The sequence below is a fragment of the Armatimonadota bacterium genome (assembly GCA_028871815.1).
Classification (GTDB): domain Bacteria; phylum Armatimonadota; class Chthonomonadetes; order Chthonomonadales; family Chthonomonadaceae; genus REEB205.
On record JAGWMJ010000014.1, the window covers coordinates 1 to 56,099 of the forward strand.

The 56,099-nt window shown below is 61.8% G+C and carries 45 protein-coding genes and 1 pseudogene; 23 read left to right on the forward strand and 23 right to left on the reverse strand.

The features are described 5' to 3' along the window. A partial coding sequence (locus tag KGJ62_14310; protein ID MDE2127751.1) for a hypothetical protein occupies positions 1 to 311 on the forward strand: 311 nt, incomplete at its 5' end. A gap of 151 nt (positions 312 to 462) precedes the next feature. On the opposite strand, the gene KGJ62_14315 is transcribed toward KGJ62_14310, so the two are convergent. Beyond that, the gene (locus KGJ62_14315; GenBank protein ID MDE2127752.1) at positions 463 to 648 is read right to left on the reverse strand and encodes a helix-turn-helix domain-containing protein; all 186 of its coding nucleotides are present in this window, start codon (positions 646 to 648) and stop codon (positions 463 to 465) included. 367 nt (positions 649 to 1,015) lie between these two features. Here KGJ62_14315 and KGJ62_14320 point away from each other — a divergent pair, with 367 nt between their 5' ends. Next, positions 1,016 to 1,762 (forward strand): YebC/PmpR family DNA-binding transcriptional regulator, encoded by a 747-nt coding sequence (locus KGJ62_14320; GenBank protein ID MDE2127753.1) that lies wholly within the window; start codon positions 1,016 to 1,018, stop codon positions 1,760 to 1,762. Positions 1,763 to 1,809: 47 nt separating this feature from the next. After that, positions 1,810 to 2,808 carry an RluA family pseudouridine synthase gene (locus tag KGJ62_14325; GenBank protein ID MDE2127754.1) on the forward strand — a complete coding sequence of 333 codons (999 nt, stop codon included), beginning with the start codon at positions 1,810 to 1,812 and terminating at the stop codon, positions 2,806 to 2,808. 6 nt (positions 2,809 to 2,814) lie between these two features. Here the strand turns inward: KGJ62_14325 and KGJ62_14330 are convergent, their stop codons facing one another. The 6 genes from KGJ62_14330 to KGJ62_14355 form a co-directional block, all read right to left on the reverse strand. After that, positions 2,815 to 3,681, reverse strand: coding sequence for a hypothetical protein (locus KGJ62_14330; protein MDE2127755.1), 867 nt, complete (start codon positions 3,679 to 3,681; stop codon positions 2,815 to 2,817). Positions 3,682 to 3,767: 86 nt separating this feature from the next. After that, positions 3,768 to 7,052, reverse strand: coding sequence for a hypothetical protein (locus KGJ62_14335; GenBank protein MDE2127756.1), 3,285 nt, complete (start codon positions 7,050 to 7,052; stop codon positions 3,768 to 3,770). Positions 7,053 to 7,521: 469 nt separating this feature from the next. Further along, complete coding sequence (locus KGJ62_14340) at positions 7,522 to 8,871, reverse strand: carboxypeptidase regulatory-like domain-containing protein (protein ID MDE2127757.1); 1,350 nt, start codon at positions 8,869 to 8,871, stop codon at positions 7,522 to 7,524. A 579-nt stretch (positions 8,872 to 9,450) separates the two neighbouring features. Further along, positions 9,451 to 10,884 carry a proteasome accessory factor PafA2 family protein gene (locus KGJ62_14345; GenBank protein ID MDE2127758.1) on the reverse strand — a complete coding sequence of 478 codons (1,434 nt, stop codon included), beginning with the start codon at positions 10,882 to 10,884 and terminating at the stop codon, positions 9,451 to 9,453. Positions 10,885 to 11,055: 171 nt separating this feature from the next. Beyond that, entirely contained in the window at positions 11,056 to 12,468 is a 1,413-nt protein-coding gene (locus KGJ62_14350; GenBank protein ID MDE2127759.1) for a proteasome accessory factor PafA2 family protein, read from the reverse strand. Beyond that, complete coding sequence (locus KGJ62_14355) at positions 12,465 to 14,072, reverse strand: proteasome accessory factor PafA2 family protein (GenBank protein MDE2127760.1); 1,608 nt, start codon at positions 14,070 to 14,072, stop codon at positions 12,465 to 12,467. Before KGJ62_14355 ends, KGJ62_14350 begins: the two co-directional genes overlap by 4 nt. A 288-nt stretch (positions 14,073 to 14,360) precedes the next feature. Between KGJ62_14355 and KGJ62_14360 the strand changes: the two genes are divergently transcribed. The 5 genes from KGJ62_14360 to KGJ62_14380 all read left to right on the forward strand — a co-directional run bounded on the left by KGJ62_14360 (position 14,361) and on the right by KGJ62_14380 (position 18,044). Beyond that, positions 14,361 to 15,509 (forward strand): ABC transporter ATP-binding protein, encoded by a 1,149-nt coding sequence (locus KGJ62_14360; protein ID MDE2127761.1) that lies wholly within the window; start codon positions 14,361 to 14,363, stop codon positions 15,507 to 15,509. A 202-nt stretch (positions 15,510 to 15,711) separates the two neighbouring features. Beyond that, entirely contained in the window at positions 15,712 to 16,014 is a 303-nt protein-coding gene (gene rpsF, locus KGJ62_14365) for a 30S ribosomal protein S6 (protein MDE2127762.1), read from the forward strand. 153 nt (positions 16,015 to 16,167) lie between these two features. Beyond that, entirely contained in the window at positions 16,168 to 16,635 is a 468-nt protein-coding gene (locus tag KGJ62_14370; protein MDE2127763.1) for a single-stranded DNA-binding protein, read from the forward strand. Between the two features lie 96 nt (positions 16,636 to 16,731). After that, positions 16,732 to 16,929 (forward strand): 30S ribosomal protein S18, encoded by a 198-nt coding sequence (rpsR, locus tag KGJ62_14375; GenBank protein ID MDE2127764.1) that lies wholly within the window; start codon positions 16,732 to 16,734, stop codon positions 16,927 to 16,929. Between the two features lie 8 nt (positions 16,930 to 16,937). After that, the gene (locus tag KGJ62_14380) at positions 16,938 to 18,044 is read left to right on the forward strand and encodes a bifunctional phosphoglucose/phosphomannose isomerase (GenBank protein ID MDE2127765.1); all 1,107 of its coding nucleotides are present in this window, start codon (positions 16,938 to 16,940) and stop codon (positions 18,042 to 18,044) included. A gap of 1 nt (position 18,045) precedes the next feature. On the opposite strand, the gene KGJ62_14385 is transcribed toward KGJ62_14380, so the two are convergent. The 6 genes from KGJ62_14385 to KGJ62_14410 all read right to left on the reverse strand — a co-directional run bounded on the left by KGJ62_14385 (position 18,046) and on the right by KGJ62_14410 (position 26,629). After that, on the reverse strand, positions 18,046 to 20,001 hold the full coding sequence (locus KGJ62_14385) for an ABC-F family ATP-binding cassette domain-containing protein (protein MDE2127766.1): 1,956 nt from the start codon (positions 19,999 to 20,001) through the stop codon (positions 18,046 to 18,048). Positions 20,002 to 20,028: 27 nt separating this feature from the next. Beyond that, positions 20,029 to 22,317, reverse strand: coding sequence for a right-handed parallel beta-helix repeat-containing protein (locus KGJ62_14390; protein MDE2127767.1), 2,289 nt, complete (start codon positions 22,315 to 22,317; stop codon positions 20,029 to 20,031). A gap of 5 nt (positions 22,318 to 22,322) precedes the next feature. Beyond that, positions 22,323 to 23,159, reverse strand: a complete 837-nt coding sequence (locus tag KGJ62_14395; protein ID MDE2127768.1) for a carbohydrate ABC transporter permease — start codon at positions 23,157 to 23,159, stop codon at positions 22,323 to 22,325. Between the two features lie 27 nt (positions 23,160 to 23,186). Further along, positions 23,187 to 24,125: a sugar ABC transporter permease gene (locus KGJ62_14400; GenBank protein ID MDE2127769.1), complete on the reverse strand. Its 939-nt coding sequence runs from the start codon at positions 24,123 to 24,125 to the stop codon at positions 23,187 to 23,189. Next, entirely contained in the window at positions 24,122 to 25,411 is a 1,290-nt protein-coding gene (locus KGJ62_14405; GenBank protein ID MDE2127770.1) for a sugar ABC transporter substrate-binding protein, read from the reverse strand. The genes KGJ62_14400 and KGJ62_14405 overlap by 4 nt, the downstream gene beginning before the upstream one ends. A 66-nt stretch (positions 25,412 to 25,477) precedes the next feature. After that, on the reverse strand, positions 25,478 to 26,629 hold the full coding sequence (locus tag KGJ62_14410; protein ID MDE2127771.1) for a cysteine desulfurase: 1,152 nt from the start codon (positions 26,627 to 26,629) through the stop codon (positions 25,478 to 25,480). A 143-nt stretch (positions 26,630 to 26,772) separates the two neighbouring features. On the opposite strand from KGJ62_14410, the gene KGJ62_14415 reads away from it, so the two are divergent. Next, positions 26,773 to 27,951 (forward strand): acyl-CoA/acyl-ACP dehydrogenase, encoded by a 1,179-nt coding sequence (locus KGJ62_14415; protein MDE2127772.1) that lies wholly within the window; start codon positions 26,773 to 26,775, stop codon positions 27,949 to 27,951. A gap of 9 nt (positions 27,952 to 27,960) precedes the next feature. Here KGJ62_14415 and KGJ62_14420 read toward each other — a convergent pair whose 3' ends face one another. After that, positions 27,961 to 30,120: a type IIA DNA topoisomerase subunit B gene (locus KGJ62_14420; protein MDE2127773.1), complete on the reverse strand. Its 2,160-nt coding sequence runs from the start codon at positions 30,118 to 30,120 to the stop codon at positions 27,961 to 27,963. A 233-nt stretch (positions 30,121 to 30,353) separates the two neighbouring features. Next, positions 30,354 to 31,259: a carbohydrate kinase gene (locus KGJ62_14425; GenBank protein MDE2127774.1), complete on the reverse strand. Its 906-nt coding sequence runs from the start codon at positions 31,257 to 31,259 to the stop codon at positions 30,354 to 30,356. Between the two features lie 70 nt (positions 31,260 to 31,329). Between KGJ62_14425 and KGJ62_14430 the strand changes: the two genes are divergently transcribed. The 3 genes from KGJ62_14430 (at position 31,330) to KGJ62_14440 (ending at position 35,777) form a co-directional block, all read left to right on the forward strand. After that, positions 31,330 to 32,760, forward strand: a complete 1,431-nt coding sequence (locus KGJ62_14430) for a MiaB/RimO family radical SAM methylthiotransferase (protein MDE2127775.1) — start codon at positions 31,330 to 31,332, stop codon at positions 32,758 to 32,760. Positions 32,761 to 33,050: 290 nt separating this feature from the next. Continuing rightward, positions 33,051 to 34,331, forward strand: a complete 1,281-nt coding sequence (locus tag KGJ62_14435) for a nucleotide sugar dehydrogenase (protein MDE2127776.1) — start codon at positions 33,051 to 33,053, stop codon at positions 34,329 to 34,331. 144 nt (positions 34,332 to 34,475) lie between these two features. Then, positions 34,476 to 35,777 (forward strand): UDP-glucose/GDP-mannose dehydrogenase family protein, encoded by a 1,302-nt coding sequence (locus KGJ62_14440; protein MDE2127777.1) that lies wholly within the window; start codon positions 34,476 to 34,478, stop codon positions 35,775 to 35,777. 5 nt (positions 35,778 to 35,782) lie between these two features. On the opposite strand, the gene KGJ62_14445 is transcribed toward KGJ62_14440, so the two are convergent. From KGJ62_14445 to glnA, 6 genes are all read right to left on the reverse strand, one after another. After that, positions 35,783 to 37,552, reverse strand: coding sequence for an alpha-L-fucosidase (locus KGJ62_14445; GenBank protein ID MDE2127778.1), 1,770 nt, complete (start codon positions 37,550 to 37,552; stop codon positions 35,783 to 35,785). Between the two features lie 122 nt (positions 37,553 to 37,674). After that, on the reverse strand, positions 37,675 to 39,435 hold the full coding sequence (recJ, locus tag KGJ62_14450) for a single-stranded-DNA-specific exonuclease RecJ (GenBank protein ID MDE2127779.1): 1,761 nt from the start codon (positions 39,433 to 39,435) through the stop codon (positions 37,675 to 37,677). Beyond that, complete coding sequence (wecB, locus tag KGJ62_14455) at positions 39,423 to 40,562, reverse strand: UDP-N-acetylglucosamine 2-epimerase (non-hydrolyzing) (GenBank protein MDE2127780.1); 1,140 nt, start codon at positions 40,560 to 40,562, stop codon at positions 39,423 to 39,425. Before wecB ends, recJ begins: the two co-directional genes overlap by 13 nt. Before the next feature lie 2 nt (positions 40,563 to 40,564). Next, positions 40,565 to 41,572, reverse strand: coding sequence for an undecaprenyl/decaprenyl-phosphate alpha-N-acetylglucosaminyl 1-phosphate transferase (locus KGJ62_14460; GenBank protein ID MDE2127781.1), 1,008 nt, complete (start codon positions 41,570 to 41,572; stop codon positions 40,565 to 40,567). Positions 41,573 to 41,591: 19 nt separating this feature from the next. Continuing rightward, positions 41,592 to 42,431 (reverse strand): hypothetical protein, encoded by an 840-nt coding sequence (locus tag KGJ62_14465; protein ID MDE2127782.1) that lies wholly within the window; start codon positions 42,429 to 42,431, stop codon positions 41,592 to 41,594. 158 nt (positions 42,432 to 42,589) lie between these two features. Further along, the gene (gene glnA / locus KGJ62_14470; protein ID MDE2127783.1) at positions 42,590 to 44,005 is read right to left on the reverse strand and encodes a type I glutamate--ammonia ligase; all 1,416 of its coding nucleotides are present in this window, start codon (positions 44,003 to 44,005) and stop codon (positions 42,590 to 42,592) included. Between the two features lie 478 nt (positions 44,006 to 44,483). Between glnA and KGJ62_14475 the strand changes: the two genes are divergently transcribed. Then, complete coding sequence (locus tag KGJ62_14475; GenBank protein ID MDE2127784.1) at positions 44,484 to 45,482, forward strand: isocitrate dehydrogenase (NAD(+)); 999 nt, start codon at positions 44,484 to 44,486, stop codon at positions 45,480 to 45,482. Between the two features lie 39 nt (positions 45,483 to 45,521). On the opposite strand, the gene KGJ62_14480 is transcribed toward KGJ62_14475, so the two are convergent. Further along, positions 45,522 to 46,034, reverse strand: coding sequence for a redoxin domain-containing protein (locus KGJ62_14480; protein ID MDE2127785.1), 513 nt, complete (start codon positions 46,032 to 46,034; stop codon positions 45,522 to 45,524). A 16-nt stretch (positions 46,035 to 46,050) separates the two neighbouring features. Between KGJ62_14480 and KGJ62_14485 the strand changes: the two genes are divergently transcribed. The 4 genes from KGJ62_14485 to tsaD all read left to right on the forward strand — a co-directional run bounded on the left by KGJ62_14485 (position 46,051) and on the right by tsaD (position 48,268). Then, positions 46,051 to 46,413, forward strand: coding sequence for a hypothetical protein (locus KGJ62_14485; GenBank protein ID MDE2127786.1), 363 nt, complete (start codon positions 46,051 to 46,053; stop codon positions 46,411 to 46,413). Positions 46,414 to 46,636: 223 nt separating this feature from the next. Then, positions 46,637 to 46,807 carry a hypothetical protein gene (locus KGJ62_14490; protein ID MDE2127787.1) on the forward strand — a complete coding sequence of 57 codons (171 nt, stop codon included), beginning with the start codon at positions 46,637 to 46,639 and terminating at the stop codon, positions 46,805 to 46,807. Then, positions 46,788 to 47,261, forward strand: coding sequence for a GNAT family N-acetyltransferase (locus tag KGJ62_14495; GenBank protein ID MDE2127788.1), 474 nt, complete (start codon positions 46,788 to 46,790; stop codon positions 47,259 to 47,261). The genes KGJ62_14490 and KGJ62_14495 overlap by 20 nt, the downstream gene beginning before the upstream one ends. Further along, a complete protein-coding gene (gene tsaD / locus KGJ62_14500; GenBank protein MDE2127789.1) occupies positions 47,243 to 48,268 on the forward strand; it encodes a tRNA (adenosine(37)-N6)-threonylcarbamoyltransferase complex transferase subunit TsaD in 1,026 nt (341 codons plus the stop codon). Before KGJ62_14495 ends, tsaD begins: the two co-directional genes overlap by 19 nt. Positions 48,269 to 48,281: 13 nt before the next feature. On the opposite strand, the gene KGJ62_14505 is transcribed toward tsaD, so the two are convergent. After that, positions 48,282 to 48,659, reverse strand: a complete 378-nt coding sequence (locus KGJ62_14505) for a response regulator (protein ID MDE2127790.1) — start codon at positions 48,657 to 48,659, stop codon at positions 48,282 to 48,284. A 160-nt stretch (positions 48,660 to 48,819) separates the two neighbouring features. Between KGJ62_14505 and KGJ62_14510 the strand changes: the two genes are divergently transcribed. The 6 genes and pseudogenes from KGJ62_14510 to KGJ62_14535 form a co-directional block, all read left to right on the forward strand. Then, a complete protein-coding gene (locus KGJ62_14510; protein MDE2127791.1) occupies positions 48,820 to 51,495 on the forward strand; it encodes a hypothetical protein in 2,676 nt (891 codons plus the stop codon). Between the two features lie 436 nt (positions 51,496 to 51,931). Further along, positions 51,932 to 52,126 (forward strand): annotated as a pseudogene (locus tag KGJ62_14515) (hypothetical protein). Between the two features lie 639 nt (positions 52,127 to 52,765). After that, positions 52,766 to 53,509 (forward strand): hypothetical protein, encoded by a 744-nt coding sequence (locus tag KGJ62_14520; protein MDE2127792.1) that lies wholly within the window; start codon positions 52,766 to 52,768, stop codon positions 53,507 to 53,509. A 96-nt stretch (positions 53,510 to 53,605) separates the two neighbouring features. Continuing rightward, positions 53,606 to 54,382, forward strand: a complete 777-nt coding sequence (locus tag KGJ62_14525; GenBank protein ID MDE2127793.1) for a hypothetical protein — start codon at positions 53,606 to 53,608, stop codon at positions 54,380 to 54,382. Positions 54,383 to 54,563: 181 nt separating this feature from the next. Continuing rightward, positions 54,564 to 55,472 (forward strand): hypothetical protein, encoded by a 909-nt coding sequence (locus tag KGJ62_14530; GenBank protein MDE2127794.1) that lies wholly within the window; start codon positions 54,564 to 54,566, stop codon positions 55,470 to 55,472. Between the two features lie 51 nt (positions 55,473 to 55,523). Continuing rightward, a partial coding sequence (locus tag KGJ62_14535; GenBank protein ID MDE2127795.1) for a HEAT repeat domain-containing protein occupies positions 55,524 to 56,099 on the forward strand: 576 nt, incomplete at its 3' end.

Here is a 56,099-nt window from a genome sequence, read left to right on the forward strand (position 1 = left end):
ATCCGGGCGGTATTGAGCCGACGGTATCCACGGGCGGTTGGTTCTTTGCCGACGCGACCGATGCATCTCAAACCGTGCATCTGATCGGTTCGCAGATCGGCGGTTTCGTAACCGGAAGCGGCGGCGAGATCGACACCTTCACGATTTATAATAACGAAACCGTGTCCTATCCTGTACCCGATCTCACCCTCCCTCCCGGCCGCTGGCAGATAGCCTGCTGGCTGGCTGGTTCGATTGGAGGCGTATTCGACGGCCAGCAGCCGCCTTATGCGTACGCCACCAACCCCGTCACGATAACCGTACTGCGGTAGGTCGCCCGGCATCGACGGGACGTGGTTCGTTCCGCCTGACCGCAAGCCGTGGGCGGCCGGCCTGGCTGGCGCTGCTGCCTTCCGGCTCCAGGCGTGACAGGACCGCCAGCAGTTGCTTGGGCCACCAACTGTGGCGCCGCTGGCCCTGAGCTCACAACAGCGCGCAGATGGCCTCCGGTGTGCGATGTGGACCCGACCGAGGAACGTTTGAACGCTGAGCCAAGCCTGCGAAGCCATCCGCAGCAAAATGTGACACCCATTTGTAGCCCGTGGACCGGCGTGTGCCGAATGGTTCGCACAACTCCGCGAACCCATGCAGGCCGCAATGTGCTTTCACAACGAACGGGCGCCGCTCATCTATCGAGCTAATCGCCTTCCACGGCATGGCGAAAGTGCGTCATTACGCCTGCGTGGTTGCAAGGGATTGTTGCCTACGTACGCAGCCGATCATGTAGTCAGGGTTCCCGGCTCATACGCCCTTTCATGCCCCGAACCCCGATTAAGAAGGAACCCTCCCTAAACGAAGGAACGCATCGGGGTCTTCGGTCAGGATTCTGCACATGCAGGGACTCTGGTTCGGTCAGGCCTCGGTCAAGGCCTCGGCAAAAATCCGCCTGCGGGCAGTTGTGTTATAATGGGCCGTTGCCGCCCGGCACTTTGTCGCCCGCGGCCGGTGGGCCCGTTGCGGTGTAAGGAGACCTGATATGTCTGGCCATTCCAAATGGCATAACATCCGCCTGCGCAAAGGCGCGCAGGACGCCAAGCGTGGCAACCTGTTTACCAAGCTGGCCAAAGAGATCATCATGGCCGCGCGCGCCGGCGGCGGCAATCCCGATACCAACTTGCGCTTGCGGCTGGCGATGCAGAAAGCCCGCGACAACTCGATGCCGCAGGATAATGTGAAGCGAAGCATCCAGCGTGGCACCGGAGAGCTTGATGGCGCTTCCTACGAAGAGGTCACCTACGAAGGCTACGGTCCCGGCGGCGTGGCCGTGCTGGTGGAGTGCGCCACCGACAACCGCAATCGCACCGTGGCCAACATCCGCAGCATCTTCACTAAGTGCGGCGGCAGAATGGGAGAGAGCGGCTCGGTAGCCTACCGCTTCAAGCCGATAGCGCTGATCGCCGTAAGCCAGACCAAGACCGACGAGGAGGCGCTGTTTGGTGTTGCGATCGACGCCGGCGCGGATGATATACGATCCGAGGATGGGCGGTTTGAGGTGCTTGCCTTGCCGGAACACTTCGGCCGGGTTCGCGACGCCATCGAGGCGGCAGGCATCCCCATTGAAACCGCCGATCTCACGCTGGAAGCCCAGGACACGGTCACACTGGATGACAAACAAACCGAGCAGATGGTGAGGCTGCTGGATGCCCTCGACGACAACGAAGACGTACAGAACGTCCACTCGAACGCCGACCTGAGCGAAGAGGCGCTGGCTGCGGCTGGGTAGGCCGACCTGCTTTGACAGACGACGACCGGGACCACGTACCCGAAGAAATCCTCACAGACCGCGTTTGCCTTACGATCACCGACGGGGACTCCGGTTCGCGACTCGATCAGTTTGCAGCGGCGCATCTCGCGGGTGTTTCGCGTGCCGCTGTCCAAAGACTGGCCGCGGTTGCCGAAAGTGAGCCGGGCGGCATCTGGGTAAACGGACGTCGTGAACGGTCTTCCTACCGGCTGCATACGGGCGACCGCGTTGAAATCGACGTGTGCGCGCCCTCCGTTTCCACGGCACAACCGGAGTCGATACCCATCGAAGTCGTCTTCGAAGACGACTTCCTGATGGTCGTCAACAAGCCACGCGGTATGGTGACACACCCGGCGCCTGGCGCGCCTTCGGGTACGCTGGTGAACGCCCTGTTGGGCCGCATGGCGCAACTTGCGCCGCGTGGCGGCGCCATTCGACCCGGCATCGTGCATCGACTGGATCGCTTTACCAGCGGACTGCTGGTGACGGCCAAAACGGATTCCACCCTCGCCGCGCTTCAACAACAGCTGGCGGAGCGAAGCGTGAAGCGTCAGTACTGGGCCGTGGTTTGGGGTTCGCCACGTTGGGAGCGCGCCACGGTGGACGCTCCAATCGGCCGCCACAAGTCGCACCCGGAGAAGATGGCGGTGCTGGCTGCGGCGGCAAACGGCGCCAGGGCTTCCCGGACACACTTGAACGTCGTCGAGCGATACCGTGGCTGCTGCTCACTGCTCGACGCGGAACTGGAAAGCGGACGAACCCACCAAATCCGCGTCCACTGCGAATATGCCAACCATCCGGTCGTCGGCGATCCGCTGTATGGAGGCATGCGTAAACTTCCGTCAACCATCAACTCCGCAGCGAAGCGGGCGCCGGTTGAGCGAGCCATTTCGGAGCTCGGCGGCCAGGCGCTCCACGCGTTCCGGCTGCGATTCCGACATCCGGTGGATGGTACGGAACTTCAATTTGAAGTGCCGATGCCGCCGGTGATGCAGGCGCTTGTCGACGCCTTGCGACAGCTGTAAAGCGACCTACAACGCGATGACTGGCGCGGTAACCGGCACATCCGTGCTCGTGAGCGTGACAGTCACCGTGTTCGATTTCGTGCCCGAAGCCGCCGAAATGCTATAGACGCCGGCGGCCACCCAAAAGCCATAGCTCCCGGTAGAATCGGTGGTGGTTGTACCTATCGTCGTTCCATTTTGCACCAGCGTAACCGTAAGCCCGGCAGGCGCAGCCTGGCCGCCCACGGTAACCTGGCCGGTGATATCGTTCGGCGGCCCGGGCGTTGCCCCGATCGGTGCGGCCACCAGCAGGTCGCCGAGATTGTTCACGGGTGGCGATGCGCCGAGCGCAAATTGAAGGAAGATTTGCCGCGTCTGGTACCCAGTGGCCGTGATGGTGCCCACCGGCGTGTTGCCGTCTCCGATGAGGCCAACCGGAAGGCCGCCGATGGAGAACGTGCCATCCACGGCGGAGGTTGCCGAACTCCCTGATATGGTTACCAGAGCATTTGCCACCGGCGTTGTCAGCCCCTTGAGATTCACAACGACGCGGCCGCTTACGGCGGCGGTGTAACCGGCAGCTGAAACGAAGATGTTGCCCAGGTTGTTGGATGTATTGGCAATCAGCGAAGTGGTGAAGTGGCCGGCGATTTCGCCGGTAGCCGTTACCGTCACGGCTGCCGACCCGGCGGAGAGCCCCGTGACGGTGAAGGTACCGTCGGCTGCGGTGGTAGTGGTGTGGCCGTTGATGCTCACCTGAGCCGCCGTGGCGGGAGGCTGGTTGGTCTCCACCTCCAGAACCTTTCCAGTTGCGGTGGTGCCCGTGGGCGTGGTACCACCACCGCCGCCACCGCACCCGGCGGCGATCAAGGCCACGGTGGCTGCGAGCGCCATACGGACAGCTCGCGACAGGGACATAGAGACGCGATTATGTGTGCAGTTGACCATGGTTTCTGGCTTCAGCGGCCGTTCTGGAGCTATCATCGGGTTACGAGCAGCGGCACGGCGACGCGCGTCTTCTCGCCGCTGGCGGCCTGAGCAGTGATGACCACGATATACGTCCCGGCCGGCACGCCGCGGCCGGTGTTATCGCGTAAGTCCCAAACCTCCGAATTGGCTCCGGAAGATGCGGCGCGTCCGCTGGACAGTGTCCGAATGACGCGCCCGGCGGACTGGATCTCCACGCGCGTCTGGGCCGCGGCGCTCAGTTCGTAATGAATGTCCGCCGTGCTGACCGCTCGCCCGCGAGCGAACGGCGGTAGCGTGGCGAACGCGTTGAGAATGGTGACAGACGGTGCGGAGTTGGGCACGGCCGTAACACGGAAACTGCGCGTCAATTCGCCCGGCGCCGCGGTAAACGAGTAGGCCGCAACACTGTTCATCAGCACTTGCGCACCGGTGGAGAGGTCGGTAAGGGTAAGCCTCATACCGCGGGGCAGTTTCGCCGTGCCCGTCCAGGCAATCGTGGTGGCATCACCAGCGGCGGGTACCTGCACGGTCAGGTTCCATTGGCTGGCGGAGCCAAGGCGGCGAATATCTGAAACGAAGTTCCCGCCGGCAGAACCGTAACCGGCGCTCCAGTTGGCGTGTGGAAAGACGGCGAGCAGGGTGGCTCCAGTTGTAAATGGAGGCGGCGATGCGGCATCCAACGACGAGATGTATGCATCGCTTCCGCGTGGCGACTGACCGAACACTGCCGAGGCCGAATGCCCTTGCGCGTCACGAAGCATCATCTGAAGCTGCCAGCCGTTATGTACACCGGTAATGCCCGTCGGCGCAGCCGGTGTGCGGCTGGGTGCGCCGAGTCTACGGTTGCCCGGCGTGAGCGGCTGCGGATTGTCGTAGCTGAGAATGACGCCTTCCGGTACCATGACGCGGATCCAGTAACCTTGCCACGGCGCCAGCGCGTTGGGCTGCCCCGCCGCGGTGATGTCCTGGTAGCCTCCTGCCGTGGTAAAGCTGAATACGCCGGCAGCCACCCAGCCCTGAGTTATTGCATTTGCCAGCGTAGCTACCTGACCCAGGTACTCAACATCCACCTGCGTCGAGAGATCGATGGAGCTGTTGTATGGCGGTCCTATCTGGTTCCAGCCGTACTGGAGTGAGACGCTGATGACCGGCTGAGCGGCCGTGCTTTCGCCGAAGACGCTGGTATTGATCGTGGTGGCAAAGTTGCTCCATAACCCATAACCCGGCTGGTAGAGCGGCAGAGATGGATACCGGTTATAGTTATCCGTGCTGGGTGCGGTTGGTCCCGATTGGTCCCATTGGGCCAGCAGCGCAGCCTTGGGGTTAATGCCCAGCGCCGCCGCCATGTCGTGGGTATACGGGAGCAGAGGCAGCGAGATCATAGCGGGACCGGCGGCGAAGCTGTTGGCGAGTGTCGTTGCCGGCGCCGGTGTCTGCAGGACCCAGATCGGCGCAATGGAGTATGTGTTGTTGAATGCGGTGTTACGTTGAAAGTGCACCACGGTGCCACCCGTTGGTGTGAAATCGATGTGGGTACGGCTGAAACCGTTGGGGACGGCGCCGGAGGAGCCCTGAGCGCCAAACGCGCCTTGTACGGCGGCCGCCGGCACGGCGCCGCTGCCACCGTCGTAACTCACCGAAACCGTTCCGCTATCGGCGCCAACGGTTGTTCCCGCAAAGTCGTTCGGATTGCCGTTTGCTCCGTTCTCTTCATCGACTGGATAGTAGACGCGAACGTAGCTATTGGCAATAAGAAAGTCCATAGCCAATCGCAGCTGCGGAGGTTGCCCCAGGCCGCTGAAAACGGGAGCGACCGAGCCAAAGCCATCACTGATCTGCACCGAGTCGTAGTTCTGACCGAAATCGAGGCGGTTGGTGAAGGTGTTGTCCCAATAGACAACCTGGGCGGTGCCGCTGAGGTTGTTCTCGTCACCGGTCGGCGTCGTGAGGTAGTAAACCGTGAATACCGCTGCCCCGCTGTTGGTACCACCGGACGGATTGGTTGACGTTGCGGGCGTCGTGTAGGTGTAAAGCTTGGTCCCCGCAGTGATACTGGTATCCAGCACATACTGTTGCTGGAACCACGTATTGAAATCAGTCATCTCGACGGTGGCGGCGCCGCCGCCATTGCTGAGCGCCGCCAGGGCAAGTGCCCTCAGGCGGACGGTATCGTTCGCCACCGTAACGTCTTGCTGATAGGCCAGGTAGTAGCCGCCGGGTGCGGTGGCTGGAGACAAGCCGTTGTTGAATGCAACGAAGAAATCGGGGTTTTCGATGTAGCACTTCAGCCAGGCCGCGGCAGCCATCTGCATTCGCGGGATGAGCATGCCGCCGAGGTTGTTACTTACAGGCTGACCGCTCTGGCTGGCCGGCGAGAAGGTGTTGTTGCCGAGCGCAGGCTCGTTCTCGAGGTCATAGAATGGCGTGTAGTACAAGTTGAGCGCAAGTCCGGGATCGGCATCGGGCACGTCGTTGCCGTACGGCTGCGCCGTCGCCGGCAGATTCTCGTACTGAGCGCGCAGATTTCGGGCGGCCACAAGAGCCACCGCACGGGCCATGCCCTTTTCCCACGCGTCGTACGCCATGCTGGCGCCTCCGTGGAATGCCTGAGCCAGCACCTGCGCCACCGCGAGAAACCGGCTTTGCCAATCGCCAAACGAGGGCAGCCAAATCTCCGAAGTCCCGTCAGCATGTATCACCAGCAACGCGCCTTCAATACCCTGCACTTGAGAGGCGTAAGGGTCACGGTTGAAGATCGTGATGTTGCCACCCAGGATCGGGTGGCCCATAATCTGCTTGATGGCGGGGTAGAGCAGATTGACGAGGTTGACGATCGCCTGTGCGTTATTTGGGCCGGAGGTCGGCCAGGAGAACGCGCCGGTTGTGGGCACCGTAAACGTGAGCTCGTTGGTATTCGGCGGATCCGGCGCCCTTGTAATCCGGCGCATCTGTGGTACGAGCAGCTTGCCGTTTTGCCGCAGCAGAACAGTGGCGGCCAGGGGTATGCGTGCGCCGCGCGCGGCAAGGTGGTTGCGAATGAGGAACTGGAGCTCGCGCTCGGCTACGGTACCGGCAGCCTGCACCTGCGGCAGTATTTCGCGACTGATCTGGTCGTCGATCGCCGGGTAATCGTTGGGGTTGTTTACGTCCAGCACGTAAGCGCTCTGCGGGCCGCTGCTGACGGCACGAAAGCGGGTGTTGACGATGTTGGTGTACTGCTGTGCGGAAGCGAACTGAGGAGCCAGCGCTGCAAGGAGCACGAAGACAAGCGATCGCACCGGGAACCTCAAGCTCACAGACGGCCTCCTCACCTGCAAAAGCCGGAAACGGTCGGGGGAGCGTTGATCCTCTAGGCGGCGCCGGCGCGCGGGGGTTGCTGCAACGGCTGCTGGATTATACCATACGCGTGCTGCGGCTGCCGGTCGCGCATGTCGGCCCAGCCGAGCGCCGCCAAACCTCGGCATGCGTATCGTGCGCAGCATCGACCGTCACAGGCACGTCACCCAGAAGGTAGGCGTACTGTTTTGCACCGATCCGAACGTACAGTATTCCGAACAACAGCGCGAACGCGGGCGACACCGCAGTATCTGTACGCAGTCAGGTCGCGCCGGCCGCACTGCGTTGCATCCGGAATACTCCCAACTCAATGGCGCGAAGCGTTGAGGCCCGGTTTCGGCCGTTCCACTCCATACCGCCGCAGATAGTGGCGCCCGGCGGTACGGAGCGCCCACGGCAACGCCACGCCGCCGGCGCTCCAAGCGAACCTCACGGCGCGACGAACGACCGAACCGGGCTGACGGAGAAGTCCGCTGCGACCTTATCCTCCGACAGGACGGCCCAGTAGTAGGTATGTCCACTGACCAATGCCGGACCGCCGTATACGACGGAAGTGGCCGGCGCCGATACCAGGCTGGTGCCGGGGTTGTTGGGGTCCGCCGGCCAGATCGGCAAGATGCCGTTTGGATCGGTATCCGACTGGTAGCTTGGAAACGCGTCGTAGACCAGCACCTGATACAGCGTGGCCCGGTTCACCGCCGTCCACTGCAGAGTAGGCGTGCTGCTGCTCACGTTCGACCCCATCGCCGGCGAGGTGAGCGAGATCGGGCCGAGCGGTTGCACAACGGTTTGGGGCTGGCTTGGCGCGCTCTCACCCGCCGCATTGCCGGCCGGGAAGTTCACTGTATCCAGTGCGGCAACATCGTAGTACGTGAACACGTCGGGCGTCAACGCCGGATCGACATCCGAATACCGGTCGGCAAGCGGATCGCGCAATATCGCGAGTGTGGCATAGTGCGTGGCATCGGCCACCGACCGCAGTATCTCGAATCCGTACAGGTTCGTCGCCGTGTCGTAATCCCAGAAGATATCGCTTTCGATGATGCTCCCGGCCGGCGTACTGCGCCCGCCACGGTTCTTGATCGTGGTTTTGCCGGCAGATGCAAAGCGGTGGCCCAGGAGGTGGCGTCGCGCCAGCACCCAATGACGCAGCGCGTTGATTGCCGTCTGCGACACGATGTCACCGCCCACAGCCCTGGAATCCACCGTCGGCGTAGTGATGGCGACCGATGTCAGGTTCGTCGGTGGATTGATTGGTTGGCTGGATCCGGCGGCCAGCGTGAATGACTGTGTGGTTGTGACGCCGGTAAAGGTCTGGCTGTGCTGGGTTGAGTTGAAGTCGCCTGGAAACGACGCGACCAGGGTGTAGTTAAACCCACCGGGAAGCACCGGAAACGTGTAGACGCCGGAGGTATTGGTAAACGCCACCCACGACGCAAGGTTGGTGAAGCGCGTGGAATCGGTGGTATCCGGGATGGCCGCCACCACCTGTGCGCCGCTGATGGGTGCGCCGTTCGCATCGGAAACCGTACCGGTTATCGCACCCTGGTTGGCCTGGTTCGAAACCACCACGTGCACGTTACTGGCCACCGTAGCTCCGGCGGGTATTACCGCGGTGTTCTGGCCCGACCATATTGCGCCGTTCAATGTGATCCGTGCAGAGACTGTGGTGATCAGCGGCGCCGAGCCGGTTGGCGTTTGTACACCCGTGATCTGATAATCGCCAAACTGCGTGGACGTGACGGTAGTGGTTCCAAGAGTGACCGCTGCGCCAACCATCGCTGAACCGGACGGATCGGTAATGGTTCCTGAAACGAGCGCTCCGGCTGGCGCCGGTTTGACAGCCGGTCCACCGCCGCCGCCGCACGCAGTACCTGCGAGTACCAATATGGGCAGAGCAGCGGCAGCGATCCACTTGACCGGCCGGACCCTGGCTTGGAAGTATCGGTTAATTCTGTGTCCCTCCTGGTTGAGTATGGGGGATTCTGATGGCGAGAAGCTCAGGCACCGTCGTCTGAGCGAGCACCGGCCGTGGCCCTGCGCCCGCAGTTACGTACCTGAGGCCAGGCGAGGTCACAGCCCTGTTGGGATAGAGAGTACCTCCATCGGTCACCTCCACTCGGCGGGTCGCGCAGTCACCTATCTGGCATTATATCATAGACCTATTAGTCCAATCACCATATATCCGGCGATGCGGCGCCGGTTTGCTCCACCGTCTTGCCGCGTCGTCTGCGCAGGACGTTGGCTTATGGGTCGGCGCGAGCACAACCCAACGATCGTCGCCGGCCGGCGCTCCCGCGGCAGCATCGAAGCGCTCCTTCGCAAGTCGAAAAACACAACTCGCAGCCGCCGACCGAGTCAAGCCGCCGACTGTTGGCAGGCATGGACCACAGATGGTGGCGGTTCGATTATGCCGATCTCCTCAAGCCGATTCAGCTGCCACGGCATGTACTCGTCCGTGTACATCTGGTCAAGCTGAATCTCCGATATTGCTCCAAGGGCCTTACACCTTAACAAGGACCAATCGCAGACCCGATGGCGCGCGGCCTTGCGCGTCTGCGTAACGAATGCAGACCGAAAACGGGCGCGGCTCGTTGCCGGCGACGAGAGGACGCCATCCGCCCAACTTGGCCGCAAGCCGGGGATTGCGTGGCGCAATACGCCAGCGGCATCCATGTCTGAAAAAACACCTCCTTCACCAAGCCATAGAAAGCGGCGATCCAGGTGGCGAAGGCGGCGCACGGTCTCTACGTCGCTGCACGCTCCGGCCAGCGCAGCGGCAAGGCGCTGATCGGCGTTGAAGGTCCGAAGCCGAATCCGCCAATCGAGCACGAAATCGAGGCGCTCAATATCCTCCTCAAGATCGGTCAGAATCCGTGCCCATAGGTTTACGGCGTCGTCCGCCCACGCCGGCATTCGGCCCGTCTTGCACGCGGCGGATACATACTCCAGGTATCGCCACTGAATACCAATGGCTGTATCCGTCCCGCCATCGGACAGGGGCAGCTCCGCCTTGCAGCTTGCGTCCGCGGCTACAACACACATCGCGTCATAGTTGTTTGCCAATTCAATATGCGGCACACATTTCGGATTTACCTCGAACGCTGCCACTACCAGGGCCGTGGCAGCCGCGCGAAGAAACAGTGAGGTTTCGCTAGCCAGAGCGTCACCACAGGCAAGGTGCAGCCTTGCTGTCCCACGGATTCCCTCGGCACACTTAAAGGCGAACCTTGGTCCGGCGCCCAAGGCCTGCCGGTCCACTCTAGGTGAGAGGGTGAACCTTACGCTGCCTTCGTGCGGCTCGAGCCCACCAGAGCCGGCATAGATGACACGAGTCACCAGAAATGGAACGAAGTACCGCCACAGTTCGCTCGCCATGTCTGGCACAGAATAGTTTTCGTGACTGGCACAGGTGACTAGCCGGTCGGAGTACGTGACACTGCCGCGCCAAACGCGAAGCTCGGCCAGTCGTGAGCTGTGCTCCACCGCACGCTGCGATGCGTCGAGGAATAGCAGATCGCCGGCCAACGCGAAACGGACCAACTCGTCGGGCGTTTCGCATTCCGGCGTCGCGTACTCCGGGTGACTGCCGATATCCAGGTAGGCACAGCCTCCGTTCGGCAGGTACAGCCTTCCGTCATAGGACGCGACCACCTTCACCGTGTGCCGGACGGCCCTTAGGAGCGCGCCGGCGCCGTGGTGTACGGTGGCGCGCCCATTCGTGGCCAACGGCGCGATGAAGAACTCGGATTCCAGACCAATAAGTGACCGAACCGGACCCCTGCTCCGCACGAGACACCTCCTGCCGACATCGCTTCCACCGTGAGCCGGCTCACTGTATTATCGATAAGCAGCCGCACGACATTTCGTTGCGATGTCGCCGAAGAGTCGAGTCGTCCGACCCGGACGCGCCACGGCGGCGTCGTACTCAACGCGAAGCGTAGATTCCATGCGGTAGAAGGTTTAGGGCCCGAATTGACTCGCGGCACTGATTGCAGCGGTGAATCCGCGCAGCCATCGAGGGCTGTACTCATCTCGAAATAGCTTCGGGATTCTCTTGCTCGTCTCCGGGCCAGCGAGAGCGTCCCAGCTCGCCTTGCACTCGAGTCCGGCGGCGGAATGTGCGCGTATCCACTCCGAGCGCAGCGACGCGCGCGTCGTAGCTGGGGCGCCGAGCACCACTTCATCCCACGTTGTTTGAATCGGAACGCTGCGCACCACCTGCGCGCCGCTAGCATCCAGCTGTTGTTGAAAGCCGCTTTCTCCCACGGCGAGGAAGTGTGAATCGAATGTGCGGAGCAGGACGACCGCTCGCCGGAACGTTCTTACGTGGGTGAACATGGTGTCGCGAACCTGTGCCAACGCGCGAAAACGAATCCGCCAGTCCAGTGTCGTGTCCAAACTGTGGGGGTCAGTCTCCAGTCGATCGATGGTCGTCTTCCAGAGCTGAAGTGCTTTCGCCGTCCATGACGGAAACTGAGCCGTTGCTGCCGCTCGTTCGACGAACTCGATGTACCGCCTCTGAATATCGAACGGAGAGATACTAAGGCCATTTTTCATTGGCAGCAGCGTGCGCAGCGTTGGGTCACGGTTCAACTGGTCCATTGTCTCCATTGGCCGCTCCAGATCGACCAGAGGTCGGCGGTCGCATAACACGTCGGCCGCCGCCAGCACGAGCGCCGTGGCGGCTACACGGAGAAACAGCGTAAACTCGCCCCCATGTGCATCTCCCGTCGTAAGGTGGACGCGATGCCGTGCGGAGCATAGGCTTTCACGATGGGACCACAATGTGGGCCGACGATCACTGAGGCTTGAGTAATTGATACAGGCCGCGCGGGGCGAGAGGACGAAATGTGGTCGTTCGCCGCTCCAGTCCATCGCGCCCGAACCTGTAAAGATGATGCGAGTGATCAAAAACGGCAGCAGCAGCGCCTCGTAGTCGGTCGCCGCATTCCGGGCGGTATAGTTTTCATGGCTGGATGCGACTACGAGGCCGTCATGGTAGGAGGCGAATCCGCGCCATACCGTTACCGATCTGTCGTTTGGGTAGCATTGCTTGATAGCTTCGGCCAGCAAGAGATCCCCGGCGCACGCGAACCGGACGAGCTCGTCGGGCGACTCGCACTCCGGTGTCGTGATTTCCAGGTGGTTGCCAATATCCTCGTAACAGCGGCCACCGTTAGGCAGGTAGAGGCAGAAGCCTTCAGCGGCGCAAGGGAGGTTGGATTCGATCCAGGTCAGCAGCTGGACGGTCAACTGCTGTGGCGTCTTCGCCAGCCTGTTTGAACCACCCTGGAGAAAATACTCCGTTTCCATTCCGAAAACCGTCCGAACGCCTGTGTTCTGCTGGCTTCGCAACAGCTGGCCGATGGTCATTGCCGTTCCTCTGTAATAGTCGCCAATTGTGCCGCGTGCGACGGCGGATACCCGTCGCCGCAAGTGTACGCGGCTGGTGTTACGGTGCGCTTCGGGGTGCAGGGTGTGGCCGCCGGAGCCTGGCCCACGGAAACTGACGCGGATCCGCTGGCTGCACAGTCGCGAACAAACTCGGCGAGTGTGGCCCGGCCGTTCGGTGCCGCCGGATCTGCGGGTTCCGGCATACCGATACGGTAGCGGACATCGGCAAGCTGGCCAAGAGAGATCTGATGCCAGTCCACGAAGTTCACCGTTACGTGCGATGGGATGCGCGCCAGGATTCCGGCCCGCACCGATGCGCGCGTATCGACTGGTGGATAAGCAACGAAACGCTCAATCTGCTCCTCCGTCACGATGTTGTGCGTGAGGCCGTTTGCCTCGCAGGCAAAGTAGAGCCCGACATCCGCATTCAGGTCGGCGTAGCGCCGGTCGAGCAGTTCAATCGCGGGTGAACGCCAGGTCAAACTGTGATCCGCCTCGAGCGCATGGCACAGCATGCGACGTTTGAGCAGCCAATCGAGGTGTGGTTCCAGTTCACGGAGTCGCCGGGCGCTGAGTTGTTCCAGAACCCACCGCCAGACGCCGAGAATCCGATCCGCTCCCGGTACGGCATCACCGCACCTGCCCGATCGCACAAACCCTTCAGCCGCCTCAAGAAAGGCCACCTGCAGTTCTACAGCGCGGACATGCTGCCCACCAATCAGTTCCGCTGTTTGCCTCAGTTCAGGATCGTCGGAGTACGCCTGAAATGCACGCACAGGGTCGCGCAAAAGGCAGCCAACCTCAGGCGCGACCTCGGCTTCGATCATCGCAACGATCAGCTGCTGCACGCCGGCCTTCAAATACGTGGCGGTTTGGCACATCGTACTGTCGAACGAGATACAGTGCAGGCGCGCTGCGGCGCTCGCCTCTCCGGCGAGCGTCTCGCGCCGTGAATTGACCAGCGGCCGCGCGAAGGTCGTCTGCTGCCCAATTAAGGTGGTTGTGAACTCGGCTCGCTGGGAGATTTGGTACGTCACGTCGGCATCAAACCAGGATGCTGCTTTGCCCTGGCCCGTGAACAGTACACTGCTGGCCTGGTAGCTCGCCAACCACAACAAACAATCCAGTCGCCGGTCGAAGAGACGGTCCCATGCCGCGGCACTGAGCAGCACGTTCAGGTGCGCGCCCCAACTGGTTCCCAATCCATCCGAGGTATTGGCCTGCAACTCCAGTCGACAGCCAGACGGCGCAACGGCCTGAGCCCGCGCGCGCGCGGTATCGGCGATACGGTACATCGCATGGATCGCAGCCGTGAAGTCCAACGCGGAGCGGGTTTCGGGCGTGCAGACCTCCAGATGGTCGCAGTCAATGTAGATACAGCCACCATTCTGGAGCCATACGCGTCCATGGTCGTAATGCGAATCGGATGCATATCCTGCCGCGACCGAACGCGTACCGCACACGTGTTTTATAACCAGGCGGCAGGCATTGTGTGGCCACTGTGGCCATCCATTGGCGTTCAGCATCGTATTGGCCAGCTCTACATCGGCGCCGACTATTTTCGGGAGTAGCTGCACATCCATTCTTGGTATCTTGAACTTCGGCGTGTTGGGCGGCGGCGGTTCGCGAACCACCGCTGGAGCGACAGGGACCGTGAGCCGGCCGCGCCGGCATGGCCGATGCGTTGACTCCGGTGCTGCCTTGCTCCTATAATCATCGCAGCGTCGAGATCGTTGCGTAAGACGGGCCCCGGCCCGGTGTTTGGTTCTTCCGTATATTTATAGGGAGCTCGCTCCCAAATCGTTGCAATGTCGGTGTGTCGCGGAGCCGGTAATATGCGACGCAGAATGAGTGACGGAACGAGGTAACGCATGGCGGAAGTGCGACTGGAGAACCTGAGCAAGCACTTTAATAAAGTGGTTGCGGTCAACAACGTCAACCTGCACATTCTGGACAAGGAGTTCATCGTTCTGGTTGGTCCGTCGGGATGTGGAAAGACCACGGCCCTGCGGATGATCGCGGGACTGGAGGAGGCGACGCTCGGCACAATCTTTATTGGCGAGCGGAACGTGAACGACGTTTCGCCAAAAGATCGCGATATCGCGATGGTTTTTCAGAACTATGCGCTCTACCCGCATATGTCGGTCTACGACAACATGAGCTTCGGTCTGCGTCTCAAGAGGACCGCCTCCGCAGGTATCTGGCCGTTCAACTCCCGCCGGACGTTCACGCGCGCCGAGATCGACCACCGCGTGCGCGAGGCAGCGGCGATGCTCGGGCTCGAACAACTGCTGCACCGCAAACCCAAGGAACTGAGCGGCGGGCAGCGCCAACGGGTGGCGCTGGGCAGAGCGATCGTACGCGAGCCGCAGGTCTTTCTGATGGACGAGCCGCTCTCGAATCTCGACGCGAAACTCCGCGTGCAGACTCGCACCGACCTGATCAAACTGCATCGACGACTAGGGATCACCACGGTCTACGTGACCCACGATCAGATTGAAGCGATGACCATGGGCGATCGAATTGCCGTCATGAGCAATGGACTGGTTCAGCAGGTCGCCAGCCCGCTGGAACTGTATAACCATCCTGCAAACCTCTTCGTTGCGGGGTTCATTGGCTCACCAGCAATGAACTTTATGGAAGTAACCGTTCGGTCCGATGGCGGCACGTACTGGGCGGATGCCGGCAGCTTCCGCGTAAGCATCCCCGCTCAGTTCAACGAAGCGATTGCCGCATACGACGGCAAGAGATGTACGTTCGGCATTCGTCCAGAAGACATCTACGACGGTGCGCTTCCCTCGCTAATAGCTGCGGCGCCTGGAAACACCGTTACTACCACGGTAGATGTGCTGGAGCCACTTGGCAATCAGGTGGAGATCTACCTCAAGGCCGGCGATGTGCCAATAAATGCAATGATAGACAGCTCCACGAAGGCTGAGACCGGGGGATCGTTAAACGTGATCTTCGATATGGCGAAATCGCACCTGTTTGATATTGAGACCGAGCGCACCCTCTACTGAGCAAATGCCTGTTTACAACCATTGCACGTTGTATTCCCGGGCGAATATCGGGTAACCTGAACATCCCTGCTTGAACAGGCAGGCGACCGCAGCGGTGTGGTCTGGCGCTCTGCGCCCCGCTTCCCGCCTCGCCGAACTGCGAGGCCCAACGCACGGGTCGATTTTTCACCAGTGCCGTTCCGTCCGAGGGGAGAACTTGTGAATGCGTGACTACGAAGTTCTGTATATAATCGATCCGAACACCACAGACGACGGTGTGCCTGTCGTGATCGAGAAGTTTTCGAAGTTGATTTCGGACCAGGGCGGCGAGGTCACCTCTGCTGAACTCTGGGATAAGGGCCGACGAATGCTGGCCTACCCGATTGCCGGTCACAAAGAGGGAATCTACGTGCTGATGCAGTTCAAATCAGCATCCGAAGCGCCTCTGGAACTGGACCGGGTGATGCGGATTGACGAGGCGATCCTTCGCCACCTGGTTACTCGCACCGATACGCGGCAGGAATAGCCGACGCGCCACGGTCAATTGTCTTCCGCATCTGCGGATGTGGCGCCAGTAGTAGAGTGATGCCTGTTTGAGCGGCGACCTCGAACATCGCCGGTTCAGCCACAACGGCAGCACAAGTAACCAGCGCCACAGCAGGCGCGGAAGGATCCAATCATGCTGAACCGAGTTATACTCATCGGACGCCTTGTAGCCGACCCGGAAATCAGGTACTCCGGCGACGGCACGCCGGTCGCCAGAATCCGCATCGCAGTGGACAGGAAACGCAAGGACGAAAGCGGCAACAAAGTCGCCGACTTTTTCAGCGCGGTAGCGTTCAGCCAATCCGCACGCTTTCTGGAGCAGTACGTTCAAAAAGGCCGCCTGGTGGCTATAGATGGACGGCTTCAGACGAATCAGTGGACCGCACAGGACGGAACCAAGCGGAGCACGGTAGAGATAGTCGCGGAGGACGTACAGGCGCTGGACCGCGGACGCGGCGACAGCGCACCAGACGTTGCGGACGCACCTTTCAATCCCGGCGGGCATCGCTCATCGGCGCCGGCGCCGGAACCCGACGCGTTCAGTGGAACGGGACCGAACGACGCCGCCGAAGGTGACAAAGACCCGTTTGAAGCGGAGTGATCCTCCAGACGAAAGGACAGATAGACGTTGACAGGAACACCACGTAGACCGCCATCCAAGGCGAGCAAGTTCCGCCGGCCGCGGCGCAAGGTTTGCATGTTCTGTGCCGATCACCTCGATTCGCTCGATTACAAGGCGATGGGCAGCGGACGATTTCGGACGCGCCTCATCAATGATCGAGGCAAAATCGTTCCGCGGCGCACCACCGGAACATGTGCCCGCCATCAGCGAATGGTTACCGAAGCCGCCAAACGCGCACGCGACATCGCCATTCTGCCGTTTGTTGTAGATTAGCCGGTCCATTGGCTCCAGAACCGCCTCTGGAAGGCGAGGCCGAGCGGCTGGACCAGCTTACGACGACGCACGGCCTGGCCGCCGCGGATCCAGCCGGTATGGCAGGCCTCATCACCGCTCTGCCGGATCAGTTGCGAGCGGTGCCCGCCGAGGTTGGCGCGCAAATCGCGCAGTCTGGAGCGCGGCCCGGTTTGGTAATCGCCGCGGGCATGGGTGGCTCCGCGATTGCGGCCGATTGCGCTGCCGCCATTTCTGCCGAGGCAGGCGCCGCCGCGGTTATACCGTGGCGGAATTACGGGTTGCCCACGTGGGCAGGCGATGACGCCATGTTTGTGGCGATCTCGTACTCCGGCAACACCGAGGAGACCTTGTCCGGCTACGCCGCGGCTCGCGAGCGACAGCTTCGCCGCTTTGCCATCACGAGTGGCGGCGAACTCGCCGCGATGTGCGCCGAAGACAACGTGCCGGTCTACTCCATTCCCGAAGGTCAGCCACCGCGCACGGCACTTGGGTGGCTGCTGATGCCGCTCCTTGAAGGTCTTAGCGCCGCCGGGGTGCTGCAACCGGCACTGCCGCAATCAATCGATGAGACGGCAGAGGCGCTGCACCGGCTGGCGGACGAATTGGCGCCGTACAGGCCGTCGCGGTCGAATCCGGCCAAGCTCCTTGCGCTGCGCTTCTGGCAGGCTCTGCCGGTGGTCTATGGCGTTGAGCCGTTGTGTCACGTGGCGGCCTACCGATGGAAATGCCAGCTGAACGAGAACGCCAAAATGCTCGCGATTAGCGGCGGCTTGCCCGAACAGAACCACAACGAAGTATTGGCGTGGGGCCGCATAGCTGAACAAGCGCCGAACTCTTTTCCGGTGTGGCTACGGACGACCGGCCCATTTGGCGATTCCCGCATGACGCAGCGGGTTGAAGCTACGCGGCGCGTTCTCGGCAGCGACGTAGACTCCGTTGAGGTCCGCGCGTGCTCGGGCAGCAGCTTGACGCAGTTACTGTGGTTATGCCTGTACGGTGACTTTGTGTCGCTCTATTGCGCACTGCTCGGTGGAGTAGACCCTACAGCTATTGGCGCCATCGACGCGCTAAAGCTCGCCATGTCAAAGGCATAACTCAACGCTGCCCGGCTGACGCAGTTTCGAGGTATTCCGATCGAGCCGCGGCCGCCTCCCAATGGGCCAGGGCGCGATTCAATGCAGCCTGAACGCCGCCGTGCTCCTGCGATATACCGACGATATCATCACCGGGCTGTGGCGCCGAGAGCGCGCTCTCGATCGCGCCCAGTCGCCGCTCCAGCCGCGCAATCTCCGCTTCGGCCGCAGCCAGAACCGACCGCATACGACGGCGTTCACGGTTTCGATCAAAGGCGTTCATCGCATCAATATCCGGATGACTGCCGCTTCGCGGTTGACCGGAAGTTGCGTGCCCGGCAATCGGACCCAGATCGGGAGTCGGTGCTTTCGGCCACACGCCGCTGGCGCGCATCTGATTATAGGTGCCATCAAACAGCACGGCCGCGCCGTTGGCAATAGCCAGTGTTCGGTCGCAAGCCGCGTTGAGCAGGTACCGGTCGTGGGACACCAGCAGCAGCGTGCCATCGTACGCTTGCAGCATCGCTGCAAGCGCCTCGCGCGACTCCACGTCGAGATGGTTCGTCGGCTCATCGAGGATCAGCAGATTCGGTCGCAGCCAGGTGATCTGAGCAAGCGCCAGCCGATTCTTCTCACCGCCGGAAAGCAGACGGACCTGCCGGTAGACGTCGTCGCCGGTAAACAGAAATCGGCCCAGGTGCGTCCTCGCCGTCTGAGGTGGAACGTCCGCCACGGCGAGAAAGTTTTCGATCACCGTGGAGTCGAGATCCAGGTCGCCGGTCTCCTGGGCAAAATAGCCCATGGTTACGGAGGCCCCGAGCCGCAGGTAGCCTTCGCTCGGCGCCTCACGTCCGATCACCATGCGCACGAACGTCGATTTGCCACTGCCGTTAGGACCCGCGATGCCGACGCGCTCACCCCGCCGGATCAACCCCGAAAGGCCCGTGAACAGCACGCGGTCACCAAATCGTTTGCCGAGCCCGTTGAAGGCCAGCACCTCTTCACCGCTCATCGCGGAGCTCTTTACGCCGAGCCGCGGCGCCGATCCGGCGCGGACCGGTGCCGCGGTGGCGCCGGCACGGATTCGGTCAGCCCACCGTTTGCGCATCACCGCCTGTGATCGCTTCGAGGGCGTGTTCTTCCACTTCTCAAAGAACTCGGTCAGGCGCGCGATCTCGCGTTGCTCCCGTTCGTGCACCTCAGCCTGTCTTTGATCGCGCATCTGCTTCTGCACGCGCCATGCCGAGTAGTTTCCCGGCGTTACTGTGATCACCGAGCGCTCGAGCTCAGCGACTCCTGTTACGACATGATCCAGAAGCACGCGGTCATGCGAAACCAGAAGCAGCGCTCCACCAAAGTCGCGCAGATATCCTTCCAGCCACTCAGTGGCTTCAATATCCAGATGGTTGGTCGGCTCGTCCAGATAGAGGATATCCGGACCGGAGAGCAGCAGCCGGGCGATGGCCAGTCGCGTCTTTTCACCACCGGAGAGTCTGGAGCATGGCTTATCAAGGTCTGCTGCAGCAAAACCCAGGCGCGACAGCACCAGCGGGACGTCGCGGAGGGCCTCGTATCCACCCATCTGATCGAAGCGCTCGCACAACAGGCCATACTCCTCGAGTACGACCGCCTGCTCTTCGCCCGTCAGGTCGGCGAGCTGCCGCTCGGCTTCGTGCATCCGGCGTTCCATTTCGCGAACGTGCGCGAATGCCGCCTCGGCTTCTTGCAGTACCGTGTTTTCCGAGTCGACCGCGGCTTCCTGGCGCAGATAGCCGAATTGAATGCCGTGCGCGTACTGAATCGTGCCGGTGTCCGGAGCCATCTGGCCGGCCAGTATGCGGAGCAGCGTCGTTTTGCCGGTGCCGTTTCTGCCAATTAGCCCCAGCTTCTGCCGCCACTCCAGCCGCAGATTCAGGCCATGCAAAACCGTATCGGCGCCGAAGCTCTTCTCTATGCCCTGCACAACGAGCAGGCTCATCGTGGCGCGCCGGGAAAGCCTACCACTCTATGGCAGAACCTGTATGTGCGTTTGAAATGCGTTGTCATCGATAAATCGTGCGCCGCCAGCTACCAGTCCAACCCGGAAGATGTGATCTCCGGGCGTCTCCACGCGAATAAAGCCGGTAACGGTAGTGACCTCACCAGGTCCCAAGGTCGGCCTGCTGAATCCGAACATCCAGGGCCATGAACCCGGGTCGTTTGCGCCGGGATGGTCGGAGGTAACCCGAAGGTCCAGCGCTCCGTTCACCTCCGCCGCACCGATGTCCCAATAGGCCTGTTTCTCGGTGTAGGTAAAACCGGCTGTCGGCTGCGTAATCAGGCTGGCGGGTCCCGGCAGATTGTTCCGCACGGTAAAGGTTACCTTGAGCAGGTCGCCGGCGTGCAGGCTGGTGGGTGAAAACGTTGCCGTCAGCAGGTGCGGCGACTGCGCCGGGGCCACCGTAACCGTAAGCGGCACCGGTGCGCTGGACGGCGCTCCGCGCTGTCCGAGAATAAGGTTGTAGCGCGATGATATCAACAGCCCCGCAGGTTGGCCCAACTGCAGGCTGTGCGGACCTTGATGAAGTACCGGAGTGGGTTTGCCGTTGAGCCATGCCTCCACGGGTATTCCAGCGCGCGCGCCGCTGAACTGCACGGTGAGCCGCTCACCCAGCGCCGCGGGATTCGGCGCCAGTGCTGTAACCCGCAAGCGAGCTGCCGGCCACCGGACCTCCGGCTCTCCGGCCGAAACGAAGCCCGTCGAGGAGAAGACGCGCACGACTGCCCGTGACGGTACTGGCTGATACCAAAACCCGCGCGGAAGCAGAAAACCACGCTGCGCCGATTTCCCGGGAAGGCTATGCAGCATCACCGGCACTCCGGCTACCTCGGCGAATGTATCCCGGGCGCTGGCTCCACGGAGTACGTTCCAGCCAGGAACCAATCTGGCAGGCGCCTTAACCTGTGTGGCTGCCGACGTTGCTGCTGCTGCAGCCGATAATCGCGAGCCGGACTCGGCCGGCGTGGATCCTGCGTCTGCGACGAGAATCGCGGCGGGAGCTGCGTCTGCGCCGATTGCAGTATTACCGGTGGCGGAGGCCTGCGTGTTGTGCAGCTGTACCGGAATCCCTGCTCCATAGAACGTGTTACCCGTCAGCACATACCCTCGCGACGGCGTGGGATCGCGTCCGTTCTGCCTTAGATAGATGAGTGATGAGGTCGGGCGCGGGGCATCCCAACCGAAGATATTGTGCGAAAAGTGATCGAACTGGCCATCCTCAATCTCAACAGCGTGGGTGGAGTCGTTGATGCAGAGATTCCCGGCCACATCGCAATGGCGTGAGTAGCCCAGCCACATGCCGTAGTTTGAGTTGGAGCAGTTGTTATCACGAATTACCGTATCGTCTACCAGGTCGACCTCGATCGCATTATTTGGGCTGTACGAGCAGTCGTTGCCGATGAGGATATTGCCGTGCGATCCATCCTTCGGCGGCACGACGGTGCCCGGCGTGATCGGCCCTTCGTTGGCCCGCACAAAAATGCCATCTCCGCCGAATCGCAAGTCATTATCCAGAATACGGTTCCGGCAGCTGTTGTGATCGATGCCGACGCCCTGTGCGTCATAGGTTTGCCAACCGGTAAGCGCCTGAAACAACTCACCGGCTCCGGTTGTGCACCAGATGGCCGAGTTATGCTGAAAGGTATTCTCAGACGAATCCCAAAAGTGAACGCCCCAGTTGCCGTTGAACGAGAAGTGGCTGTTCTGAATCGTATTGTGCATGCACCGCACCACGTCGACTCCGTCCCACTGATGCTGCGAGGTGCACGCATCCACGATGCAGCCGGTGGAGTCGCGCAGCTGCAAGCCGGCCCCATGGTTATCTTCTGGTTGATTGCCGCTCTCGTCGATAACGGTGCCGGCTGGCAGATTGCCGTTCCGCGATGTGTGACAGTGCACGACGCGCACGGCGACGCAGCGATCCAGCACGATTCCGAATTGGCACCCGGTAACGGTGGCGTTCAGGATTTGAACGTTGCGAGCATCGTGCACATGAATGCCGATGCCTTTGCCATCGCCGCGAATCACCGCGCCGCGGAAGTCGACAGTGATGTTGCTGCCGGAGATCTGTACCGCTCCGCTTCCCGGGTCGTGAAGCCGGTAGTCTCCCGGAGCGATGCGGGACGTCGACGTGATTTTGACGCCATCGGTCAGTCGCTTTGCGCCGGTCGCCTGTGCGTTCAGCACGTGCGCCGAGGCCAGTATCCCCGTCGCCGCGAGCAAACTGAGATTGGTACTGCGAAGCAGTGGGTACACGATGGTTATCCTTTCAGACCCGTGAGCGCGATGCCGCGCACAAAGAAGCGTTGTGCCGCAAGAAACACCAGCAGCACCGGTAACAGCACCAGTACGGCTGCTGCCATCTGAAGCGGCCAGTTGGTAGAACCGAAGGCATCCTTGAACAGCGAAAGACCTACTTCAAGCGTTCGCATGCCGGTTGTGCTGGTAACCAGTAGTGGCCAGAAGAAATCGGTCCATGTCGCAATAAATGCGAATACCGATAGCGTCGCGAGCGCCGGACTGGAGAGGGGCGCTGCGATGCGCCAGAAAGTGGCCCATGGCGAACAGCCGTCGAGACACGCAGCCTCATCCAGTTCGCGCGGCAGTGTGAGAAAGAACTGCCGAAGCAGGAATATGCCAAACGCGCTGGATATTGCCGGCACGATCAGCGCCCAGTAGGTATTGAGCCATCCGAATGACCGCACGACGAGGAAAGCAGGAATCATCGTGACCTGACCCGGGATCATCATGCTGGCCACAAAGAGGTAGAAGAGCCAGTCGCGGCCACGGAAGCTTAATCTCGCAAAGGCAAAGGCTGCCGGTGCACAAATCAGCAACTGCCCACAAACGACGCTGACGGCGACGATCAGCGTATTCATCAGGAACCGCAGGAATGGCGTGGCATCCATATGCAAAACCTGCGAGTAATTCGCAAATTGCAAATGCTTTGGCAGCAGGTGGGCCGGATCCGGCAGCGCACCGTGACTAGGATGAAGGGATACCAGTACCATCCAAACGAAGGGAGTCATGGCTGCTGCTGCCGCCACGACCATCAGCACGTAACTGCCAATTGCGCTCGCAGGCGACACGCGTCTCATACCATAACGCTCTTGGCCATGTACCGGCTATGCAAGGCTGTACCCTGCCATCCGCCGCTGGACAATGCGAAACTGGACCACGGTAACCAGCAGAATGACCAGAAACAAGACGTAGCTTTGCGCGCTGGCCATACCCATGTGGAACTGCCTCCACGCTTCATTGTAGATGTGGTAGCCAACTACATCGGTTCTGCGCATCGGTCCTCCCTGCGTCATCATGTACACCGGCGTGAATACCTGAAAGGCGCTGATGGAGGAGGTAACGAGGATGAAGAAACTGGTCGGAAGCAGCAGTGGCCAGGTGATGTGCCGAAAACATGCCCATCTCCCGCCGCCATCGACAGCCGCCACCTCATAGAGGCTGGAGGGAATCGCGCTCAAGCCGGCAAGATAGAGAACCATTCTTGGTCCAAGGCCCAGCCACACGCTCATGACAATCAGAGCCGGCATTGCCAGTCCAGGGCTGTTGAGCCAGTCGGTCTGCGAAGCGTGCCGCAGACCGCATGCCCCCAGCACCCAATCCAGCAGCCCCGACTCCGGCAGGTAGATGAAGGTCCACACCATGGAGACAGCTACGGCGGACGAGACGGCCGGAAGATAGTAGAGTGTGCGGAACAGATTCACGAACGGGAGCTTCTGGTTCACCAGAATGGCGATGATGAGCGCGGCCAGCATGCCGAGAGGCACGCTGGCGACAGCATAGTACGCCGAATTGAACAGCGCATTCCAGAAGAGCGTGTCGTGCACCAGATTCTGGTAGTTCTGAAGCCCGATAAACGGGTGAGCCTTCTTGAGGACGTCCCACTTGTGAAGGCTCAAGTAGAACGCAAATCCGATTGGAAAGAGCGTGAAGATGGCGAGATGAAGGAAGGATGGGAAGATGAAGGTCCACGCGCACAAGTCGGCCTTGAGCCGGCGCGAACGCGCTGACGAGGCACGGCTTGCGGCTAGCGCCGGCACTGTCATGAGTTCAGCTCCGGGTCGATACGGGCCGCAGCCTGACGCAGCGCCACCGCGGGTGACATGCCGCCAATGAGTACATCCTGCATCATCTCGGTGCCAATATCCTCAACCTGGGCGTAGTCTTCCACGCGTGCGCCCCACGGCGCGATACCGGCAGGCACGGCGCGCAGAAACGCCGGCTCAAGCGGATTGGAACTCGCCCTGGCCATGGCAACCGCGCGGTTTCCGCTAATACCGATGCCAAGCGCCGCCTTCTTGATTTGCACATACGGTGACGACATGTACTGCGCAAACAGCCAGGCCGCCTCGGGATGCCGCGTATGGGCGGTTACGGCGAAGCCAGACTCATAAATCACCGTAACGCGCCGTACGTTTTGGGGCAGCGCCACCACACCGACGTCGGACAGGTTGATCGTATCGCTTGCCTTGATCCCGACGAGCGACCAATGACCTGTGATCTCCATTGCGCACAGCCCGTTTTCAAATGGATCCGCCCCTTGCGCCTGCGTCTGGGATAGTGACGGCGCAAGATGCTGTTGTACCAGTCCGGCATAGAATGTCACTGCAGCGATAGTTGCTGGCGAATCTATGTAGCCTTCGGCCCGCTTGCCATTGGGTGAGAGCACGTCGCCGCCATTTTGCCAGATGAACGGGATCCAGGCCGGCATCCAGTTCTGCGCAAGAAACCCATATTGCGTCGGATGCAGCGCACCACGCGGCCACACCGTTAGCGCGCGGCAATCGTTCAGGAAGTCCGCCCATGTCCAGTCATCCTGCGGATACGGCAGGTGCGCCCGCTGGAAGAGCTTCTTGTTGTAGAACATCACCATCGGCGTGAAGTCGCCGGGCAGCGCGTAGAGCCGGCGGCCGCGCGCCTCCATCGCCAGAACGTTCGGCCAGTAGGCGCCAAGGTCCACATGATCGCGGCGCGCCAGCGGGGCCAGGTCCTTCAGGCAGCCATTGTCGATGAAGACCGCGGCAGAGGATGCATCCAACGACATCACGTCCGGCTCGGTTCCCGCCACAAATGCGGTGAGCATTTTCGAGACGTACTCCGTGCTGCCCGGAATGTGCTCCCAACGTATGTGGATATCCGGGTGAAGGTGGCGCCAGTGATCCATGATCGTGCGCTGAAACCGGGCCATATTGGGGTCGGCGCTCGCACCACCCCAGTCTGAAACATGGATGGTCACGCCGGCGGCATGGCGGGCGTTTCCGCAGCCAACCGCCAACCCGACGAGCAGCGTGCAGGCAAGCGCGGCGAGGGTGGACCTGGAGGGTGTCCGCAAACGGAGCGGGCTCATATCACAGGATGAAGCGGCCTAAGACCACAGCGAGACGCTCGAGGGCCGGCATCAGTTACCGCTTTGGCGCAGTGCGGCCGCAAACTCGGCGACCGCATACTCCACGTCATCAGCGGTGGTAAAGCGGCCGAGACCGAACCGAATCGCGCCGACGCCGGCTTCATCGGAGACTCCAATTGCCTTAAGAACATGCGAGCTTCCCTTTTTGCCGCTGCTGCACGCGGATCCTCCAGAAACAGCGACGCGCGTGTTGAACGGACCGAGTCTTGAGGAAGCGGCCTCAGGCACAATGATGTTGAGGTTGCCGGGCAGGCGCCGGTCGAGGTCTCCGTTCAGCACGGCCTGCGGACAAACCTCCAGCAGGCCGTGCCACAAGCGGTTGCGAAGCGCAGTAAGCCGTACCGCTTCGGTTTCCCGCTCGTCACACGCCAGCTTGAGCGCGGCGGCAAGACCTACAATCCCGGGCACATTCAACGTTCCGGAACGGTATCCATCCTCATGGCCGCCACCATCCATCTGCGGCGCCGGTCGAACACCGCAATCCGCGCGCACATAGAGCGCCGCGACGCCCTTCGGGCCATATATCTTGTGCGCGGTGAATGCGCAGAAATCCACGCAATCCTCCTGCACGTTCAAGGGCAGTTTGCCGGCGCTCTGGGCAGCATCGGTATGAAACAAAACACCGCGCCGGCGGCATAACTGCCCGATTGCGGCAATCGGCTGGATGACACCGATCTCGTTATTGGCGTGCATTACCGACACCAATGCCGTGGTGGGCGTTAGAGTGGCCTCCAGATCATCGAGCGACAGAATGCCGTCCGGACGCGGCTTGAGGACGGTCAGTTCGCTGCCCTCACGCTGCAGCGTTGCGCAGCTGTCGAGTACGGCACGATGCTCCGTGGCCACGGTGACCACGTGATCGCGACCGGGGCGCATGGCCCGAACCGCGCCCTTGATCGCCAGATTATCGGATTCCGTTGCGCCCGATGTGAAGATGATTTCGGAGGGGTCCGCGGCGCCCAGAAGTTGGGCAATCTGCCGCCGCGCCTGACTCACGGCAACCGACGCCCGCAGCCCAAAAGAGTGCGTCTTACTGGCAGCATTGCCAAAGTGCTCGGTAAACCAGGGCAGCATGGCCTCGAGCACACGGGCATCTACCGGCGTGGTCGCATGATTATCGAGATAGATGGGGGAACGGCTCAACGGGCGATCTCCGCCGTATCGGGGCATCCTGCACGGAGATTGTACCCGCGTGCGACTCATTGGCGCCTGAGCGCCACGCTCATGAACCCAACAGACGGCGGAGGTACAATGGCCGCATCGGTGCATTGCGCGCCGCCGCAATTATGACGACCGAACGCACCGACGAAATCGGCTTCCCCACCGGCGACTCCGCAACCCCGCAGCCGGATGCACGCCAAATGGTGGAGGCCGCCGAACACGTTGGTTCCACAGTTCTAGGTCCGTGCGCGGAAGCCACCGATCAGATGGATGGTCCAAACAGGGCGAACTTCGCCGCCCTTGCCGCGCACAAGCTGTTGGGGTTGGCCGTTCCCGTGCGCTACGGCGGTGCCGACGCAGCCGGCCGGACTCAGCACCTGTGCACTCAGACGCTGGCTTCGTGGTGCGGGGTCACAGCCTTCACCCAGGCTCAGCACCACGGCCCATGCCGGTTTATCGCCAACGGCCCAAACCCGGCACTGGCGGACGCGCTGCTGCCGGAGATGGCGGCTGGTCGACTGATCAGCGGCGTCTCGTTCGCGCATCTGCGCCGGCCCGGACCGCCGGCCATAACCGCGACGGCCGTGCCGGGCGGCTGGCTCATCGATGGCGTGGCGCCATGGGTTACCGGTTGGGGCATGATCGCCATGCTGGTACTCGGCGCGGCAACTGCCGATGGTCGGATCGCCTACTTCTGGATTCCGGTAGAGCCACACAAGCTTGAAGCGCTCCTTCCCGGGTGCCGGTCAGACCGCCGGCATGAGGGTACGCTGGATGCCGGCCCACCGATTCGTTTGTGCGCGATGCGGGCCTCTGCCACGGTCGTACTCCACTTTCACCACTGGTTTGTTCCTGATGCTCACCTTTTGGCCTGGAGCGATCGCGAGGCAATGCGCCGCAACGACAAGATGGGCGTGTTGGGCGCCACCGCCTTTCCGTTGGGCTGCTCGTGGCGTGCCATCCAGCTAACGGCGCAAACCGCCGAAAAACGCAGTGTTGTGGCCGGCAGCGTTGCGGCCGAAGCGCTGCTTCAGGAGTGGCGCGAGCTGGATGCTGCCGTTGAGGCCGGCTCAGCCTCCGCCGAGGATACTGATGCCTGGTTTACAGCTGCTGTAGAGCTTCGTGCGAAAGTCATCGCGCTGTCGGTTCGCGCCGCCCACGCGGCCGTAACGGTGAGCAGTGGGTCCGCGAATACCCTGGCTCATCCGGCCCAGCGGCTATATCGCGAGGCGATGTTCTACACAGTGCAGGCCCAAACCAACGACGTGATGCAGGCTACTCTGCGCCGGCTGACTTCCACCTGATGCGCGCGGCTAGCCGTGCCAATCCACTTCGGTAACCTCACGGGCGTGTGCCACGATGAAGTCGCGCCGTGGTTCGACTTTGTCACTCATAAAGATATCAAACATCTCCATGGCAGTCGTGACGCTCTCGCCGTCGATGTGAACGCGGGCCAGTTGCCGTTTATCGGGCTCCATGGTCGTCTCCGCCAGATCGCCCGCATCCATTTCACCCAGGCCCTTAAATCGCGTCACCACCACGTCTCTCTTGCCCTTCAACTGCTCGAGTAGTGCGTCGCGCTGCACCTCGGTCTGCGCGTAGTGCTGCTCATTTCGGCCCACACGGACGCGGAACAGTGGTGGCTGCGCTACATACACATGTCCATTTTCAATGAGCGGTCGCATGTAGTGCCAGAAGAATGTGAGCAGCAGCGTGCGGATGTGGTCACCATCCACGTCGGCATCGGTCATGATAATGATTTTGTGGTACCGCAACTTTGAGAGGTCGTAAGCCGGCGCCTTCGCACCGCCGTTCTTGACGGGCGAGGCTGGTTCGATGATCTCGTCATCCATAGGAACGGTTTCGGCATCGTCCGCATCGTCCTCTGCGCCATAGGCGATTCCGGTGCCGAATGCGGTGATCATGTTCCGGATTTCCTGGTTCTCCAGGACTTTGTCAACACGGGTTTTGCCGGCATTCAGGATTTTGCCGCGGAGGGGCAGGATCGCCTGCGTTCTGCGGTCGCGGCCCTGCTTGGCGGATCCGCCTGCGGAGTCGCCCTCCACAATGAACAGCTCGCAGAGAGCCGGATTGCGTTCTGTACAATCGGCGAGCTTGCCCGGTAGCGAGTGCGAGTCGAGAACGCCCTGCCGCTTTACGAGGTCGGCTGCCTTTCGCGCCGCATCCCGCGCGCGCTGCGCCGTAATCGCCTTTTCTGCGATTCGCTTCGCTATCGCCGGGTTCTCCTCGAAGAACTCCGCGATTTTTTCACCGACCACGGAGTTCACAATTCCATCCACATCCGCATTGACCAGCTTGACCTTCGTTTGCGACTCAAACTGTGGATTCGGCAGCTTTACCGAAATAACTGCCGTCAATCCTTCTCGCACATCGTCGCCGGAGAAGTTGGAGTCCTTCTCCTTGATTACGCCCACTTTGCGTGCGTAAGCGTTCATCACACGGGTCAACGCCGTCTTGAAACCCGAGAGGTGGGTCCCGCCATCGTGGGTGTAGATGTTGTTGGCGAAGGGCAGGAGGGTCTCTTGATAGCCCATGTTGTACTGAATGGCTATCTCAATGATGACGTCGTCGCGTACGGCGCCGAAGTATATCGGCTTGTGCAGCACATCTTTGGTCTCATTCAGGTGGGAGACGTAGTCGGCCAGGCCCTTGCTGAAGTGAAACACCTTCTTAACCGGCGCTACCACATCGATGAGCGCGCCGTCACTGCCAACTTCCGGCTCCGGCAGGTCGCGCTCATTGGTGAAGCTGAGGGTGATCGTTTTGTTCAGATACGCCAGTTCCCGCAGTCGACGTTCGATGGTCTCGCCATCATACTGCAGGTCACCGAATATCTGTGGATCGGCATGCCACCGCACCATCGTCCCGTGTTCCGCCGGTCGGGCCTTGCCGAGGATCTGGAGTTTCTGCACGGTTTCGCCGCGCTCAAACTTGATATTGTATTTCTTGCTGTCGCGCCAAACGATCACTTCAAGGGAATCCGACGTGGCGTTGACGCATGAAACGCCTACGCCGTGGAGACCTCCGGAGAGCTTGTAGGCGCCGCTGTCGAATTTGCCGCCGGCGTGCAGTTTTGTGAGCGCAACTTCCACACCCGGCATGTTGTACTGAGGCTGCATATCCACGGGAAAGCCACGGCCGTTATCACGCACGGATACGCTGCCGTCGGCGTAAAGGACGACGTCGATTGCGTCGCAGGCGCCGGCCATCGCTTCATCTATCGAGTTGTCGGTTACCTCAACAAAGAGGTGGTGCAGACCTTTGGTGTCGGTACCGCCGATGTACATCGAGGGTCGCCGCCGCACCGCCTCCAGACCTTCAAGGACCTGTATCTGCTCGCCGCCGTAGGCGCTCTTGACATGCCCGGCGGATTCAATATCCACGTTCGTGGCGTTTGCGGCTGCAGCCTGCTCCGGGTCCGGTGCGTTGTTGTTGGTCTCGTTGGATGACATAGGTTCGGTCGCAGTTCGGCAAGCGGGCGGCGCAATCGCTTCAACAATTTGTGCCACATAAAGGCGCCGCAAGTCGGCGCCAACACCCTACTATTCTAGCACAAAATGGGTAGACAGAAGTGAATTCATTCCCACGTAGTCAGGGCAGATTCACGATCTTTCACACCACCACGGGCACGCCGCTGCACGGCGCGGTGTCCCGGCATGTGGCGCTCGCTACGTTGGCGATAATATCAAGCGCCATGACCGCGCGCAGCGGCCTCAATCTGCGCCGCAGATATTGGCCCGGTTGCCCCATGCTGCCCAACCGCCAGGCTGCCGGCGGCATTTGCCAGGGCACAGGCATCAGCTAGCCTTCTACCGCGCAGCAGCGACGTGGTAAACACCGCTGCAAACGCATCTCCGGCGCCAACCGTATCGGCTACGGTGATGCGGTGTCCCGGCAGCCGGACAACTGCGCCGGTGTCATCAAGACCCAGGCAGCCATCAGCGCCAAGCGTAACGGCGAGTGCTCGCAGGCTAAGCCGATGGAGCAGCGCCGAGCCGGTCTCTTCCATAGTCGATACCGGCACATTCATGGCTGCCGCGGCAATCGGCAGCTCATCGAGGCTCACCTTGAGTATCTGCGTGTGGCGCAGTAGCGTGGCCACGCGCATTGGCGTCCAGCACCCGTTGCGCAGGTTGAGATCGCACATCCGCACCGCGTTGGGAGCGCGCTCCAGAAGCGCCGACAAAGTCGCTCGCGACCGCGTCGACCGTACGGCAACGGAGCCAAAACTAATGCAATCCGCGCTCTCCGCCACCCCCATCAGGTCCGGCGCCGGCTCAATAAAGTCCCACGCGACATCTTCGTGGATGGTATACGCCGGAATGCCATGCTCAAGCTTGATCGTAACACGACCGGTCGGGTGCTCCCGATCGCGCTGGATGAGGCTGGTATTCAGGCCGAGTTCTATAAGCTTCGCGTGTGCCTCATCGCCGCCCGCATCACAGCCGAGCCGCGTCACGAGGCGTGCATCGGCGCCAAACCCTGCCGCCCTCAGTGTGTAGTTTAGCGGCGCCCCACCCAACTCGCGGCGGTCGGGTAACTCATCCCATAGGGCTTCGCCAAATGCCAGGATCAATTTCATCTGCGCCACGCCAAGCCTCTCAATCTTGCATCGGCCTGCATGCAGGTAGAATTCAGCCGGTCAAAAGGAGCCTGCTGCTGTGGTTCGAGCCGCATTTGCCACATTGGGCTGCAAGGTCAACCAGTACGAGACACAACGGATTCTGGATCGCTTTGAAGAACGCGGGTTCGCCATTGCGCCCTGGAACGAGCCGGCCGACGTCTACGTGCTCAACAGCTGCTCCGTAACTGTGGCTGCGGAGCGGAAGTCGCGCGGTATGATCCGGCGGGCCACCAGAACCGGCCCAGGGGCGCTGGTGGTGATGACCGGCTGCGCCGGAGAGATGGCGGGGATCCGCGGCGAAACGGTGGAGCACGCAGACCTCATTGTACCGAACAACAGGAAGATGGAGACGCTGGAGTGCGTGTTGAACGCTCGGCCAGACCTGCAGCGGCGGCTTGGCGAGGCCGCGACCAGCCCTCCGGCCGACCGTCCCGCCAGACGCACTCGCGCCACGCTAAAAGTGCAGGATGGCTGCAACATCTTCTGCTCGTTCTGTTCCATACCGTACACCCGCCGGAGCATGGAGTCACGTCCACTTGGTGAGCTGGTGGCCGAGGCCGCAACGCGTGCTGCGCAGGGCTATCGCGAGATCGTGGTCACGGGCGTACTGGTTGGCGCCTGGGTAGGGGAGGAGGATGGCCGCGCGATCGCGCTGGCCGGCCTGCTGCAGAGACTGGCTGCCGTGCCGGGCATTGAGCGCGTTCGGCTCTCGTCGATAGAGCCGACACAGGTTACTGAGGAGTTATTGACGGCGTTCGCCGAGACGCCACAGATATGTAACCATCTGCATATGCCATTACAGAGCGGCGACACGGGCACGCTGAGCCGCATGAACCGGCCCTATGACGCACCGTTCTATCTGGAGCGCTGCCGCACTGCACAAAAGATGATTGCGGATCTGGCGATCACCAGCGACATTATGGTCGGGTTTCCCGGCGAGGATGAAGCGGCGTTTGAAGCCACAGCCCAGATGGTGCGCGATGTTGGATTTGCCAGAGCGCATCTGTTTCGATACTCTCCCCGGCCCGGTACGCCGGCAGCCGACATGGCTGGCCAGGTAACCGACGCTGAGAAGGAGGATCGGAGCAGGCGGCTTGCCGCCGTATGTGCCGGTGAACAGGCGGCGTTTGTGCGGCGGTACTGCGGACGAACGCTGCCGGTGCTTGCCGAGGGGCGCGAATCGACGGCCGAAGAGGATATGGATCGCGGCTCAAGCGGCAACGACGGCAACGAGCGTGTAACCGATGCTGGACCGCCAACCGGCAGCCGGATGATGATGGGCTATACCGCGAACTATATCCGGGTGCGCTTTGCCGGCGGAGTGGGAATGGCCGGCTCGATCGTGCCTGTTCACCTGCTGGACGCCGAAGGCGACACCGCCTGGGGCGAGCCCGATTCCGGACTCGATTATCCGGGTGGATCGTGGCCACTGCCCGCGCCAACCATGCGCGGCGGAATGCCTGCATAACCCTCCACTTGGTCCCAAGCGGACGGGCTGTGGTATAATCTGCCGCGGCTATCCGAATAGATTTGTTCGGTACAATCGCGGCACATTGGCCCACGCAGGCAAACAGGCAGTGTGGTTGTCTTTCATGAGCACCGATCACTGACGAGTGCGGCAAACGGCCCGCTGCGGCGCATGGACCCGGATTTCGTGCGATAGCCGCTCCGGCAGTTGTGTCGGCTCGCATTGCCACCGGTCTGTCACAGTTATCACCATGTTTGCGCAAGACGCAAGCGGTTTGAGAGTATAACGCTATGCAAGAGAGAATTGCGATTATTGGTCTTGGCTACGTAGGGCTGCCGGTAGCCCTCGCGTTAGCCGCCGAATTCAACGATACGGTCGGCTTCGACGTGAATCAGCAGAAGGTGGCCGATCTTCAAGCGGGCACCGACAACACCGGCGAGGTGAGTCGTGAGACGCTGAGCGGAACCCGGTTGAGGATGACGAACAACGCGGCCGATCTGACGGACCGGACGATGTTCATTGTTGCCGTACCCACGCCGATTGACCAGAACAACCGCCCGGATTTGAGGCCGATTATCGCCGCGACCGAGACCATTGGGCGGCAGCTCAAAAGTGGGAGCGTGGTGGTCTACGAATCGACGGTCTATCCCGGACTCACGGAGGAGGTGTGCGGACCCATCCTGGAACGCACTTCCGGGCTTGTACGTGGAGTTGACTTCACGCTGGGATACTCGCCAGAGCGCATCAATCCCGGTGACAAGGAGCATACGCTGGATCGCATCGTCAAGGTGGTGTCTGGCGAAGACAGCGGAACGTTGGACCGTGTGGCTGCGGTTTATGAGCGAATCATCACCGCGGGCGTTCATCGCGCGCCAAGCATTCGCGTGGCCGAGGCCGCCAAGGTGATCGAAAACACGCAGCGCGACCTGAACATCGCGCTGATGAATGAGCTGGCCCTGATCTTTGATCGGTTAGGCATCCGAACGCGCGATGTGCTGGACGCCGCCGGCACCAAGTGGAACTTTCTCCCGTTCGCGCCCGGGCTGGTCGGCGGCCACTGTATCGGCGTTGATCCCTATTACCTGACCACCAAAGCCGAGCAGTTGGGCTACCACCCACAGGTGATCCTTGCGGGACGGCGCATCAACGATGGCATGGGCGCGTGGGTGGCCCAGCGCCTCGTGAAACTGCTGGTCAAGAGTGAAATTGGCGTAGCGCGGGCCCGGGTTGGCGTATTTGGCCTCACGTTCAAGGAGAACGTGCCGGATCTTCGCAACAGCCGTGTGCCGGATATCGTCAAAGAGTTGAGCGACTTCGGCATCCAGGTTCTGGTGCACGACCCCGTTGCCGATCCTCATGAGGCGCAAGAGGAGTACAACATCCGCCTTGCGCCCTGGGAGCAGATGCGCGACCTGGATGCAGCCATTCTTGCGGTAAAGCACGAGGAGTACACCTCCGGCGGGCCGAACCGGCTGCTGGACCGTTTGAAGCCTGGCGCCGTTTTTATGGACATCAAATCGGCATTCCAGCCCGCCGACGTGCCGGCGCCGTTTGCCTACTGGTGCCTGTAGCTTGTGATCTAGGCGGCGGCTCGGAGTTGCACGCGAGCCACCGCGCGTTTCACTGTTAACGCGTACGCCCTCCGCCTGCCTGGGCCCCGGCACGCCTAATCCGCTGCCGCGCATGCGGGCGCCTCCGGGGCGTTTGGAGATTCCATGAAGATTTCGGTCGTTGGGGCTGGATACGTTGGCCTGGTTACCGGTGTTGTATTGAGCGATTTGGGCAATGAGGTCCTGTGCGTTGACCGCGACGAGGCAAAAATCCGCGCATTGAAGGCCGGCATTATGCCGATCTATGAGCCTGGGTTGGAAGAGATCGTGCGGCGCAACGCCGCGAACGGACGCCTGCGGTTCGGTTCCAACGTGTGCGAGGCCACTCGATTTGCCGATGTGCTGTTCATCTGCGTCGGTACCCCACCCGGTTCGGGCGGCAATCCCGACATGAGTTTTATTGAAGCCGTGGCCGCCGAAGTCGGCCACGCGATGCGGAAGCCAACGGTGATTGTAAACAAATCTACCGTTCCGGTTGGTACCGGCAACCTTGTTGCGGAGATCATTCGCAAGAATCAGACTGCGCCGGTTGAGTTCCAGGTTGTCAGCAATCCGGAGTTTCTCCGCGAAGGCAGCGCAATTAAAGACACGCTGGAGCCGGATCGAATTGTTATCGGCACCACGGATGCGGCGGCGGCGGCAAAACTCAAGGCGATCTACGCGCCACTGAATCGACCGGTGCTGATCACCGACGTCGCCTCGGCGGAGATGATCAAATACGCATCCAACGCCTTCCTTGCCACCAAGATCAGCTTTGCCAACGCGATCGCAACGCTCTGTGACCTCACAGGCGCGGACGTTCTCGAGGTGGTGAAGGGAGTTGGCGCCGACGCCCGCATTGGGCCAGCGTTTCTGAATGCAGGCATCGGTTACGGTGGTTCCTGCTTCCCAAAGGACACGTTGGCTCTGATAGCCACCGCCCGCAAATACGGCTACGACTTTGATCTATTGCGCAGCGTGGTGGCGATCAATGACGCGCAACCCATACTATTCGTGAAGCGGATCGTCGAGGCGTTCGGCGGCTGTATCTGTGGCAAGCGCTTCGGTATCCTCGGCCTGGCATTCAAGCCGAATACCGACGACATGCGCGAGGCGAAAGCTTTGGAACTGATACGGGCTCTGCGCGGCCACGGTGGCTCCGTGTGCGCTTACGACCCGGTAGCAGAAGCGAATGCGCGGTTACTTGCGCCCGATTTGGAGTGTGTGGAGAGCGCCTACGCCGCAGCCGAGAATGCCGACGCACTGGTGGTTGTAACCGAGTGGAACGAGTTCAAGGAGCTGGATCTCGATCGTCTCCGCGGCCTGATGCGGCGTCCACTGATATGCGACGCTCGCAACCTCTACGATCCAGGCGTGCTCAGCGAGCACGGCCTGGAACACATCGGCATCGGGCGTGGCGCCACGTAACTGCCTTACCGACTGCTGGGCGATGGTATGAGACGAATGACGCGTACGTTCATCAGCGCGCCATGCAGCGCGCCGGCAACGCTCAGGCTCACACGGTTTTCGCCAGGCTCCAAGCTCAGCGAACCGGGTAGTGTTGCTGTAGCAAACGTATCCCATCCGCCTGTGTCCGGAACCGAGACCTGAAGTCCGTGCGCGGCGCCCGACTTTCCCACGGCCTGTATCTGCGCCATGTTTCCGGCATCACCGGTATCGCATGCCCACTCGATCTGGACCTGATACTTGCCGGCCGTTTCGGCATGCACAAGCCATTTCGCCTGGTCCTGGCTGTCGGACCAGTATCCGATGTTCTGGATACCTCCGTGACTTTCCAGCTGAATACCAGGTCCGCCCAGTGTGGCATCTGCGGCGCTCAACGAAAAGGAGCCGTCCGCTGACGCTTGTACCTGCGGAAGCACCTCCGTCACGACGGGCGCCCCGGCGAGCCGTACCTGAAGAACCGTCGCGGTTGGGTCGATAACGGAAGGCTTGTCGATCGTCAACAGGTCACCGACCTGAAGGAATCTTACCGCGTCACCATCGGCGAGAGCCGACACGCCCTTGACATGCGTCTGCAGGCCCTGCAGTTTGAGGCCGCCCTCCGGCCAGTTGAACACTTGAAGGTAGAGGTTAGAGCCCTTCGTGGTGCAGCGGCCATCGAATTGCGGGCGGGTCCAGGGTGATTTCGTTGTGCCGTAGATGCTGTCGCCATTCACCTTCATCCAGCGCCCGATTGCCTCCAGCCGATCGACTTCCTCCTGCGGAATGCGGCCAAGCGAGTCGGGCCCGACGTTTAGCAGGAAGTTCCCGCCCTTGCTGGCAATATCGCAAAGCTTCCGGATCAGATCCGGCGCCGATTTGAAGTCGTGATCGTTTGCTGAATAGCCCCACGTGTTGTTCATCGTCATGCAGGTTTCCCACAGTCTGCCGTTGGGCAGAGCGTTTGCCGGAATCGTCTGCTCCGGCGTGGAGTAATCCTGCGGTTCGTGATCGCGATCGTTAATCATAACCTTCGGCTGAATCGACCGTATCAGCCGGTTGATCTCCTGCGAGTGGAGCTGTGCGCCGGTATGCTCCCAGCCTCCATCAAACCAGATAATGCCGATTGGGCCGTAGTTCGTCAGCAGCTCCCGCAGCTGCGGCTCCAGATAGTCGTGGATGTACGTGTCGAGGCTGGCCTTTCCTACGGACCTCACGTCCCAGCTTCGGCGGGGCAGATACTCTGGATTGTGCCAATCCATGATCGAGTAGTAGAAGCAGAACGTCAGTCCCTGCCGCCGGGCCGCTGCCGAGAGATCCTTCATCGGATCATGATGAAACGGCGTCGCTTTGACGATGTTATAGTTGGTGTATTTGGTGTTGAACATGCAGAAGCCATCGTGATGCTTTGACGTAATCACCATGTACTTCATGCCGGCGTCTTTCGCCACCTTCACCCAAGCCGCGGCGTTAAAATCCACCGGGTTGAACAGCGGCGCAAACTTCTCATAATCCTTGACCTGCATATGCTCATTGCTGAAGTACCACTCAGCCGCGCCATGCCGGCTGTCGGCCGGAACCGAATAGATTCCCCAATGGATGAACATGCCGAACTTTGCCTTTCGCCACCACGCAGTCCGCCTGGCAAACTGCTGCTGCGTTTCGCCCGTGTTCGGGTTTACCATCAACTGCTGGGCCTGCACAACGACAGGCAACGCCGCAAGGCAGAATGCGCATGCTGCAAGTGATCGGAGTTTCATCGGTGCCCTTTCCTGTTCGATTAAGGCATCGGCGCAGACGCACCGAAGCAAGAATTCCAGTTTTACGCCTGAACGTTCACGACGGGGAGCAGTTCCGCCTCGCTCGCGGCCGTCGCCGAGAATCACCGCGATGGCTGCTGCGCATCACGGTTGGCTGGCGCCACGTCTTCCAGTATTAACTCTACGCCCCCATTGCGCTCATCCCGATGGAGGCGGAAACAGGCGTCCACCACAGCTCCAACCGGTAGGACGTCGGCCAGTTCACCGCGACCGAACCACGGCGCCTCGAACCGGCACGAACCCGCAGAAAGCGTCAGTCGCAGGTGCGCGCCGCCAGACCCCATGCGACGGACTACGACGATTCGCATATCGTCGCACCGCAGTCGAGGCTCCGGATTGCCCTGGCCAAACGGAGCGAGCTGCTCCAGGCGTTCCACAGTCTCCATGGTCAGATCGTCTGGCGCCACGGAGGCGTCGATCTCCAGAACCGGCATCAGGTCTTCCTCAGTGAGATGCCGTTCGCCGATCCGCGCCATCGCCAACGTGAAGAGGTCGATCTTGTCTTCGGCGATGGAGATGCCTGCGGCGTGTGCGTGCCCGCCGAACTCCTCAAGATTCGCCGAACACTCCGTAATGGCCTGCAGCATATTGAATTTCGCAATGCTGCGCGCGGATCCGCGCGCCACCAGTCGCCCGTTAACGTCATCACCCGCTCCAATCGCCACCACAGGCCGGCTGTACCGCTCCACCAGCTTTCCGGCAACGAGCCCAACGATGCCGGGTGACCATGCCGGGTTGTAGACCACCAGGCACGGTGCAAGCTCCCCATGTGCCTGCAGGCTGACCTCAGCCTGTGTAACGGCGGCAGCGGTAGCGTCACGCCGCTTCATATTGAGGTCGTTCAACTCCTGGGCGATAGCCTGCGCGACTTCGTCATCGTCGGTGGTCAGCAGCTCGAGAGCGCGTGCGGGATCGCTCATTCGTCCTGCGGCGTTCAGGCGGGGACCAATCTGAAATCCGATGTGGCTGGCATGCAGTTGGCGCTGGTCGCACCCCGAGACGCGCCGGAGCCAGACCAGACCGGATTTGGTGGATTCCTCCAGCTGCCTCAGGCCATGGGCTACGATCACCCGGTTATCCTCAAGCAGCGGCATCATGTCGGTGACGGTGCCGACCGCGGCCAGATCGAGGAATGCGCGGTGGAAGTACGCTCGACTGACGCCAAGGCGGTGGGCGATCTCCTCACAAACACGAAAGGCCACACCCACTCCAGCCATATCACGAAATGGAAACTGGGCGTCTGGCCGGTTCGGATTGACCACGGCGACGGCCGAAGGGAGGCACGACTGGTCGGTGATCTCGTGATGATCGGTGATCACCACATCCATTCCCAAAGCCTGCGCGCGTTCCACCTCCTCGAGCCGCGTGGTGCCGCAGTCACAGGTAATGATGAGCTTTCTGCCCTCGGCATGGGCGGCCTCAATGGCGCCGATCCGAAGGTCGTATCCCTCTCTCAAGCGATGTGGCACGCGCACGTCCACATCGGCATTGAGCCGGCGCAGAAACCGGTACCAGAGCGCCGCGCTGGTCAGTCCATCTCCGTCATAATCTCCGAATACGCGAATCCTCTCGCCGTTCTTTATCGCCTGAATCACGCGGGCGCATGCCGCGTCAATATCAGGAAGCGCCACTGCAGGCGCCAGCTGACTCAAGCTGGGGTGCAAGAAGCGGTGAGCGGCCTCGGGCGAAGCGCATCCGCGGCTGGCCAGAATGCCTGCGAGCAGGCGACTTCCTCCTGCCGCGTCGAGGAGCTTTCCAACAACGGGTTCCGGGGCCGCCGGGAGGTTCCACCGCATCCGCCCGAAGGTGCTTATTCGGCGCATCGGCCAGTGTCCGTGCAAGCCAGGATTTCGACGATCTGCTGCGCCGCGGTGCCATCTCCGTAAGGGTTGGACGCGTGCGCCATCGCGCTCCACTCCTCAGGGTTATCCAGCAGCAGCGAGGCCCAGCGGACAATCTCCTCCGTATCGGTTCCCACCAGCCTGGCCGTTCCAGCCGACACTCCTTCAGCACGCTCGGTTGTTTTGCGCAGCACCAGGATGGGTACACCGAAGCTCGGCGCCTCCTCCTGCACGCCGCCGCTGTCGGTGAGGATCAACGAGGCGTGCCGCATCAACTGCACAAACGGCGCGTAATCCGGCGGCTCGATAAGATGTACATGTGGCAACCCCGTGAGGATCGAAGTGAGCGTTCCACGCACAACCGGGTTCAGATGCATCGCCACTACGATTTCGCAGTCGTCTCGGGAGGCGGCGAGACGTGCAATCGCTCTAGCGATACGAGCCATAGGCTCTCCCCAATTCTCACGTCGATGCGCCGTCACCAGCACCAACCTGCGGCCTTGCGCGCTCCACGTTTGCAGTTGGAGATCCGCCTCCCCGTCCGGCACCATGTGCAGCGCGTCGATGCTGGTATTGCCGGTGAGGAAGATAGCCTCCTGGCGGACGCCCTCGGCAAGCAGATTCTTCACCGCCAGTTCCGTCGGCGCAAAGTGCCAGGTGGCAAGCGCCCCCGCGAGCCGGCGATTCAGCTCCTCGGGAAACGGATCGTAGAACTCTCCAGTCCTCAATCCGGCCTCCACGTGGCCGAACGGTACCTTATGGTAAAAGGCAGCAAGCGCAGCAGAAAAGGTGGTGGTTGTGTCGCCTTGAGCGAGGCAGATATCTTGTGGATACCGCGTCAGGTCGACATCCACGCCTTCCAGCACGCGTGTGGTTATGGCTGCCAGGCTCTGCCCGGGCTGCATTACGGCAAGATCGGCATCCGGGCTGATTCCGAACACTCGGAGCACCTGATCGAGCTGCTCGCGATGCTGGCCGGTTACTAAAACCCGGGTTGTGAACTCGGCTGGCCTTGCCATCAGGGCTCGCACCACCGGCGCCATCTTGACTGCATCAGGACGCGTGCCGAACACACAGAGGACGCGCCGTGGCAGCGCTGCTTCGGGCAATGCTACCGGCTCGCCCGGAAGATCACCAGTGCCGCTACGCAGAGCACGGCGGTGAGACTGTATACGAACCAGACAACCTGCGGCTGCGTCCACCCGCGCGCCAGCAATCGGTGGTGCAGGTGCCGTTTGTCGGCGTGAGTCAGCGGCGCACCTTCCAGCGCGCGCCGCGTGAGCACGTGCGTATAGTCCAGGATCGGCACTCCAAGCACCAGGATAGGCACTGCCACCGAAACCGCCGTGGCAAACTTGAAGGCGCCCAGGATCGAGATCGCCGCCAGGGTAAACCCCAGCACCCAGGCTCCCGAGGTGCCCATGATGATTTTGGCGGGGTGATAGTTGTCGCGCAAGAACCCCAAACAGGCTCCCAGTACCGCTGCTGCCATCAACGCCAGCGTCGGGCCCAGATCGGTGTGCAGCTGCGCACTCATCAGCGCCAGCGTAGCGGCCGATATTGCACATACACCAGCCGCGAGGCCATCCACTCCATCGATGGCGTCTACCGTTTTTGTAACGACAAATACCCAAACCAGGGTGACGAATATCGAGAGTGGCACACTGAGTTCATGCCAGTCGCGGAGAACGGACCAAGCGGTGCCGAGACCGGGTCGGAGCGGGTTGGTTATGCCCTCAATCCTCACGCCGAAGGCCATCAGGATGAGGCCCGCCGCAACAATTGCCGCTACCTGCCATCGCGCGGAAAGGTCGAGCAGGTCGTCGACGAATCCTACTACAGCTATAAATGCTACGGCCAGTATCACGCCGCCAACGTGCAGGTTCCAGGTGTGCTGTCCCGGCCGTGCGAACTGTCGTATCGTCATCGTGATCGCTGTGGCAACGAGTATGCCGGCAAATATCGCAAGACCGCCACCGCGCGGCATAGGCGCCGTGTTGACGCGACGCTCTCCGGGTTGATCGAGCATCTTGCGCCGTATGGACCAGCGTCGGACTACCGGGGAAAGCAAAGCCGTGATGATAGCGCTAATGGCCGCGGAAGCTACGATGCCGTACAAGCTGAGCCTCCCGCCGGGTTCATCGTGATGGCGCCTGCGGCTGGTGGAGGCCCGGACTCCGGTGACCGGGCAGCGCAAAAACCGAGGCCGCCAGCGGCTGATTGACGCGGGCAGGCGCTATTACTTCCACCAGACTGGTAACCGGCGCCGAAAGCAGCTTTCTGCGACCACGCGCCAGCGGCTGGAGCGTGGCGGCAACCCGCATCAAACGCCGTGATGCCGTGTCGATCGTCCACTCCCAGTACATTGCCGGCAGCGAAACGCTTAGACCGGCAGTCGTTTTATATCGCGACGTCCGCGAAGGCGAGCTACCGAATACACGAACGGAACTGCCGGTTTGCATGCCGCCGGTGATGTGCAGCCAGGGCGGCAGCAAACGGTGCGTCAAGAAGTAGAGCGGATCGAGTTGCGCCGCCACCGACATGTACCGCTGCAACTGTGGAATCATTGCCGTAAGGCTTGATGGCGCGTGCCCAAGAGGCAGCGCTGCGCCATGTACCGCGTCACGGAATACCATTGTAACGCCATTTGAAACAAACAGGCGGTCCACCGTGGGTTTCACTGCCGGTCCCGCCTGCACGTGCAGCCGCATCCTGTTGGGACGCTGGGCAATAAGCGTAACAAGGAACCGTGTAGCACCGGCATGGGCCGCGCCGGCTGCCGGATGAACCAACTGGAGCGTTACCGAAGCCACGGATGAGTAGCTGGTGGCGGACGAATACCGCGCAGCAATAGACGTTAGCAGGCTCCTGGCGCGGGCAGCGCTCAAACGCGCGGAATCGGCATTTGCCGCTGGAGCTGACATAATGGCAATCATCGCAGTGAACACAACCAACAACGCCGGTATGGTCGGCTTCAACGGCCCTCTGCATGTGCGACACCGCATGAGCCAGTATAGCAGACGCGCGGAATGCTGTGCCCACCGCCTGAAACGCAGCTGCCCGCATCGGCGCATTGTGCGCAAGACGCGGGCAGGCGTGACGCGTTAGGGGCTGGCCGTGGGGCCAGGTTTCAGCGTTAGATGTCGTAATACAGAGCGAACTCGTACGGATGCGGACGCAGCGCCACCTGCTTCAACTCTGCTTCGGTTTTGTACTCGATCCAGGTCTTGATCAGGTCGTGCGTAAACACGCCGCCCTTCAGCAGGAACTCGTGGTCCTCGCTGAGCGCCGCCAGAACCTCATCCAGCGATCCGGGAGTCTGCTGGATCCCTTTGCGCTCGGCGGCGGGCAGATCGTAGACGTTCTTGTCAACCGGCGTTGGAGGCTGAATGCGGTTTTCGATGCCGTCGATGCCGGCCATTAAAAGGGCGGCAAACGCCAGGTACGGGTTGGCGGATGGATCCGGCGCCCGGAACTCGATCCGCTTTGCCTTCGGCGAGCTGGAGTACATGGGAATGCGCACACATGCCGACCGGTTGCGCTGCGAGTAGATGAGGTTGATCGGCGCCTCGTAACCCGGCACCAGCCTCCGGTAGGAGTTGGTGGTTGGCGCACAGAACGCCAGCAGGGCCGGTGCATGCTTCAAGATGCCGCCGATGTAGTGAACCGCCATTTCCGAGAGGCCGGCATAGCCTTTGGCATCGGCAAACAGCGGCTCCGAACCCTTCCAAAGCGACTGGTGCACGTGCATGCCGCTGCCGTTATCCTGAAACAGCGGCTTGGGCATAAACGTTACAGTCCGCTCATTCTGGCGGGCCACATTCTTGATGACGTACTTGTAGGTCTGAAGCTTGTCGGCCATGCGAGTGAGCGTGTCGAAACGCATGTCGATTTCGGCCTGACCGGCCGTGCCGACCTCGTGATGCTGCACTTCTACATCCACGCCGCACTCGATGAGCGTGAGCATCATCTCCGTGCGCAGGTCCTGCAGGCTGTCGCTGGGCGGCACGGGGAAGTAGCCGCGCTTGTACGGGATCTTGTATCCGAGGTTCGGCGCCTCTTCGGCGCCGGAGTTCCAGATGCCTTCTACGCTGTCCACACGGTAGTACCCCGAATACGGCGTTTGGTCGTAGCGCACATCGTCGAAGATGTAGAACTCGGCCTCCGGGCCGAAGTAGGCCGTGTCGGCGATGTTGGTCCCTTTCAGGTACATCTCAGCGCGAAGAGCCACCTGTCGCGGATCACGACCGTAGTGCTGACGGGTACCAGGTTCGATGATATCGCAGCTGATGTTGAGTGTGGCGTGCTCCGTAAACGGATCGCGGTAGGCGGTATCGGGCACGGGGATGAGCAGCATGTCCGACTCGTTGATCTCCTGGAAGCCTCGGATGGAGGAGCCATCGAAGCCGAGGCCCTCCTGAAACATATCCGCGCTCAGCGTGGAGGCGGGTATGGAGAAGTGCTGCAGCGAGCCGGGAAGGTCGGTAAATCGGAAGTCCACAACCTTGATGTCGTTTTCCCGAACCAGATCGAGAATCTCTTTCGGAGTCATGTTCTACGGTTCTCCCTGACGGATAGCATTGCGGGCGATTTCGCACAAAAATGCCCAACTTTGGCGGCGCCGGATGGCGGCCCAAGTTGGACGGGATATCGGTAGGACCACGCCGGAGTGGCCACCAGTTTGCGGGGATTGGGAACGGGAATAGCTGGCGCGCCGGTGCGCCGGTAACATCATTATACCGCAGCGTTTGAATGGCAGTCAACAAGCCACGGGTGAGCGCATAGGACCCCCATCCGCATTGGTCGCATCCGGAAATGGGACAACTGGGACCTGTGGGACGTATGGCAAGCAGCGGAACTTAGCGCCGAGCACGGTCACCATCACGGCGCAGACGTCGCCGCGGATGGTTGACCGAGAGCAACCCTAGGTGCGACCGCCGAACAGGAAACAGGCGTCCTTTCAGCGAACGTGCAGTCGGCCGTCGGCAGTGCCGCGCCATGAGATTGCGCAGAGGGAGTTTGGTTATGTTATGCATACAGTAACACTGATACCCGGAGACGGCATTGGCCCGGAGGTGACCGCGGCCGCGCTGCGTGTGGTTGCCGCTTCAGGCGTCAAGATTGAGTGGGAAACCGTAGAAGCCGGCGCCGAAGTGATGACCAAGTATGGCGACCCGGTGCCCGACAGCGTGGTACAGTCGGTTTTCCGAAACGGAACCGCGCTAAAAGGGCCGATCACGACACCAGTAGGCGCCGGGTTTTCCAGCGCAAACGTGTCGCTCCGCAAGCGGCTCAATCTGTACGCCAATGTGCGGCCGGCACACAGTTTAACGGGCGTGAAGTCGCGTTATGAGAACGTCGACCTGGTGGTGGTGCGCGAGAACAGCGAGGATCTCTACAGCGGCCTGGAGCATGTGGTGGTTCCTGGCGTGGTTGAGAGCTTGAAGATCATCACCGAAACGGCCAGCACGCGCATAGGAAGGTATGCGTTCGAATACGCGGTTCTCAATGGTCGCAAAAAGGTGACGGCCGTTCACAAGGCCAACATCATGAAGCTTGCGGACGGCCTTTTCCTGGAGTGTCTGCGCCGGGTAAGCCGGGACTATCCCGCTATTGAATACAACGAGATGATTGTTGACAACACCTGCATGCAGCTCGTGATGCGGCCGGAACAGTTTGATGTGATGGTGATGGAGAACCTTTACGGTGATATCATCTCGGACCTCGCCTCTGGCCTTGTAGGCGGCCTCGGCCTGACGCCGTCGGTGAATATCGGCGAAGGCGGCATTGCGATGTTTGAGGCTGTGCATGGCTCGGCGCCGGACATTGCAGGGCGGAACCTGGCCGATCCGGTCGCGCTGATCCTGTGTGCCGGCATGATGCTGCGGCGACTGAACGAGAGTGCTGCAGCTGAGGCGATCGAGCGCTCGGTCTCTCGCGTACTGGAGGCCGGCGAGGTTCGGACGGCCGACCTGGGCGGTAACTCCTCCACCACCGAGATGACCGACGCGATCATCGCCGGGCTGTAGCCGGTCGCCTGGCGCCTACGGCGCCGGATGCTTGGCGCCTCAGCCCGGTTTGAACACCACTCCATCCGCCGGCGAGACCACAGCCATGGAATCCAGACCCAGGAATTCCGAGGCCTTTCGGGCTACCTCATTCCACCCGTCGCCGCTGAGATGCCCCGTCACTGCTGCCAGGATGGTGGAATCTGGCGCCACAAGATACAGGTTGGGCACGCGCTGAATGCCCCACGCGGCTGTTGTGGTGCAGTCGGGATCGAGCAGCACGGGGCAGGTGAGGCCCGCATCGGCAACAACAGGCGCGGCAATTTCAGCCGTATCCTGAACAATTGCCCACACCGCGAGCCGTCCACGCGACGCGTCGCAGAGCGGTGCGAACCGTTGATAGAACGGCAGGCTAAAACGCGAGCTGCCACAGCCGGTTTTGTACAACAGAAGGAGCAGCAGCCCATCCGCGCGCGCACTGGCGCTGCTGTACTCCTTTCCCATCATGTCAGGCAGAGTGAAGTCGGGCGCGAAAGCCCCCGGCGCAAGCGGTTCATCGGGCCAGATTGTCATGCCGGCTCCTGCTCTCTTGCTAACTGCCTATCGCAGCCGCGTCCGCACCGCGTGCCTCAAGAGGCTGGTAACCCAGCGCATTGCCGGGCAGGCGAAACTGGTGGATGAACACAGCGATTCTGCCCGCATCCTTCATGCCAACGTGCCCCATCCAACTACAATACCCAGAGCGAAGCTGGTACTCAACACGGATCGCGTATCACTGTTCGCCCTGAAAACGGGTGTAATGTGGGCGTCACACTTGTGGCTTGCATCGGCGGAGGCGTCCGCATGGCCATCGTCAACACCAATAATGCCGTGGCGGAACGGTTCGTCGCAGCAACTACTGCACACCGTCTCCGAGCGATGGCGCATGACGGTAGGTGGCGACCACCACTGAAGAATCGTACACGGTTAACGCGAACCCGGATTCGCCGGCTGCGCGTATCTGGTTTGGATAGCGCGGAGACTACCGGCGCAGACACAAGGGAAAGAGATGCGTCATCAGCGGATTTGAGATAACCGCACTTGCCGCGGCCGGTTTTATCTCGGCGGGTGCTCTTGCCTCGTGGCTGCGGACCAGTCCCACAAGTGCGGACCGCCGTCCGCGTGGCGAGCTGTTCGTGCTTGCCCTAACGCTCGCCATCTCCACGCTTCTGGAGGTCATCCGGGAACACTATCGCTACGGCACGGTCAGTTACTGGGTGCTCTCCGGCGTGCTGGCCCCCTTCGGCGTCGTGGCGCTTGTGATTGCATCGCAAATTATGCGGCGATATGCAAAAGCTCGAAAGTGACGGCGTGGGCATACGCGTGCGGCAACTGCATCACGAGGAGGCCGGCCAGGCGGCCGCCATCGACGCCGAGTGTTTCGCGGTCCCTTGGTGCGCCGCCGTTTACTGTGCGGAGCTGCAGTTGAGCAGTCTGTGGCTCGGCGCGTACGACAACCAGGGTTTGATTGGCGTCGCCGGCTACCGGATCGAGCCGCCAAACGCGCATATTGTCCGTTTGGGAGTGCTCAAGGAGAAGCGACGACAGGGCGTGGGAGCGCTGCTCACTGAAAAGCTGGTGGTGGAAGCGCGCGCTCACGACCTGATCCCTATGCTAGAAGTCCGTGAGACCAACCTGCCCGCGCTGGCGCTCTACCGCGCAGCCGGCTTCCGGATAGTGGGAAGCGTGCCGAACTACTACACGAAGCCCCGGGAAAACGCCGCTATCCTGGAACTGAGAGATTGGGGAGGCGGCGCGTGATCACGCTGGCGCTTGAGACGAGTTGCGACGAGACTTCGTGCGCGATCCTGCGCGGAAGCTCTCAGATCCTTTCAAATGTGATCGCCAGCCAGGCGGATTTGCACGCGCGGTTCGGCGGCGTCGTCCCCGAGGCGGCTTCGCGACGCCACGTGGAGCGCATGGTTCCGGTGATCCGGCTCGCCCTGACGAACGCGGGCATCGGGCTGCCGCAGGTGGACCTGATCGGCGTGACAAACCGGCCCGGACTCGCCGGGGCGCTCCTGACTGGCGTTACGGCAGCGAAAGCGCTCGCCTACGCACTGAAGCGGCCCATTGTCGCGGTACACCATCTGGAGGGTCACATCTACTCGGCTCGTCTGGCAGAGCCGGAGATTGAGCCGCCCTTGCTGGCCCTGGTGGTCTCCGGCGGGCACACCCAACTTGTGCTGGTGGAGCGGCCTTTGGAGTACCGGCTTCTTGGCAGTACGCGGGACGATGCCGCTGGAGAGGCCTTTGACAAAGGCGCGCGCCTGCTCGGCCTGCCCTATCCCGGCGGACCTGCGCTGGCACAACTGGCTGAATCGGGAGAAGCTGCGGCCGCGCCGATGCCGCGCGCCTGGATGGGCGAATCCCTGGATTTCAGCTTCAGCGGCATCAAAACTGCGCTCAGGAATGCTCTGGCAGATGGTCCGCTGAAACGCCCGGAAGACTACGCGGCTGGTTACCAGGCGGCGATCGTGGATGTTTTGTGCGTCAAGACCATGCGGGCCGCCGAGATCACGGGCGTGCCGACGGTCTGCGTTGTCGGCGGCGTTGCAGCCAACGGACGCCTGCGCGCCGCTATCGGCACTGCGGCAAAGGCGCGCGGGCTGCGCCTTGTGGTACCGCCACCGGAGCTGTGTACCGATAACGCAGCCATGATCGCGGCCGCCGCTCACGCACGCTACCTGCTCCGCGGTGGCGACGCGATGGAGTTCGACACCATTCCCACCGAATCACTGGAATCGGCAGCATCGGTTCCGGCATGACCAGGATCGCCGCCTATTCCAGATTCATCGCGTTTCCCAGTATCGTGACGAGCTGACCAAGCAGCTCGGCCCGACGGAATGGCTTGAGGATCACCGCCCGTACATTCGTTGGAACGTCCGCGGTAATCTTGTGGCCGGTCAGCAGGATCACAGGTATGGGAGGCGAGAGCGCTCCGGCCACGGCCGTAACGGCCATGCCATCTACAACCGGCATAGAGAGGTCGGCTATCACAATGTCCGGGCGAGGCGGCGCCCCGAGCAGCGAGCAGGCTGCGGACCCGGTATCCACCGTGCTCACCGTCACGCCGGTTCCGGCCAGGATCCGTCGAATCAACTCGAGCATCAGCGGCTCGTCATCCACCACCAGTACATGCGGAGGCGTGGGGCTCATCGTGATTCGTTCCGCGTCGTTCTCAAGGCCCTACGAACAGAGCCACCGGTTCCACCAGCCATTTGTCGGCGCCGAACGGCGGAAGCAGGATACCGGGCGTCGGAACTGCGATTCTACCTGTTGAAGGACAAACAACTGGACCAGAGAGGACCCGGCCACCGTGCGTAAACTGCTCTCCATGGACGGCGCCTGGAACTTCAGCTTCAACGGGCGCCATCAGGGCGCTGCACAGGTGCCGGGCGCCTGGGAGGCCAGCTTTCCGGCGCTCCGCGGAAAGGCGGGTTGCGGCCGATATGCGCGCGTCTTCCCTCGCCCGGAATTGCCGCCGGGCCATAGTCTGTGGCTGAAGTTCGGCGCGGCCGACCATACGGCGTTCGTCACGGTGGATGGCGAACCGCTGCTGCGGCACGAAGGCGGGTACACGCCTTTTGAGGTTCGGGCGCCCGCATCCGCCGCCGGGACTATCGATGTGGTTGTTGATGTGTACGACGCGGCGCCTGGCGAGGATGTGCTTCTTCCGGACGGCGACACATTGTCATTTGCGGAGATTCCGCACGGTAAGCAGAGTTGGTACGGTACGGTTGGTGGTTTGTGGCAAGGCGTCGAGATGGAGATCCGACCGGATCTGCACATCTCACACCTCAGCGCTCGTGGCGACTGGGCGAGTGCGTCGGCTCAGGTGGATGTGCAGATCGCCGAGGATTGGAGCGGAATACCGCCGGATTGCTCCGTGGAGATTGCTATCTTCACACCGGACGGAAGCGAGGCTGCGCGCGCTGAGGTGGCGGCAGCGCCGACCATCAGCCTGGAGCTGGACTCAGGTTCCGTCGCGCCATGGTCGCCGGATCACCCGGCGCTCTACAGGTGCCGCACAGTGCTGCGCCGCGGATCTGAGCAGGCGGATGAACAGGATCAGCGGTTCGGTTTCCGTACCATCACCCGAAGCGGCGGCGAGTTCCTGCTGAATGGAGAGCCGCTGATCCTTCGAGGTGCGCTGGACCAGGCGTTCTATCCGGTGACGCTCATCACCGAACCGCCGGATACCGTGCTCCGCGATCAATTCGCCAAGGCGAAGGCGTTGGGCCTGAACCTGTTGCGATGCCACATCAAGATCCCCGATCCCCGGTACCTGGATCTCTGCGACGAGATGGGACTTCTGGTTTGGTACGAACTGCCGAACGGTGACCGGCTTACCGAAACGTTTCGGAGACGCGCGGCCGACCTTTTCGACGCCGCCAGGCGCAGGGATGCTCACCACCCTTGCATTATCGCGTGGACCGTCATCAATGAGGCCTGGGGCATCGACCTCGCCGACGGCGAACAGCGCGACTGGCTGGCCGGCGAGGTAACGCGCCTGAGGCGAATCGCACCGGACTGGATGGTTGTAGACAACTCGGCGTGTGGAGATAACTTCCACGTCGTGACCGATATCTGCGACTATCACGCCTATTTCAATATTCCAGATGCGACGGCTGCGTTTGAAAAACTGCTGGCGGCCGCCGCCGAGCCGGATGCTCCCTGGTGGTCGCCGTTCGGCGATGCGCGCAAGAGTGGAGATGAGCCGCTCTTGCTCTCGGAGTTTGGCAACTGGGGTCTGCCGTCGCTGAGGGCGGTGTACGCTGCGGAGGGACCGTCGCCATGGTGGATGGAGACCGGAGACGGCGCGACGCATCCCGGCGGGATGGAAGCGCGATTCGAACAGCAGGGCCTGGCGGCGATATTCGGCGACGTCGAAGGATTGGCGAAAGCCAGCCAGTACCACGAGTGGATCGCACTGAAGTATCAGATTGAGCGGCTTCGGCGACACCCGCGAATTCGCGGCTATGTGATCACCGAGTTCACGGACGTACAGTGGGAAGCCAACGGCCTGATGGACTTCTCGCGAAATCACAAGTGCTTCTCCCAGGATCTGGCGGATATCCAGGGCGAGTATCTTGTCGCCGTTGACGGTCTGCGGAACACGTGGCGCGGCCAGCAGTGTCAGGCCGTGGTCTACGCGTCGTGCTGCGCGCCGCGGCTGCCGGAAGGCTCAACCCTCCGCTGGATCGTGGAAGAGCGCCCTGAGCTCACCGGCACCGTGCCCACAGCCGCGATGACTCCGGCCTACCCGGCAGCCGCCAGTTCCTGCTTCTGGGCGCCAATTGAATTCGATACCTCCAGCCTCCAGACCACCAATCGCGTCTGGCTGCGCCTGGAGCTTCTGGACGGAGCGAATCGACGGCTCGCTCGCAATCGGGACCCACTTCTGGTGGTGGCGCAGGCTGACCGGCAAGAGCCAGGTGTCTTCGCCACAATAGAAGCGGCCGGTTTAAACGCTGAGGCTTTTACAAGCCACATGCAGCCTGTGGGTATTGGCACCGCGCCGGCGCTACATGCTGTTGAGGTGCTGATCGCCGACCGGATCACGCCGGAACTGCTCGATCGGGTTCGAGCAGGCGCTCGGGCAGTCGTCTGCCTTGCTCAGCAGGGACAGGACTCCCTGCCTGAAGGCATCACGCACCACTCGCGTGACGAGCGTGGCTGGTGGGGCGACTGGTGCGGATCCCTCTCATGGCTGCGGCCCGGGGCTTTTCCCTCGCAACCACCGTCAATGACGTGCGGTATGGAGTGGAGCGGCGTGACGCCACATACCGTGTTCACCGGCTTTACGCCCGAGGAGACGCTGGCCGGCATATTCGTCGGCTGGATTCACAACCCGGCAGCTGTCACAGGTCGTCGCAAGCTGGATGCCGGCACGCTTGTGCTCACCACGTTCCGGCTGCTTCCCGCGCTGGAGAACGATCCCATTGCAGCGCTCGTACTGCGCGACTTGATAATAGCGGCCGCGAGCAGCTGACCGGCAGCGCACGGAGATGCGGCGAGTCGTTACGCGCGACTTGCGGAAGCTGAGCCTGCCGATACCTCTGATCGTGCCCGCTGACGATAGGCGGCAACGCTATCGCGAACCGGCAGTGCCGTTACCCCCGCGCGCCGGCTGCGTCACCACGCCCCTCAAACACTGTTGTTCTGAGCGATGCGGGGCTTGCCGGCCGCGCGGTCCTGGCAGAGTTCCCGCATCCGCATCGGTATTCGGGCGGCGACGGTCTGCTGAAGGTGTTTGCCCGCGCTTTGTAGGCGTGGCGTTCGCCGGGCCCGCCGCGCTGATATTGGCGCCCATCCTCGCGACCTGCCCACTTCGGCCCACCTGATGTTGCAGCGGTGCTGCGGCCGCGCCGTTTGGCCGCCCCGACCCGGTTGCCTTTGACGGCCAGTTTGGGTGCTACACCGACTGGCTGGTGACGGCCAAGACCGGCCCCACGGGCAATGGCCCGATTCTTCAGTCGCCCTTCCCCGCGCTCATCCTCTGCGGCCTCCGCTACTACGACCCCGCAAACGGCATCTGGCTCACCCGTGATCCCACGCTGTGGGACGGCGGCATAAACCTCTACGAGTATTGCGGCGATGACCCGGTTAATATGGTGGATCCGGATGGGACGCAGGCGCTTGGACAAAAGGCGGCCCAAGCGGCGGCGGAGGAGGAGGCTCGCGCCGCGATAGCTGCCGCGAGGGCCGCGGCGGCGACGGAGGGAGAGACAGCCGCGACTGAGGCGGTTGGCGAGACTGCAGCAGGTGAGCTGGCTGTCGACGCGATACCGGGTATCGGCGAGGCGGCGGCGGCCGCAGAAGGCGTAGTGTGGGTGGCCAAGGCGGGCTGCCACATATACGAGGCGCACCTCACTGCCGAACAGGCGGTACTTGCGGAACCCGAACTCGCGTATTACAGAGCGCGCGCCAAGGACCTGCAGCATTACCATCACCTGCTGCCGCAGAGGTTTAGGGCATGGTTCGGCAGGCGGGGAATAGCCGATATCGACGCCTATTGTGTGCGCATTCCGGCCACCACCCATCAGCGTGCTATTCATGGTACGCTCGGCAAGCACGGGTGCCTGGCATTTCCGGAAGAGGACTGGAACGAGGCGTGGGGCACCTTCATTGGCGCACATGAAGTGGCCACCAAGGCCATGATCCTCAACCGCATGCGAGCGATGATGCGTGATTATCACATCTGGACGCGAGCGATTGTGCGGTACCCGCGAAAACTACGATGACACTATCGGGAGTATCGAATGTTCTACCGAATGCGAGAGCCGGAGTACGCGAGCGAAGCTGCCGCGATGCGGTTCAATCCGGCCGATTTCGCGGAACAGGGCGTACGGCTGCCCGGGGTCATGTGTCCGGCCTGCGGCGAATGGTGGGGCGGGCGCGAGCGTCAAGACCTGTGGGTGGCGGCTGGAAAAGCCTCCGTCGGCAACTGGCCAGCGGTGCTCCCCTTGGCGGGCTGGCCGGTGTTTTGTGACAAACTTCGAGCAAAATTAGGGGCGCCTGCTTCAGTTCAATTTGAGCCGGGCGATTACCTATCCCCCCCAAGGATCATGATCACGGGGTCCCAGGTGTCCGACGTCATGCACATCTTTGGCGTGCTAACCCTGATCCGCGGTCGCGTGACGCAGGCCCTCGCTCGGGCGGGCATTACTGGGTATGCCGCGCCTCGACTGCACGCGGTGGCGTCAGGGCGCGCGGCCAAGGTGCCCGATGACGGCATCCACGCCCTGCTCGTGCACGGCGCGGCGTGGCGAGTGGGACAATCCGAGGCCACGGTTACCGATTGCTCGTTGTGCGGACGCAGGTGGTTTCCGGATCAATTCGATCTCACGGTCGACACGTCACGTTGGGACGGGTCTGACCTTTTCACCCTTGACCGCACCAGTAGTGTCGTGATGGCGACCGCGCGCGTGAAGGACCTATTCGATCGCATGGCATTCACCAACATCGTGTTTATGCCGGTGCCGGACTCGCCACGGTTTGGTTAGCGCCTGCGCCGGAAGCGCGTACGGAATAAAGCGGTAGTCGTTGTACAAACATCTGCAGTGCATGCTCGGATGCCGGCACCGAGCGTGCTTTGGCGAATGGCCAGCTTGTTCCTTTACATTAGCATACCGGCCATCTCGTTTTGCATCGGCTACAGGCGACATTGGAATTGGAGGCTGGCCACGGACGTGCAGGCGAACGCTGTCCGGGATGCCGTGGTGGCGCTGGGCCGTGGCGCGGATCCCAATTGCAGAGCGTTGTCCGGGCGCGGAACGTTCTTCGGCTACCTTTTCGATTGCCTTCTCGATCAGCGGTTTCGCGCACAGCGGGATGTGCGGAACGTTGTGTGCTGGGATGAGAGTGCGGGGATAACGCGCGTGCTCCTGAACGACGGAGCGGACATGCCGCTGCACTGCCACGACCGAAACGGCTACACACCGCTGGAGGCCGCCACCGGAAACGAGGTTAACACCATGTCTGGACCGGCGGTCGCCCTGGAACTGATGTCGCACATGGCCCATCCAGCGGCCGCCGACCCGCTGGCCTGGTACTTTGCACTCACGACGGATCCTTCGGTTGCCGCGCTCTTCGTGGCACACGGCGCCGATCCGAACGCACCCGTCTTCGGCAAGAGCCCGCTTGCGTGGGCGGCCGAGAACTGCATGCCCTCAACGGTCGCGCTTTTGTTACGCAAAGGCGCCGATCCCACGGCGCATGATGCCGGCGGCGTGGAGGTGCTCGAAGGCCTGACGCGCTATGACGGCGACCGATCGTCCGCGCAGTACACGGCTACGCGCCGGATTATCCTGGCTGCTATCGAAGCTCGGTTGCTGCGGGACACGTCTCCGGGCGCCCCTCCCGGCCAGCATAAGTAAGATGCACAACGTGCAATGAAGCGAGCTCGGGTTAACGCTCGCCGCGCACACAGGACCGCCCCCCGGCTTCCGCCCGGCGTCTCCACGCGCTCGCCACGCCTACGTGTCGCGCTAAATAACCCCCGGCATACTGAGGCTGCGCCGGTTTGACCGCCGCATCAGGGCGCCTACAAGGCCTTTGGTGCGGTTACAGATATCGTCTCAAACGCTCGTGGGATTCCCGCAGCCTCAGGACAGCGATCCTGTTGCCTTTGACGGCCAGTTTGGGTGTTACACCGACTGGCTGGTGACGGGCCAGGCCGGCCCCACCCGCAACGGCCCGATTCTTCAGTCGCCCTTCCCCGCTCTCATCCTCTGCGGCCTCCGCTACTACGACCCCGCAAACGGCATCTGGCTCACCCGTGATCCCACGCTGTGGGATGGCGGCATAAACCTCTACGAGTACTGCGGCGATGACCCGGTCAATGCGTTTGACCCGCTGGGGCTCGGGCCGCGGTGGACGATCTGGGGTTTCGAATTCACCCCACACGTTATTTTGGAGGGCATCAAGACAGGGCTTGCCGCTACCGCCCACGCGCTGAGCTTCGGCCACTATACAAACCGGCACTACGCGCACCAATCAGGCTACGGCGGTTCCGTGGTTCTTGCCACAATCGGCCGGGAAGCCGCGCTCTGGGCTCTGCAAGACAAGGCGTTTGAAGCCGCCGGTGCAGCGATCAATGCAGCCCGGGCGGCACGCGCCGAGCGGTTGGCCGAGGCCGGCCTCACCGGCATGGAGCGTGTGCGCTGGCTGGGCCAAGTTGGCGAGGCCGCAGCGGGTATTGTGAAGAATACCGAGCGGATCATACCGCCCCGCGGCGGCTACCGTATTCCTGATGAATTGGACCGAATCGCGTCCGTGATCGGAGAAGTCAAGAATGTCAAGAGCCTGAGCTACACGAAACAACTGCAAGACTACTATGCCTGGGCGGCGGCGAACAAATACGCTCTCCGCCTGTACATTCGCGCCGGCAAGGGCACGGTTCTGTCGCCCGCCCTTCAAGCTATGGAGCGTGCCGGGGAGATCGTGGTGCGCCGCGTCATTCCCTGACCGGAGGCGGACCGGCCACAAATCGACCCGCCGCCCAACAGGAGCCACCGAATGCGGAAAAACGAACGCGAGCCGATCGACAGAGAGCTTTTCGAACGGGAACGGCAGGAGATCATAGCGCGAACCCGCGCAGCCATGGCCCCCGTATTTGCCGACTTGCAAGCAGCAGGGCTGAGCTATGCCACATTGAACCGACTCCGAACGAGCGGCGCCCGCTACGACGCCGCAATACCGATACTGCTCAAATGGCTACCGCGCGTCGCAGTTCCCAACGCGAAAAAGTTCATCCTCAGCACACTCTCCGTTCCATGGGCACGTACCGCGGTGATCCAGCCGCTTATTCGCGAGTTCTTGACGTGGCCCAACAATGACGACGGCTATAAGTGGTCGGTTGGAAACGCCCTTGAACTAGTTGCTGACCAGTCGGCGTTTGAACAACTGCTGGCCATTGCGGGCGATCGCAGCAACGGGGCCAGCCGCGCGATGATCGTGCTTTGGCTCGGGAAGATGAAGGATCCGCGTGCCGAGGCGATGCTGATCGAGTCCCTGTCGGATCCGAGCGTACTGTATTGCACGGTCGAGGCCCTTGGCAAGCTGAAGTCTGTGAAGGCGCGCCCACTCATCGAG

Excerpts from the sequence above, each read along its gene's own strand:
- KGJ62_14320 (MDE2127753.1), top strand. The coding sequence starts at position 1,016 with ATGTCTGGCCATTCCAAATGGCATAACATCCGCCTGCGCAAAGGCGCG.
- KGJ62_14330 (MDE2127755.1), bottom strand. The coding sequence starts at position 3,681 with ATGGCGCTCGCAGCCACCGTGGCCTTGATCGCCGCCGGGTGCGGTGGC.
- KGJ62_14340 (MDE2127757.1), bottom strand. The coding sequence starts at position 8,871 with ATGGTTGGCGCAGCGGTCACTCTTGGAACCACTACCGTCACGTCCACG.
- KGJ62_14350 (MDE2127759.1), bottom strand. The coding sequence starts at position 12,468 with ATGACCATCGGCCAGCTGTTGCGAAGCCAGCAGAACACAGGCGTTCGG.
- KGJ62_14355 (MDE2127760.1), bottom strand. The coding sequence starts at position 14,072 with ATGGATGTGCAGCTACTCCCGAAAATAGTCGGCGCCGATGTAGAGCTG.
- KGJ62_14360 (MDE2127761.1), top strand. The coding sequence starts at position 14,361 with ATGGCGGAAGTGCGACTGGAGAACCTGAGCAAGCACTTTAATAAAGTG.
- rpsF (MDE2127762.1), top strand. The coding sequence starts at position 15,712 with ATGCGTGACTACGAAGTTCTGTATATAATCGATCCGAACACCACAGAC.
- KGJ62_14370 (MDE2127763.1), top strand. The coding sequence starts at position 16,168 with ATGCTGAACCGAGTTATACTCATCGGACGCCTTGTAGCCGACCCGGAA.
- rpsR (MDE2127764.1), top strand. The coding sequence starts at position 16,732 with ATGTTCTGTGCCGATCACCTCGATTCGCTCGATTACAAGGCGATGGGC.
- KGJ62_14385 (MDE2127766.1), bottom strand. The coding sequence starts at position 20,001 with ATGAGCCTGCTCGTTGTGCAGGGCATAGAGAAGAGCTTCGGCGCCGAT.
- KGJ62_14395 (MDE2127768.1), bottom strand. The coding sequence starts at position 23,159 with ATGAGACGCGTGTCGCCTGCGAGCGCAATTGGCAGTTACGTGCTGATG.
- KGJ62_14400 (MDE2127769.1), bottom strand. The coding sequence starts at position 24,125 with ATGACAGTGCCGGCGCTAGCCGCAAGCCGTGCCTCGTCAGCGCGTTCG.
- KGJ62_14415 (MDE2127772.1), top strand. The coding sequence starts at position 26,773 with ATGACGACCGAACGCACCGACGAAATCGGCTTCCCCACCGGCGACTCC.
- KGJ62_14420 (MDE2127773.1), bottom strand. The coding sequence starts at position 30,120 with ATGTCATCCAACGAGACCAACAACAACGCACCGGACCCGGAGCAGGCT.
- KGJ62_14435 (MDE2127776.1), top strand. The coding sequence starts at position 33,051 with ATGCAAGAGAGAATTGCGATTATTGGTCTTGGCTACGTAGGGCTGCCG.
- KGJ62_14440 (MDE2127777.1), top strand. The coding sequence starts at position 34,476 with ATGAAGATTTCGGTCGTTGGGGCTGGATACGTTGGCCTGGTTACCGGT.
- KGJ62_14445 (MDE2127778.1), bottom strand. The coding sequence starts at position 37,552 with ATGAAACTCCGATCACTTGCAGCATGCGCATTCTGCCTTGCGGCGTTG.
- recJ (MDE2127779.1), bottom strand. The coding sequence starts at position 39,435 with ATGCGCCGAATAAGCACCTTCGGGCGGATGCGGTGGAACCTCCCGGCG.
- glnA (MDE2127783.1), bottom strand. The coding sequence starts at position 44,005 with ATGACTCCGAAAGAGATTCTCGATCTGGTTCGGGAAAACGACATCAAG.
- KGJ62_14475 (MDE2127784.1), top strand. The coding sequence starts at position 44,484 with ATGCATACAGTAACACTGATACCCGGAGACGGCATTGGCCCGGAGGTG.
- KGJ62_14480 (MDE2127785.1), bottom strand. The coding sequence starts at position 46,034 with ATGACAATCTGGCCCGATGAACCGCTTGCGCCGGGGGCTTTCGCGCCC.
- KGJ62_14495 (MDE2127788.1), top strand. The coding sequence starts at position 46,788 with ATGCAAAAGCTCGAAAGTGACGGCGTGGGCATACGCGTGCGGCAACTG.
- KGJ62_14505 (MDE2127790.1), bottom strand. The coding sequence starts at position 48,659 with ATGAGCCCCACGCCTCCGCATGTACTGGTGGTGGATGACGAGCCGCTG.
- KGJ62_14520 (MDE2127792.1), top strand. The coding sequence starts at position 52,766 with ATGTTCTACCGAATGCGAGAGCCGGAGTACGCGAGCGAAGCTGCCGCG.
- KGJ62_14525 (MDE2127793.1), top strand. The coding sequence starts at position 53,606 with ATGGCCAGCTTGTTCCTTTACATTAGCATACCGGCCATCTCGTTTTGC.